At 67.7% G+C, this 55,831-nt stretch carries 56 protein-coding genes (2 of these 56 only partly in view); 42 read left to right on the top strand and 14 right to left on the bottom strand.

Annotated features, from left to right (window positions below; all coding sequences use genetic code 11):
• The 3 genes in view from aceF to lpdA (AC1RL8_RS04785) are tightly spaced (each overlapping or abutting the next) and all read left to right on the top strand, a layout consistent with a single transcriptional unit that may run on beyond the window.
• On the top strand, positions 1–490 hold the final stretch of the coding sequence (gene aceF / locus AC1RL8_RS04795; protein WP_492684047.1) for a dihydrolipoyllysine-residue acetyltransferase. Its footprint begins 1,166 nt before the window's first position; only the last 490 of its 1,656 coding nucleotides appear in the window; its start codon lies beyond the left edge, outside the window; its stop codon occupies positions 488–490.
• Positions 487–1,080 (top strand): Ntn hydrolase family protein, encoded by a 594-nt coding sequence (locus AC1RL8_RS04790; RefSeq protein ID WP_095745669.1) that lies wholly within the window; start codon positions 487–489, stop codon positions 1,078–1,080. The genes aceF and AC1RL8_RS04790 overlap by 4 nt, the downstream gene beginning before the upstream one ends.
• Positions 1,077–2,903, top strand: a complete 1,827-nt coding sequence (gene lpdA / locus AC1RL8_RS04785) for a dihydrolipoyl dehydrogenase (RefSeq protein ID WP_492684046.1) — start codon at positions 1,077–1,079, stop codon at positions 2,901–2,903. The genes AC1RL8_RS04790 and lpdA (AC1RL8_RS04785) overlap by 4 nt, the downstream gene beginning before the upstream one ends.
• Positions 2,904–2,989: 86 nt before the next feature.
• On the opposite strand, the gene AC1RL8_RS04780 is transcribed toward lpdA (AC1RL8_RS04785), so the two are convergent.
• Entirely contained in the window at positions 2,990–3,565 is a 576-nt protein-coding gene (locus tag AC1RL8_RS04780) for a C40 family peptidase (protein WP_062480809.1), read from the bottom strand.
• A gap of 322 nt (positions 3,566–3,887) precedes the next feature.
• Between AC1RL8_RS04780 and AC1RL8_RS04775 the strand changes: the two genes are divergently transcribed.
• On the top strand, positions 3,888–4,940 hold the full coding sequence (locus AC1RL8_RS04775) for a PQQ-dependent sugar dehydrogenase (protein ID WP_492684855.1): 1,053 nt from the start codon (positions 3,888–3,890) through the stop codon (positions 4,938–4,940).
• An 8-nt stretch (positions 4,941–4,948) separates the two neighbouring features.
• Here AC1RL8_RS04775 and AC1RL8_RS04770 read toward each other — a convergent pair whose 3' ends face one another.
• Entirely contained in the window at positions 4,949–5,749 is an 801-nt protein-coding gene (locus tag AC1RL8_RS04770; protein WP_492684045.1) for an alpha/beta fold hydrolase, read from the bottom strand.
• Positions 5,750–5,759: 10 nt separating this feature from the next.
• Positions 5,760–7,385, bottom strand: a complete 1,626-nt coding sequence (locus AC1RL8_RS04765) for a 4-hydroxyphenylacetate 3-hydroxylase family protein (RefSeq protein WP_492684044.1) — start codon at positions 7,383–7,385, stop codon at positions 5,760–5,762.
• A 128-nt stretch (positions 7,386–7,513) separates the two neighbouring features.
• Between AC1RL8_RS04765 and AC1RL8_RS04760 the strand changes: the two genes are divergently transcribed.
• From AC1RL8_RS04760 to AC1RL8_RS04725, 8 genes are all read left to right on the top strand, one after another.
• On the top strand, positions 7,514–8,200 hold the full coding sequence (locus AC1RL8_RS04760; protein WP_492684043.1) for a TetR/AcrR family transcriptional regulator: 687 nt from the start codon (positions 7,514–7,516) through the stop codon (positions 8,198–8,200).
• Between the two features lie 12 nt (positions 8,201–8,212).
• On the top strand, positions 8,213–8,818 hold the full coding sequence (locus AC1RL8_RS04755) for an isochorismatase family protein (protein WP_159271530.1): 606 nt from the start codon (positions 8,213–8,215) through the stop codon (positions 8,816–8,818).
• A gap of 47 nt (positions 8,819–8,865) precedes the next feature.
• Positions 8,866–10,881: a propionate--CoA ligase gene (locus tag AC1RL8_RS04750; protein WP_492684042.1), complete on the top strand. Its 2,016-nt coding sequence runs from the start codon at positions 8,866–8,868 to the stop codon at positions 10,879–10,881.
• A 195-nt stretch (positions 10,882–11,076) separates the two neighbouring features.
• On the top strand, positions 11,077–13,953 hold the full coding sequence (locus tag AC1RL8_RS04745) for a 2-oxoglutarate dehydrogenase E1 component (RefSeq protein ID WP_062480820.1): 2,877 nt from the start codon (positions 11,077–11,079) through the stop codon (positions 13,951–13,953).
• Between the two features lie 54 nt (positions 13,954–14,007).
• Positions 14,008–15,264, top strand: a complete 1,257-nt coding sequence (gene odhB / locus AC1RL8_RS04740) for a 2-oxoglutarate dehydrogenase complex dihydrolipoyllysine-residue succinyltransferase (protein WP_070061019.1) — start codon at positions 14,008–14,010, stop codon at positions 15,262–15,264.
• A gap of 19 nt (positions 15,265–15,283) precedes the next feature.
• Positions 15,284–16,714 (top strand): dihydrolipoyl dehydrogenase, encoded by a 1,431-nt coding sequence (gene lpdA, locus AC1RL8_RS04735; protein ID WP_492684041.1) that lies wholly within the window; start codon positions 15,284–15,286, stop codon positions 16,712–16,714.
• Between the two features lie 82 nt (positions 16,715–16,796).
• Positions 16,797–17,894, top strand: coding sequence for a cell division protein ZapE (gene zapE, locus AC1RL8_RS04730; RefSeq protein WP_492684040.1), 1,098 nt, complete (start codon positions 16,797–16,799; stop codon positions 17,892–17,894).
• Positions 17,891–18,550 carry a hypothetical protein gene (locus AC1RL8_RS04725; protein ID WP_492684039.1) on the top strand — a complete coding sequence of 220 codons (660 nt, stop codon included), beginning with the start codon at positions 17,891–17,893 and terminating at the stop codon, positions 18,548–18,550. The genes zapE and AC1RL8_RS04725 overlap by 4 nt, the downstream gene beginning before the upstream one ends.
• A gap of 21 nt (positions 18,551–18,571) precedes the next feature.
• Here AC1RL8_RS04725 and AC1RL8_RS04720 read toward each other — a convergent pair whose 3' ends face one another.
• The gene (locus AC1RL8_RS04720; protein ID WP_492684038.1) at positions 18,572–19,342 is read right to left on the bottom strand and encodes a PP2C family protein-serine/threonine phosphatase; all 771 of its coding nucleotides are present in this window, start codon (positions 19,340–19,342) and stop codon (positions 18,572–18,574) included.
• A gap of 107 nt (positions 19,343–19,449) precedes the next feature.
• On the opposite strand from AC1RL8_RS04720, the gene AC1RL8_RS04715 reads away from it, so the two are divergent.
• Entirely contained in the window at positions 19,450–19,656 is a 207-nt protein-coding gene (locus tag AC1RL8_RS04715) for an HP1242/YdcH family protein (protein WP_062481953.1), read from the top strand.
• Entirely contained in the window at positions 19,653–21,734 is a 2,082-nt protein-coding gene (gene yoaA, locus AC1RL8_RS04710) for a DNA repair helicase YoaA (protein ID WP_492684037.1), read from the top strand. The genes AC1RL8_RS04715 and yoaA overlap by 4 nt, the downstream gene beginning before the upstream one ends.
• A gap of 21 nt (positions 21,735–21,755) precedes the next feature.
• Here yoaA and AC1RL8_RS04705 read toward each other — a convergent pair whose 3' ends face one another.
• Positions 21,756–22,565 carry an outer membrane protein assembly factor BamD gene (locus AC1RL8_RS04705; RefSeq protein ID WP_070061014.1) on the bottom strand — a complete coding sequence of 270 codons (810 nt, stop codon included), beginning with the start codon at positions 22,563–22,565 and terminating at the stop codon, positions 21,756–21,758.
• 23 nt (positions 22,566–22,588) lie between these two features.
• On the opposite strand from AC1RL8_RS04705, the gene AC1RL8_RS04700 reads away from it, so the two are divergent.
• The 20 genes from AC1RL8_RS04700 to AC1RL8_RS04605 all read left to right on the top strand — a co-directional run bounded on the left by AC1RL8_RS04700 (position 22,589) and on the right by AC1RL8_RS04605 (position 43,229).
• Positions 22,589–23,605 (top strand): RluA family pseudouridine synthase, encoded by a 1,017-nt coding sequence (locus AC1RL8_RS04700; RefSeq protein ID WP_492684854.1) that lies wholly within the window; start codon positions 22,589–22,591, stop codon positions 23,603–23,605.
• Positions 23,606–23,733: 128 nt separating this feature from the next.
• Entirely contained in the window at positions 23,734–24,669 is a 936-nt protein-coding gene (scpB, locus tag AC1RL8_RS04695) for an SMC-Scp complex subunit ScpB (protein ID WP_492684036.1), read from the top strand.
• The gene (locus tag AC1RL8_RS04690; RefSeq protein WP_492684035.1) at positions 24,666–26,504 is read left to right on the top strand and encodes a pseudouridine synthase; all 1,839 of its coding nucleotides are present in this window, start codon (positions 24,666–24,668) and stop codon (positions 26,502–26,504) included. Before scpB ends, AC1RL8_RS04690 begins: the two co-directional genes overlap by 4 nt.
• A 152-nt stretch (positions 26,505–26,656) precedes the next feature.
• A complete protein-coding gene (gene ndk / locus AC1RL8_RS04685) occupies positions 26,657–27,082 on the top strand; it encodes a nucleoside-diphosphate kinase (RefSeq protein WP_013542117.1) in 426 nt (141 codons plus the stop codon).
• 21 nt (positions 27,083–27,103) lie between these two features.
• The gene (gene rlmN / locus AC1RL8_RS04680; protein WP_492684034.1) at positions 27,104–28,273 is read left to right on the top strand and encodes a dual-specificity RNA methyltransferase RlmN; all 1,170 of its coding nucleotides are present in this window, start codon (positions 27,104–27,106) and stop codon (positions 28,271–28,273) included.
• A 4-nt stretch (positions 28,274–28,277) separates the two neighbouring features.
• Positions 28,278–29,129, top strand: coding sequence for a type IV pilus biogenesis/stability protein PilW (gene pilW, locus AC1RL8_RS04675; RefSeq protein WP_095745652.1), 852 nt, complete (start codon positions 28,278–28,280; stop codon positions 29,127–29,129).
• Positions 29,122–30,045 (top strand): helix-turn-helix domain-containing protein, encoded by a 924-nt coding sequence (locus AC1RL8_RS04670; RefSeq protein WP_492684033.1) that lies wholly within the window; start codon positions 29,122–29,124, stop codon positions 30,043–30,045. The genes pilW and AC1RL8_RS04670 overlap by 8 nt, the downstream gene beginning before the upstream one ends.
• Complete coding sequence (gene ispG, locus AC1RL8_RS04665) at positions 30,042–31,322, top strand: flavodoxin-dependent (E)-4-hydroxy-3-methylbut-2-enyl-diphosphate synthase (RefSeq protein WP_070061008.1); 1,281 nt, start codon at positions 30,042–30,044, stop codon at positions 31,320–31,322. The genes AC1RL8_RS04670 and ispG overlap by 4 nt, the downstream gene beginning before the upstream one ends.
• A 15-nt stretch (positions 31,323–31,337) precedes the next feature.
• The gene (hisS, locus tag AC1RL8_RS04660; RefSeq protein ID WP_492684032.1) at positions 31,338–32,648 is read left to right on the top strand and encodes a histidine--tRNA ligase; all 1,311 of its coding nucleotides are present in this window, start codon (positions 31,338–31,340) and stop codon (positions 32,646–32,648) included.
• A 6-nt stretch (positions 32,649–32,654) separates the two neighbouring features.
• Entirely contained in the window at positions 32,655–33,347 is a 693-nt protein-coding gene (locus tag AC1RL8_RS04655) for a YfgM family protein (protein WP_099790062.1), read from the top strand.
• 12 nt (positions 33,348–33,359) lie between these two features.
• Complete coding sequence (bamB, locus tag AC1RL8_RS04650; RefSeq protein ID WP_062480765.1) at positions 33,360–34,502, top strand: outer membrane protein assembly factor BamB; 1,143 nt, start codon at positions 33,360–33,362, stop codon at positions 34,500–34,502.
• 66 nt (positions 34,503–34,568) lie between these two features.
• Positions 34,569–35,912, top strand: a complete 1,344-nt coding sequence (gene der, locus AC1RL8_RS04645; protein WP_062480763.1) for a ribosome biogenesis GTPase Der — start codon at positions 34,569–34,571, stop codon at positions 35,910–35,912.
• 164 nt (positions 35,913–36,076) lie between these two features.
• On the top strand, positions 36,077–36,322 hold the full coding sequence (gene hfq, locus AC1RL8_RS04640) for an RNA chaperone Hfq (RefSeq protein ID WP_056582504.1): 246 nt from the start codon (positions 36,077–36,079) through the stop codon (positions 36,320–36,322).
• 53 nt (positions 36,323–36,375) lie between these two features.
• A complete protein-coding gene (gene hflX / locus AC1RL8_RS04635; RefSeq protein ID WP_095947220.1) occupies positions 36,376–37,545 on the top strand; it encodes a GTPase HflX in 1,170 nt (389 codons plus the stop codon).
• A gap of 74 nt (positions 37,546–37,619) precedes the next feature.
• Positions 37,620–38,996 carry an FtsH protease activity modulator HflK gene (gene hflK, locus AC1RL8_RS04630; RefSeq protein WP_070061003.1) on the top strand — a complete coding sequence of 459 codons (1,377 nt, stop codon included), beginning with the start codon at positions 37,620–37,622 and terminating at the stop codon, positions 38,994–38,996.
• 17 nt (positions 38,997–39,013) lie between these two features.
• The gene (hflC, locus tag AC1RL8_RS04625; protein ID WP_062480758.1) at positions 39,014–39,901 is read left to right on the top strand and encodes a protease modulator HflC; all 888 of its coding nucleotides are present in this window, start codon (positions 39,014–39,016) and stop codon (positions 39,899–39,901) included.
• Between the two features lie 37 nt (positions 39,902–39,938).
• On the top strand, positions 39,939–40,127 hold the full coding sequence (locus AC1RL8_RS04620; protein WP_492684031.1) for a DUF2065 domain-containing protein: 189 nt from the start codon (positions 39,939–39,941) through the stop codon (positions 40,125–40,127).
• Positions 40,128–40,171: 44 nt separating this feature from the next.
• The gene (locus tag AC1RL8_RS04615) at positions 40,172–41,332 is read left to right on the top strand and encodes an ATP phosphoribosyltransferase regulatory subunit (protein WP_070061002.1); all 1,161 of its coding nucleotides are present in this window, start codon (positions 40,172–40,174) and stop codon (positions 41,330–41,332) included.
• Between the two features lie 22 nt (positions 41,333–41,354).
• The gene (locus tag AC1RL8_RS04610; protein WP_062480752.1) at positions 41,355–42,686 is read left to right on the top strand and encodes an adenylosuccinate synthase; all 1,332 of its coding nucleotides are present in this window, start codon (positions 41,355–41,357) and stop codon (positions 42,684–42,686) included.
• A gap of 18 nt (positions 42,687–42,704) precedes the next feature.
• Positions 42,705–43,229, top strand: coding sequence for a phosphoribosyltransferase (locus AC1RL8_RS04605; protein ID WP_062480750.1), 525 nt, complete (start codon positions 42,705–42,707; stop codon positions 43,227–43,229).
• Positions 43,230–43,260: 31 nt separating this feature from the next.
• On the opposite strand, the gene AC1RL8_RS04600 is transcribed toward AC1RL8_RS04605, so the two are convergent.
• The 3 genes from AC1RL8_RS04600 to AC1RL8_RS04590 form a co-directional block, all read right to left on the bottom strand.
• Positions 43,261–43,731, bottom strand: coding sequence for a VOC family protein (locus AC1RL8_RS04600; RefSeq protein WP_159271542.1), 471 nt, complete (start codon positions 43,729–43,731; stop codon positions 43,261–43,263).
• 75 nt (positions 43,732–43,806) lie between these two features.
• The gene (locus AC1RL8_RS04595) at positions 43,807–44,688 is read right to left on the bottom strand and encodes a helix-turn-helix domain-containing protein (RefSeq protein WP_492684030.1); all 882 of its coding nucleotides are present in this window, start codon (positions 44,686–44,688) and stop codon (positions 43,807–43,809) included.
• A 79-nt stretch (positions 44,689–44,767) separates the two neighbouring features.
• Complete coding sequence (locus AC1RL8_RS04590; protein ID WP_062480745.1) at positions 44,768–45,523, bottom strand: M48 family metallopeptidase; 756 nt, start codon at positions 45,521–45,523, stop codon at positions 44,768–44,770.
• Positions 45,524–45,657: 134 nt separating this feature from the next.
• Between AC1RL8_RS04590 and AC1RL8_RS04585 the strand changes: the two genes are divergently transcribed.
• The 3 genes from AC1RL8_RS04585 (at position 45,658) to AC1RL8_RS04575 (ending at position 48,097) form a co-directional block, all read left to right on the top strand.
• Positions 45,658–46,851, top strand: coding sequence for a PLP-dependent transferase (locus AC1RL8_RS04585; protein ID WP_070060997.1), 1,194 nt, complete (start codon positions 45,658–45,660; stop codon positions 46,849–46,851).
• 6 nt (positions 46,852–46,857) lie between these two features.
• Positions 46,858–47,823 (top strand): hypothetical protein, encoded by a 966-nt coding sequence (locus tag AC1RL8_RS04580; protein ID WP_492684029.1) that lies wholly within the window; start codon positions 46,858–46,860, stop codon positions 47,821–47,823.
• Positions 47,824–47,893: 70 nt separating this feature from the next.
• The gene (locus AC1RL8_RS04575; protein ID WP_062480739.1) at positions 47,894–48,097 is read left to right on the top strand and encodes a hypothetical protein; all 204 of its coding nucleotides are present in this window, start codon (positions 47,894–47,896) and stop codon (positions 48,095–48,097) included.
• Positions 48,098–48,190: 93 nt separating this feature from the next.
• On the opposite strand, the gene AC1RL8_RS04570 is transcribed toward AC1RL8_RS04575, so the two are convergent.
• Complete coding sequence (locus AC1RL8_RS04570; protein ID WP_255221200.1) at positions 48,191–48,826, bottom strand: arylesterase; 636 nt, start codon at positions 48,824–48,826, stop codon at positions 48,191–48,193.
• A 36-nt stretch (positions 48,827–48,862) separates the two neighbouring features.
• On the opposite strand from AC1RL8_RS04570, the gene AC1RL8_RS04565 reads away from it, so the two are divergent.
• The 4 genes from AC1RL8_RS04565 to rlmB are packed head-to-tail and all read left to right on the top strand — an operon-like array spanning position 48,863 to position 51,940.
• The gene (locus AC1RL8_RS04565) at positions 48,863–49,585 is read left to right on the top strand and encodes an ABC transporter ATP-binding protein (protein ID WP_062480734.1); all 723 of its coding nucleotides are present in this window, start codon (positions 48,863–48,865) and stop codon (positions 49,583–49,585) included.
• A 59-nt stretch (positions 49,586–49,644) separates the two neighbouring features.
• The gene (locus AC1RL8_RS04560) at positions 49,645–50,166 is read left to right on the top strand and encodes a ribosomal protein L7/L12 (RefSeq protein WP_492684028.1); all 522 of its coding nucleotides are present in this window, start codon (positions 49,645–49,647) and stop codon (positions 50,164–50,166) included.
• Positions 50,167–50,170: 4 nt separating this feature from the next.
• Positions 50,171–51,160 (top strand): hypothetical protein, encoded by a 990-nt coding sequence (locus AC1RL8_RS04555; RefSeq protein ID WP_492684027.1) that lies wholly within the window; start codon positions 50,171–50,173, stop codon positions 51,158–51,160.
• 33 nt (positions 51,161–51,193) lie between these two features.
• Positions 51,194–51,940, top strand: coding sequence for a 23S rRNA (guanosine(2251)-2'-O)-methyltransferase RlmB (gene rlmB / locus AC1RL8_RS04550; protein WP_492684026.1), 747 nt, complete (start codon positions 51,194–51,196; stop codon positions 51,938–51,940).
• A gap of 12 nt (positions 51,941–51,952) precedes the next feature.
• Here the strand turns inward: rlmB and AC1RL8_RS04545 are convergent, their stop codons facing one another.
• The 3 genes from AC1RL8_RS04545 to AC1RL8_RS04535 all read right to left on the bottom strand — a co-directional run bounded on the left by AC1RL8_RS04545 (position 51,953) and on the right by AC1RL8_RS04535 (position 54,168).
• The gene (locus AC1RL8_RS04545; RefSeq protein ID WP_492684025.1) at positions 51,953–53,158 is read right to left on the bottom strand and encodes an NAD(P)/FAD-dependent oxidoreductase; all 1,206 of its coding nucleotides are present in this window, start codon (positions 53,156–53,158) and stop codon (positions 51,953–51,955) included.
• A gap of 115 nt (positions 53,159–53,273) precedes the next feature.
• The gene (locus tag AC1RL8_RS04540; protein ID WP_167395039.1) at positions 53,274–53,444 is read right to left on the bottom strand and encodes a hypothetical protein; all 171 of its coding nucleotides are present in this window, start codon (positions 53,442–53,444) and stop codon (positions 53,274–53,276) included.
• Between the two features lie 124 nt (positions 53,445–53,568).
• Positions 53,569–54,168: a helix-turn-helix domain-containing protein gene (locus AC1RL8_RS04535; RefSeq protein WP_492684024.1), complete on the bottom strand. Its 600-nt coding sequence runs from the start codon at positions 54,166–54,168 to the stop codon at positions 53,569–53,571.
• A 42-nt stretch (positions 54,169–54,210) separates the two neighbouring features.
• On the opposite strand from AC1RL8_RS04535, the gene AC1RL8_RS04530 reads away from it, so the two are divergent.
• A complete protein-coding gene (locus tag AC1RL8_RS04530; RefSeq protein WP_492684023.1) occupies positions 54,211–54,732 on the top strand; it encodes a GNAT family N-acetyltransferase in 522 nt (173 codons plus the stop codon).
• Positions 54,733–54,742: 10 nt separating this feature from the next.
• Here the strand turns inward: AC1RL8_RS04530 and AC1RL8_RS04525 are convergent, their stop codons facing one another.
• Together AC1RL8_RS04525 and AC1RL8_RS04520 are read right to left on the bottom strand one after the other, a co-directional pair.
• A complete protein-coding gene (locus tag AC1RL8_RS04525; RefSeq protein WP_095745635.1) occupies positions 54,743–55,708 on the bottom strand; it encodes an aldo/keto reductase in 966 nt (321 codons plus the stop codon).
• 45 nt (positions 55,709–55,753) lie between these two features.
• Positions 55,754–55,831 carry the 3' end of a chromate transporter gene (locus AC1RL8_RS04520; protein ID WP_492684022.1) on the bottom strand. 522 nt of this gene lie beyond the right edge of the window, so only the last 78 of its 600 coding nucleotides appear in the window; its start codon lies beyond the right edge, outside the window; it ends in the stop codon at positions 55,754–55,756.

The raw sequence follows: 55,831 nt of genomic DNA, 5'->3' as shown, positions 1-55,831 counted from the left end.
GGTGGTCGCGGCGCTGAAGAAATTCCCCGACTTCAACGCCAGCCTGGACGGCGACCAGCTCGTCTACAAGCAGTACTACAACATCGGCTTCGCGGCCGACACGCCCAACGGGCTCGTGGTGCCGGTGCTGAAAGATGCCGACAAGAAGGGCATCCTGCAGATCAGTGCCGAGATGGGCGAACTCGCCAAGAAGGCGCGCGACGGCAAGCTCGGCTCGGCCGACATGCAGGGCGGCTGCTTCTCGATCAGCTCGCTCGGCGGCATTGGCGGTACGCACTTCACGCCCATCATCAACGCCCCCGAAGTGGCCATCCTCGGCCTCTCCAAGGGTCAGATGAAGCCGGTGTGGGACGGCAAGCAGTTCGTGCCGCGTCTCACGCTGCCGCTGTCGCTGTCGTACGACCACCGCGTGATCGATGGCGCCCTGGCTGCGCGTTTCAACGCCTACCTGGGGCAAGTGCTCGCAGACTACCGCCGCATCCTGCTATGACCACCGTAGTGGCCGTCCGCAAAGGCGGCCAGGTCACGATGGCGGCAGACTCGCTGGTGACCTTCGGCGACACGCGCATGTCGCACAACGCCGAAGCGAACCAGAAGATCTTCACCGTCGAGGATGCCGCGGGCCAGAGCCTGTTCGCGGTGGCGGGCGCCGCTGCGCACCAGCTGGTGCTCCAGCATGCGCTGGCGGCCCAGCCGCGCGAGGCGCTGCAGTTCGGCAGCAAGCACGAGGTGTTCCACACCTTCACGCAGCTGCATCCGGTGCTGAAGGACTCGTTCTTCATGCAGACCAAGGAAGACGAGCACGAGCCCTACGAGTCGAGCCAGTTCACCATGCTGCTGGCCAACCCGAGCGGCATCTACGGCATCTACAGCTACCGCGAGGTGTTCGAGTTCAAGCAGTACTGGGCCATCGGCTCGGGACGCAGCTTCGCGCTCGGCGCCATGCACGCGGCCTATGACAACAAGTCGCGCAACGCGCGCGACGTGGCGGAGGCGGGCATCGCCGCCGCCTGCGAATTCGATCGCAATTCGGCCCTGCCGGCCGACGTTCTCACACTCAAACTGAAAGTGTCCAAATGAGCGAACAACACATCAAGGTGCCGGACATCGGCGACTTCGACGAAGTCGCGGTGATCGAGGTGCTGGTCAACGTCGGCGACACGGTCAAGGCCGAGCAGTCGCTCATCACGGTCGAATCGGACAAGGCCTCGATGGAGATTCCCTCGTCGGCCGCCGGCGTGGTGAAGTCGCTGGCCGTGAAGGTGGGCGACAAGGTCAAGGAAGGCTCGGTCGTGCTCACGCTCGAAGTCGACGGGGCCGCTGCGCCCGCGCCGGCTGCTGCGGCACCCGCGCCGGCAGCTGCTGCGCCTGCGCCCAAGGCGGCCGCACCGGCCCCTGCCGCGGCAGCGTCCGTGGTGGTGTCCAGCTACGGCGGCAAGGTCGATGTCGAGTGCGACGTGGTCGTACTCGGTGCCGGCCCCGGCGGCTACTCAGCCGCCTTCCGCGCGGCCGACCTCGGCCTGAAGGTCGTGCTGATCGAACGCTACGCCACCCTCGGCGGCGTGTGCCTGAACGTCGGCTGCATTCCCTCGAAGGCGCTGCTGCACGTCGCTTCCGTCATGGACGAGGTGAAGCACTTCGCCGACCTAGGCGTGAGCTTCGCCGCGCCCACGGTCGACCGCGCCAAGCTGCTCGGCCACAAGAACAAGGTGGTGGGCAAGCTCACCGGTGGCCTCACGGCGATGGCCAAGATGCGCAAGGTGACGGTGCTGCGCGGCGTGGGCAACTTCATCGACCCGTACCACCTGGAAGTCGAAGAGACCTCCGGCACGAGCTGGGACACCACGGGCAAGAAGCAGACCGTCAAGTTCCGCAACGCGATCATCGCGGCCGGTTCGCAGTCGGTGAGCCTGCCCTTCATGCCGAAGGACCCGCGCGTGGTCGACTCGACCGGCGCGCTCGAAATGGGCACCGACCCCAAGCGCATGCTGGTGCTGGGCGGCGGCATCATCGGCCTCGAGATGGGCACCGTGTATTCGACGCTGGGCGCGCGCCTCGATGTGGTCGAGATGCTCGACGGCCTCATGCAGGGCGCTGACCGCGACCTCGTGAAGGTCTGGCAGAAGATGAACGCGCCGCGCTTCGACAACATCATGCTCAAGACCAAGACGGTCGGCGCCGAAGCCACGAAGGAAGGCATCAAGGTCACTTTCGAGGGTGAGAACGCGCCGAAGGAACCGCAGGTGTACGACCTCGTGCTGCAGGCCGTGGGCCGCAGCCCGAACGGCAAGAAGATCGGCGCCGAGAAGGCCGGCATCACGGTGAGCGACCGCGGCTTCATTCCGGTCGACATCCAGATGCGCACCAACGTGCCGCACATCTTCGCCATCGGCGACATCGTGGGCCAGCCCATGCTGGCGCACAAGGCGGTGCACGAGGCGCACGTGGCGGCTGAAGTGATCGCCGGCGAGCAGAAGGGCGACAAGGAGCTCTCCAGCGCCGCCTTCAATGCCCGGGTGATCCCCAGCGTGGCCTACACCGACCCCGAGGTGGCGTGGGTGGGTCTTACCGAAGACCAGGCCAAGGCCGAAGGCATCAAGGTCAAGAAGGGCCATTTCCCGTGGACCGCATCGGGCCGGGCCATTGCCAACGGCCGCGACGAAGGCTTCACCAAGCTGCTGTTCGACGCCGAGACGCACCGCATCCTGGGTGGCGGCATCGTCGGCACGCATGCCGGCGACATGATCGGCGAGATCGCGCTGGCCATCGAGATGGGCGCGGACGAGATCGACATCGGCAAGACGATCCACCCGCACCCGACGCTGGGCGAAAGCATCGGCATGGCGGCCGAAGTGGCGCACGGCACCTGCACGGACCTGCCGCCGGCGAAGAAGGCGGCCTGATCGATAGGCGCTACGGCGCCTATCGCGCGCCCACAAAAAATCCCGCCGCGGCGGGATTTTTTTCGTCCTGGATTCGGGAAACCGAATCAGTCGCTGGCAGTGCCCATGGCCGCCGCCTTGACCTCGTCGCCCTGGCCGCTGAGCACGCGGCGGGCGCCGTCGAAGCGGCGCTGCCAGTAGCTGCCGTTCATGTCTTCGACACGGACCTGGGCGCCGGAGCGGGGGGAATGGATGAACTTGCCTTCGCCGACGTAGATGCCGACGTGGCTGAAGGTGCGGCGCATGGTGTTGAAGAACACGAGGTCGCCGGGCTTGAGCTGGCTGCGGTCGATCTTCTCGGTGGCGGCGGCCTGTTCTTCGGCGCGGCGCGGGAGCACGTGGCCCACCGTCTGGTTGTACATGGCGCGGACGAAGCCGCTGCAATCGAAGCCGGATTCGGCGGTGTTGCCGCCGCGGCGGTAAGGAACGCCGAGGAAACCGATGGCGGTCACGACGAGGTCGGACGTGCGCTCTGCGACGGTCTGGCGAACCTGATGGAACTGGCCGACCAGGCCGCGTTCGGCAAGGATTCGGTCCATCTCATCCGATCGATCCTGTTGAGGGGGGGCGGCGTGGACGGCCACGGCGAACAGGAGGGATACGGGTAGGACGAAAAAACGCATGGCGCGTAGGATATTGATGACGCGCAGTTATGTCAATTTAATCTGAATTGTTGAATGCGTGCGTAAACCATTGATTTAAATGGACTTTTTCGATCCGGCGAAAGAAAAAATGTAACGGTGAACGTTTATGCGGCATAAGGATTCGAATGTAAACACCTCGACTGATATGACTTCGAAGTCTTAAAAGTCGGCATGTGCATTCCATTTGTTGCCAAGACGTCCTCAAATTCAGGAAATCTTCATGAACTTGCGAAATCGCTCCTTTCTTCGCTCCCTGGGAAGCCTCTTGGTGCTCGCGGGATGTGGCCTGGCTGGCGCGGCCATGGCGCAGGTGCGTACCGAAACCGTCGCTTCCGGTCTTGAAAACCCCTGGGGCGTCGCCTTCCTGCCGGAAGGCCGTTTCGTGGTCACCGAGAAGCCCGGCCGCCTGCGGCTGGTGGCGGCCGACGGCAAGCTGGGCGCGCCGATCCAGGGCCTGCCGCCCATCGCTGCGGGCGGGCAGGGCGGGCTGCTCGACGTGCTGGCCGATAGCGGCTTCGCGCAGAACCGCACCCTGTACTTCTGTTATTCGGAACCCGAGGCGGCCGGCGGATCGGCCAACAGCACCGCGCTTGCACGCGCCCGTCTGTCGGCCGACGGCACGAAGCTGGAAGCATTGCAGGTCATCTTCAGCCAGAAGCCCAAGGTCGCGAGCCGCGCGCACTTCGGCTGCCGCATCGTCGAGTCTCGCGACAGGACTCTCTTTCTCACGCTCGGCGACCGCTTCAGCCGCAAGGACGACGCGCAGACGCTCGACAACCACCACGGCAAGGTGGTGCGCATCGCCAAGGACGGCAGCGTGCCGAAAGACAACCCCTTCGTCGGCAAGCCGGGTGCGCTGCCCGAGATCTGGAGCTACGGCCATCGCAACAGCCAGGGCGCGACGCTCGCGCCCGACGGCCGCTTCTGGATGACGGAGCACGGCCCGCAGGGCGGCGACGAGATCAACATCCCGCGCGCCGGCGTCAACCACGGCTGGCCGGTGATCACCTACGGCGAGAACTACGGCGGCGGCAAGATCGGCGAGGGAATCGCCCGCAAGGACGGCATGGAGCAGCCGCTGCACTACTGGGTGCCGTCGATCGCGCCCTCGGGCATGGCCTTCCTCACCAGTGACCGCTATGGCGCCGGCTGGAAGGGCAACCTGTTCGTGGGCTCGCTGAAGTTCGGTTATCTCGACCGCGTCGAGCTGAAGGACGACAAGGTGGTTGCCGAGCACAAGCTGCTGGCCGATGGCCGGGCCCGCATCCGCGACGTGAAGCAGGGGCCGGATGGCCTGCTCTACGTGCTCACCGACGAGTCCGACGGCAAGCTGCTGCGCCTGCGGCCGAACTGAAGGGCGCCTCAGCCGGGGCAGCCCGGCAGCGGCAGCGTCGGCAGCAGGCGGCGCCAGAGCCGCCGCCACTCGGGCCAGTCGTGCCCGCCTTCGGTCGTGACCACGCGCTCCGCCGGCAACGCACCGGCCAGCAGCCGGTGGCTGAAGGCGAAGCGGTCGTCGAGCGCGTAGCCCAGGTACAGCGGCGGCCGGTCGCCGAACGTGCGGGTGTGGCCGACGTAGCCGCGCAGCCACTGCCAGAGCTGCGTTTCACTCGGCGTGCGCGGGTCGCTGCCCGGCGGTGCTTCGAGCGGGCCGCGCCAGCGCGACAGGCCGCCGGCGTTGGCGATGTCCTGGCTCAGCACGCGGTCGCCCAGGTAGGGCGCCAGCACGACCAGGCCGGCGAGGTCGCCGGGGTGCGTCTGGGCATACAGCAGCCCGCCGAAACCGCCGACCGAGATGCCTGCGATCCAGATCGCCTTGTAGCCTTGGCGGCGCGCCGGTGCGATCACGTCCCGATCCAGCCGGTCGAGGATGGTCTTGTTGCGGTAGTAGCCCACGTGGGCGTCGACGCGCAGGGTGTCGACCGCGAGCCGGTTCTCGTTCAGTGCGTCGATGAAGCCTTCGCGCACGAACTCCTCGGGTGCCGAGTAGGCGCCGGGCAGCAGCACGATCAGCGTGTCGGCGCTGCGGGTGCAACTGCTCTTTTCCAGCGTGGTGGCCAGCGGCGCCTCGGCGGCACGCAACCCGCTGCAGCCGGCGAGCAGCAGCAACGAGGCGGCGCCGAAGAGCAGGACGAGGCGGCGGCGGAGGAGCGACAGGGTCTGCATCCGCCGGAGTCTAGGTGCGCGACACCGGAATTGGCAGGTCGACCATCACGGGCTGTCCCGGCACGGTGCAGCCGGTGTCGCAGCACTTGCCGGGCTGGCGGTTCTTCGTGACGGCGCGGCGCGGGTCGTGCGGCGCGGCGGCCGGCGTGCCGTCGGCCGCGATGCCGCGCTCGAGCAGGCGCTCGACCAGCTCGACCTTCGAGCCGACCGGGTAGTTGCGCCAGATCTCCTGCTTCATCGCTGCCGGCGAGCCGCCGCCGTGCAGGCTGATCACGCTGTACCAGCCGCCCTGGTAGCCGGCCGTAAGGTCTTCGATGAAGCGGGCCGTCTCGATGCGCTGCTCGTAGGGAATGGCGGGGTTGGCGCGCAGCACGTCGGACAGGCGTGCCGCGGTCTCGGGGTTGTGGTCTTCGTCCGGGCCGGGCAGGGTGACGATGAGGCCGCCGCTCACGTAGTGCGCGATGCGGTGCATGTCGTAGATCTTCGTGGCCAGCAGCAGCTTGCCGATGTTGCTGAACACCGGGTCGGGCATGAAGACCTCGCAGTGGTCGTCGGCCTTGCCGTAGACGCTGGCCGCCACGCCGCAGGCGAAGAAGCTCTCGGTGATGGTGATGAGCTCGACCATCTGCTCGCGCAGGTGGCTCTCCTTGCCAGGGTCGAAGCCGTTGGCCTCGCACATCAGCGCGCCGGCGCCGATCAGCAGGTCGCCGAAACCGGCCCGGGCCGCGATGCAGCTGTGGCGGTGGTGCGTGGCGTAGCTGTAGGTCAGGTGGCCCGAGTGCTCCCATTCGCCGGCATAGAACACGCGCTCCCACGGCACGAACACCCGGTCGAACATGCACACGCCGGTGCTCTGGCCGTACTTGCGGCTGAACAGGGCATCGCCGTGCTCGAGCTTCTCGCCGGGCCGCCCGGCCGGCCGCGCGACGATGGTGAGGCCGGGCGCATCGAGCGGCACGGCGCAGCAGACGGCGAAGTCGGCGTCTTCCTTGCCCATGTTCCGGCAGGGCATGACCAGCAACTCGTGCACATACGGCGCGCCGGTCACGATGGCCTTGGTGCCCGAAATGACGATGCCGCGCGCGTTGCGCTCGACCACGTGCAGGTAGCTGTCGACGTTCGCCTGCTCGTGCGGCCGGCGGCTGCGGTCGCCCTTGGCGTCGGTCATGGCGACGCCCAGGGTCAGGTCCTGGTCCTGGATGCGGTGCAGGTAATTGAGAAAGCGCGCGGTGTGCTCGGTGCTGCCGCGCGCGTCGTCGATGCGCGCCGACACCTGCGCGATGGCGTTGAGCGCGTCGTGCGTCAGGTAGCGCTGGGCGCAGCCGGTTTCCTGGCACACCAGCCGCACGGCCTCGAGCTTGTTGAGCAGGTCGCCCGAACTCGTGTTGATGTGCGAGAGCCGATTCACGCGCTTGCCGCTGGTGTGCTGCGCGGCGGTCATGAGTGGGGCGTACTCGGACTTCAGCGCGTGGTCGTAGGTGAGGGCGATGGCGTTGATGCCGGGCTGGAACGCGGGCTCGTCGGCCACGCTGGCGACGCGGCGGCCGTCGACGAACACGTTGGGGGTGTACCGGCGCAGCGATTCACGGTAGTCGGCGCCGGACATGAGGAGGGCGTCGGAAGGCGGGGCGTTCATGCGTGTTGTCTCCAGGGGCTCGTGGGGATTTTTTTGACCGTTGGCTCGAAGATTTAAACACTGTTCAATTTTTAGATCAACGTTCGAAAAAATGATCGACGACCAGATCGAGGGCTATAGTCCCGCCCATGCACGCCAAGCTCCAACGCCGCCAGACCCTCACCGGCGCCCGCCGCGCCCTGGTGCTCGACGCCGCCCGCACGGTGTTCGCGGAGGCCGGCATCGAGGGCGCGAGCATCCGTGAAATCGCGAAGAAAGCCGGCTACACGCCGGGCGCCATCTATTCGTACTTCGAGAGCAAGGAGGCGATCTACGCGGCCTTGCTCGACGAGTCGCTGCTGCGCCTGCAGGCCGCGGTGGCCGAGGTGGCGGTGTCCGAGCGTCGGCCCGACCAGACCCTGGCCGCCAAGGCCCAGGCCTGGTTCGACTTCTATGCGGCGAACCCGCGCGACCTCGACCTCGGCTTCTATCTGGTGCACGGCATGCGGCCCCGGGGACTGACGCACGCGCTCGACCACGAACTGAACGACCGCCTCTACGACGCCCTGCGCCCCTGCGAGGAAGCGCTGCTGGCGTTGGGCCTCGATGCCGACCTCGCGCAGCAGGAGAACACGGCGCTGTTCGCGCACGGCGTCGGCCTGCTGCTGATGCAGCACACGGGGCGCATCCGCATGTTCAGGCAGTCGGCCGATGCGCTGTTCAAGACCTACCTCGCGCAGCTGGTGCAGCGATCTTCCCCTGTGGCAACGGCGGACGATCCCGCGAAACCCGCGCTTTTCGGTGGTACGGTTCAGCCCAGTTCAACCGATACCTGAAAGAAGAAGTCCATGCTGCTCGACGCCACGCAATCCCAACTCGTCCTGGTCGATTACCAGGCGCGGCTGATGCCGGCGATCTTCGAAGGCGAGGCGGCGGCGCGCAACGCGGCGCGCCTGGGCCAGATGGCGCAGTGGGTCGACGTGCCGGTCTGGGGCACCGAGCAGAACCCGTCCAAGCTGGGCGAGAACCTGCCCGAGATCCGCGCCTTCTGCCGCAAGACGCTGGCCAAGATGCATTTCAGCGGCGTGGAAGAGGGGCTCGGCGAATGGCTGCGTCCGCCCGCCAAGGCGGCACCGCAGGGCAACGCCCGCAGCCTGCCCAAGCACCTGCAGAAGCCCCCGGCCGCGGCCGAAGAGCGCAACACCGTCGTCATCGCCGGCTGCGAAGCCCATGTCTGCCTGCTGCAGACCGCGCTCGACCTGCTCGAGGACGAGTTCGACGTGTGGGTCGTCACCGACGCCTGCAGTTCGCGTACCGAGCGCAACCGCGACGCCGCCTTCGACCGGCTGGCTGGCGCGGGCGCGGAGCTCGTGACCACCGAGATGGTCGGCTTCGAGTGGCTGCGCACCGCCGAACACCCGGCGTTCCGCGACCTGCAGGCGCTGATCCGCTGATTCACTGAACTGCTGTTGAAGGGCGGCCCGGCAAGGGGCCGCCCGAATTGCCGCGGCTGTCAGCTTCCCGCAAGATCGACTCCCATAATTATGAATTCAGTTTCGGCGCGAGTCCGGAACGGCATCCATACAACAGGAGACAGATCCCGATGAGCCGCTATGAAGAGTTCTACCGCCAGTCCGTCGACGCGCCCGAGGCCTTCTGGGCCGAGCAGGCGAAGCTGATCGACTGGCACACGCCCGCGCAGCAGATCCTCGACGCCAGCCAGCCGCCGTTCGCGCGCTGGTTCGTCGGCGGCACCACCAACCTGTGCCACAACGCCGTCGACCGACACCTGGCCGATCGGGGCGACCAGCCGGCGCTGATCTTCGTGTCGACAGAAACCGGCACCGAAAAAAGCTACAGCTTCGCCGAGCTGCATGCGGAAGTGCAGCGCACCGCCGCCAGCCTCGTCGAACTGGGCGTGGGCAAGGGCGACCGCGTGCTCATCTACATGCCGATGATTCCCGAGGCTGCCTTCGCGATGCTGGCCTGCGCGCGCATCGGCGCCATCCACTGCGTGGTGTTCGGTGGCTTCGCCAGCGGCTCGCTGGCCACGCGCATCGAGGACGCCGAGCCCAAGGTGGTCGTGAGCGCCGATGCCGGTTCGCGCGGCGGCAAGGTCATCGCGTACAAGCCGCTGCTCGACGAGGCCATCCGCCTGTCGAAGCACAAGCCCGAGGCCGTGCTGCTGACCGACCGCGGCCTGGCGCCGATGACGCTGGTGGCCGGCCGCGACCACCTGGCGGGCGAACTGAGACAAAAGCACCTGGACGCGCTGGTGCCCTGCACTTGGCTGGCCTCGACCGACATCAGCTACACCATCTACACGAGCGGCACCACCGGCAAGCCCAAGGGCGTGCAGCGCGACGTGGGCGGCTATGCCGTGGCGCTGGCCGCCAGCATGAAGCACATCTTCGACGGCCGGCCCGGCGAAACCTACTTCTCGACCAGCGACATCGGCTGGGTCGTGGGCCACAGCTACATCGTCTACGGCCCGCTGATCGCGGGCATGGCGACGATCATGTACGAGGGCCTGCCCACGCAGGGCATCGACCAGCAGCCCGACGGCGGCATCTGGTGGCGCCTGGTCGAGAAGTACAAGGTGACGGTGATGTTCAGCGCGCCCACCGCCGTGCGCGTGCTCAAGAAACAAGACCCGGCGCTGCTCAAGAAGTACGACCTGTCGACCCTGCGCGCGCTCTTCCTGGCCGGCGAGCCGCTGGACGAGCCGACCGCGCGCTGGATCAGCGACGGCCTGGGCGTGCCGATCATCGACAACTACTGGCAGACCGAATCGGGCTGGCCGATGATCACCATCGCCAACGGCGTGGACGCCAAGCCCAGCAAGTTCGGCAGCCCGGGCGTGCCGATGTACGGCTACCGCATCAAGATCCTGCACGAGTCGACCGGCGAGGAGCTCACCGGCGCGAACGAGAAGGGCGTGGTCGTGGTCGAGGGGCCGACGCCGCCGGGCTTCATGCAGACCGTGTGGAAGGACGACGCGCGCTTCGTCAACACCTACTGGAAGAGCGTGCCGGGCAAGATGGTCTATTCGACCTTCGACTGGGGCATCCGCGATGCCGACGGGTATTTCTACATCCTGGGCCGCACCGACGACGTGATCAACGTGGCTGGCCACCGGCTGGGCACGCGCGAGATCGAGGAGAGCATCTCGGGCCATGCCAACGTGGCCGAGGTGGCCGTGGTCGGCGTGGCCGACACGCTCAAGGGGCAGGTGGCGATGGCCTTCGTCGTGCCGAAGGACGGCCTGGCCGTGACCGACGCCGATGCGGCACTCAAGCTCGAGGGCGAGATCATGAAGGTCGTGGCCGACCAGCTCGGCGCCCTGGCGCGGCCCGCGCGCGTGCGCTTCGTGAGCGGCCTGCCCAAGACCCGCAGCGGCAAGTTGTTGCGCCGCGCCATCCAGGCCGTGTGCGAGCAGCGCGACCCGGGCGACCTGACCACCATCGACGATCCGGCCACGTTGCAGCAGATCAAACAGTTACTGTCCGCCACCTGACCGCAGCCGCGAATCGGGGTAGGGTTGCGGGCCTTGCGCAGCCGCGTTCTGTCGTCATATGGTTGACGTGGCACAATGCCAAGGTACTCAGGCCCTTCCCCAGCCACAGTCGCATCCGCCAATCGGTCCAGCCGTGTCGCGGAAGGTTTCTTAACCAACTCGTGCTTCCTCCAGGGAAGCGAAGGTCAGCGGATCATGAGCGATTCCTCTACGCCCACGGCGTACACCGCCTATCAAGGCAACACCTACCTCTTCGGCGGCAATGCGCCCTATGTCGAGGAGATGTACGAAAACTACCTCGCCAACCCCGGCAGCGTTCCCGACAACTGGCGCACGTATTTCGACGCCCTGCAGAACGTTCCCGCCGCCGACGGCACCAGCGCCCGCGACGTCCCCCACCTGCCGGTCATCAACGCCTTTGCCGAACTGGCCAAGCAGGGCACGACCCGTGTCGTGCAGGCCAGCGGCGCCGACTCCGAACTCGGCCGCAAGCGCACGGCAGTCCAGCAGCTGATTGCCGCCTACCGCAACGTCGGCGCCCGCTGGGCCGACCTCGACCCGCTCAAGCGCGCCGAGCGCCCCGCCATTCCGGAACTCGAGCCCTCGTTCTACGGTTTTGCCGACGCCGACCTCGAGACGGTGTTCAACACCAGCAACACTTTCTTCGGCAAAGAGACCATGTCGCTGCGCGACCTGCTCAATGCCTTGCGTGAAACGTACTGCGGCACGATGGGTGCCGAGTACATGTACACCACCGACCAGAACCACAAGCGCTGGTGGCAGCAGAAGCTCGAAAGCGCCCGCACGAACCCGAAGCTCAGCGCCGAGCAGAAGAAGCACGTGCTCAACCGCCTGACGGCCGCCGAAGGCCTCGAGCGCTTCCTGCACACCAAGTACGTCGGCCAGAAGCGCTTCTCGCTCGAAGGCGGCGAAAGCTTCATCGTCGCGATGGACGAGCTGATCAACCAGGCCGGCGTCAAGGGCGTGCAGGAAATCGTGATCGGCATGGCCCACCGCGGCCGCCTGAACGTGCTCGTGAATTCGCTGGGCAAGATGCCCGCCGACCTGTTCGCCGAGTTCGACCACACCGCCCCCGAAGACCTGCCCTCCGGTGACGTCAAGTACCACCAGGGCTTCAGCTCGGACGTGACCACCCCCGGCGGTCCGGTCCACCTGAGCCTGGCGTTCAACCCCTCGCACCTGGAAATCGTGAACCCCGTGGTCGAAGGCTCGGTGCGCGCCCGCATGGACCGCCGCGGCGACCCGCTGGGCAAGCAGGTGCTGCCCGTGATCGTGCACGGCGACGCCGCCTTCGCAGGCCAGGGCGTCGTGATGGAAACGCTGGCACTGGCCGAAACCCGTGGTTACTCCACCGGCGGCACGGTGCACATCGTCATCAACAACCAGATCGGCTTCACCACCAGCGACCCGCGCGACAGCCGCTCGACGCTGTACTGCTCGGACATCGTCAAGATGATCGAAGCACCGGTGCTGCACGTGAACGGCGACGATCCCGAAGCCGTGGTGCTCGCCACCCAGTTCGCTCTCGACTTCCGCATGGAATTCCAGAAGGACGTGGTCGTCGACATCATCTGCTTCCGCAAGTTGGGCCACAACGAGCAGGACACGCCGTCGCTCACCCAGCCGCTGATGTACAAGAAGATCGCGGCCCACCCCGGCACGCGCAAGCTGTACGCCGACAAGCTGGCTGCGCAAGGCCTGGGCGACACGCTCGGCGACGACATGGTCAAGGCGCAGCGCGCCGCCTTCGACGAAGGCAAGAACACCGTCGACCCCGTGCTCACCAACTTCAAGAGCAAGTACGCCGTCGACTGGAGCCCGTACCTCAACAAGAAGTGGACCGACGCCGGCGACACCGCCATTCCCTCCGCCGAGTGGAAGCGCCTGGCCGAACGCATCACCAAGGCACCCGAGAACTTCACCGTGCACCCGCTCGTGAAGAAGGTGCTGGACGACCGCGCAGCCATGGGCCGTGGCGACGTCAACGTCGACTGGGGCATGGGCGAGCACATGGCTTTTGCCTCGCTGGTGGCCAGCGGCTACCCGGTGCGCCTGTCGGGTGAAGACTCGGGCCGCGGCACGTTCACGCACCGCCACGCCGTGCTGCACGACCAGAACCGCGAGAAGTTCGACACCGGCACCTACACGCCGCTGCAGAACGTGGCCGAGAACCAGGCCCCGTTCGTCGTCATCGACTCGATCCTGTCCGAAGAAGCCGTGCTGGCCTTCGAATACGGCTACGCCTCGAACGACCCCAACACGCTCGTCATCTGGGAAGCCCAGTTCGGCGACTTCGTGAACGGCGCGCAAGTGGTGATCGACCAGTTCATCGCCTCGGGCGAAGTGAAGTGGGGCCGCGTCAACGGCATCACGATGATGCTGCCGCACGGCTACGAAGGCCAGGGCCCCGAGCACAGCTCGGCACGCCTGGAGCGCTTCATGCAGCTGAGCGCCGACACCAACATGCAGGTGGTGCAGCCCACCACGGCCAGCCAGATCTTCCACATCCTGCGCCGTCAGATGGTGCGCAACCTGCGCAAGCCGCTGATCATCCTCACGCCCAAGTCGCTGCTGCGCAACAAGGACGCGACCTCGCCGCTGTCCGAGTTCACCAAGGGCAGCTTCCAGACCGTCATTCCCGACAGCAAGGGCCTGAAGGCCGAGAAGGTCAAGCGCCTGATCGCCTGCTCGGGCAAGGTCTACTACGACCTGGCCAAGAAGCGCGAAGAGCAGGGCAGCGACGACGTGGCGATCATCCGCGTCGAGCAGCTCTACCCGTTCCCGCACAAGGCCTTCGCCGCCGAGGTCAAGAAGTACCCCAACCTCGTGGACATCGTGTGGTGCCAGGACGAGCCGCAGAACCAGGGCGCCTGGTTCTTCGTGCAGCACTACATCCACGAAAACATGCAGGAAGGCCAGAAGCTCGGCTACTCCGGCCGTGCCGCCTCGGCATCGCCTGCCGTCGGCTACTCGCACCTGCACCAGGAACAGCAGAAGGCGCTGGTCGATGGCGCATTTGGCAAGCTCAAGGGCTTCGTGCTGACCAAGTAAGAACCGTCCCTTTTCACACGAACACCCTCAAGAACAAAACGGAGCTCACTCCAAATGTCTATCGTAGAAGTCAAAGTCCCCCAGCTTTCCGAATCCGTGGCCGAGGCCACCATGCTCACGTGGAAGAAGAAAGCCGGCGAAGCTGTCGCCGTCGATGAAATCCTGATCGAGATCGAAACCGACAAGGTCGTGCTCGAAGTGCCCGCACCCTCGGCTGGCGTGCTGGTCGAGATCGTTCAGCCCGACGGCGCCACCGTGGTGGCCGAGCAGCTGATCGCCAAGATCGACACCGACGGCAAGGCCGCCGCCGCAGCGCCTGCTGCAGCAGCTGCACCCGCCGCCGCACCGGCCGCTGCTGCCCCCGCAGCGGCAGCCGCTGCCACCGGTGGTTCGAAGGCCGACGTCGCCATGCCCGCCGCCGCCAAGCTGCTGGCCGACAACAACCTGAAGACCAGCGACGTGGCCGGCACGGGCAAGGACGGCCGCGTGACCAAGGGCGACGTGCTCGGCGCCGTGGCTGCCGGCGCCAAGCCTGCCGCCACCATCGCCGCACCGGCTGCCAAGCCCGCGCTGCAACAGGTCGCCGCGCCTGCCGCACCCGACCTGGGCGAGCGTCCGGAACAGCGCGTGCCGATGAGCCGCCTGCGCGCGCGCATCGCCGAGCGCCTGATCCAGTCGCAATCGACCAACGCCATCCTGACCACCTTCAACGAAGTGAACATGGCCCCGGTCATGGACCTGCGCAAGAAGTTCCAGGACGCGTTCACCAAGGAACACGGCGTGAAGCTCGGCTTCATGAGCTTCTTCGTGAAGGCCGCGGTGCACGCGCTGAAGAAGTACCCGGTGCTCAACGCCTCGGTCGACGGCAACGACATCCTGTACCACGGCTACTTCGACATCGGCATCGCCGTCGGTTCGCCGCGCGGCCTGGTGGTGCCCATCCTGCGCAATGCAGACCAGATGAGCTTCGCCGACATCGAGAAGAAGATCGCCGAGTACGGCAAGAAGGCGCAGGACGGCAAGCTGGGCATTGAAGAAATGACCGGCGGCACGTTCTCCATCTCCAACGGCGGCACCTTCGGCTCGATGCTCTCGACCCCGATCATCAACCCGCCCCAGTCGGCCATCTTGGGCGTGCACGCCACCAAGGACCGCGCCGTGGTCGAAAACGGCCAGATCGTCGTTCGCCCGATGAACTACCTCGCCATGAGCTACGACCACCGCATCATCGACGGCCGCGAAGCCGTGCTGGGCCTGGTCGCCATGAAGGAAGCGCTGGAAGATCCGTCGCGCCTGCTGTTCGACATCTGATCCGGGGAGCAAGACACAGATGGCAAACAAGCAATTCGACGTCGTCGTCATCGGCGGCGGTCCTGGCGGCTACATCGCGGCGATCCGCGCTGCGCAGCTCGGCTTCAACGTGGCCTGCATCGACGAGTGGAAGAACGGCAAGGGCGGCCCCGCACCGGGCGGCACCTGCACCAACGTCGGCTGCATTCCCTCGAAGGCGCTGCTGCAATCGTCGGAGCACTTCGAGCAGGCCGGCCACCACTTTGCGGACCACGGCATCAAGGTCGAAGGCCTCGGCCTGGACATCGACAAGATGCTGGCCCGCAAGGACCAGGTCGTGAAGCAGAACAACGACGGCATCCTGTACCTGTTCAAGAAGAACAAGATCAGCTTCTTCCATGGCCGCGGTTCGTTCGTGAAGACCGACGAAACCGGCTACGAGATCAAGGTGGCAGGCGCTGCTGAAGAATCGATCAGCGGCAAGCACATCATCGTCGCCACGGGCTCCAACGCCCGCGCGCTGCCGGGCACGCCGTTCGACGAGGAAAACATCCTCTCGAACGACGGCGCGCTGCGCATCGGCGCGGTGCCCAAGAAGCTGGGCCTGATCGGCTCGGGCGTCATCGGCCTCGAAATGGGCTCGGTGTGGCGCCGCCTCGGTGCCGAGGTCACGGTGCTCGAAGCACTGCCGACCTTCCTGGGCGCCGTGGACGAGCAGATCGCCAAGGAAGCCAAGAAGGCCTTCGACAAGCAGAAGCTCAAGATCGAACTCGGCGTCAAGGTCGGCGAGATCAAGTCGTCGAAGAAGGGCGTGAGCGTCGCCTGGACCAACGCCAAGGGCGAAGCCCAGACGCTGGAAGTCGACAAGCTGATCGTCTCGATCGGCCGCGTGCCCAACACCATCGGCCTGAACGCCGAAGCCGTGGGCCTGAAGCTCGACGAACGCGGCGCCATCGCCGTGGACGACGACTGCAAGACCAGCCTGCCCAACGTGTGGGCCATCGGCGACGTGGTGCGCGGCCCGATGCTGGCGCACAAGGCGGAGGAAGAAGGCGTGGCCGTGGCGGAGCGGATCGCGGGCCAGCATGGCCACGTGAACTTCAACACCGTGCCGTGGGTGATCTACACCAGCCCCGAGATCGCGTGGGTCGGCCAGACCGAGCAGCAGCTCAAGGCCGCGGGCCGCGCCTACAAGGCCGGCACCTTCCCGTTCCTGGCGAACGGCCGCGCACGCGCGCTGGGCGACACGACCGGCATGGTCAAGTTCCTGGCCGACGCCGCCACGGACGAGATCCTGGGCGTGCACATCGTGGGCCCGCAGGCCAGCGAGCTGATCTCCGAAGCCGTCGTGGCGATGGAGTTCAAGGCCAGTGCCGAAGACATCGCGCGCATCTGCCATGCGCACCCGTCGCTGTCGGAAGCCACCAAGGAAGCGGCCCTGGCCGTGGACAAGCGCACGCTCAACTTCTGATCTCCGGTTCTTGAGCGAACCCGGCCCCGATCGACCCTCGCGGGGCGGTCGGGGCTCTCCATTTTTGAAGCGATCCGATCCCTTGAGCGTCAAACAGGCTTACGAAGCGGAACTCGCGGCACGCGGGTTCAAGAGCGATCCCGCACAACTCGCGGCCGTCGAGGCGCTCGACCGCTGCGCCACCGAGTGGGGCGAGTACAAGGCCCGGCGCTCCAATGCGCTGAAGAAGCTCATCAACCGGCCGGAGCTGCCGCGCGGCGTCTACATGTACGGCGGCGTGGGGCGCGGCAAGAGCTTCCTGATGGACCTGTTCTTCAACGCCGTCCCGTTGCGGCGCAAGACGCGCCTGCACTTCCACGAGTTCATGCGCGAAGTGCACCGCGAGCTGCGCGATCTGCAGGGCACCGTGAACCCGCTCGACGAGCTGGGGCTGCGCATTTCCAAGCGCTACAAGCTGATCTGCTTCGACGAGTTCCACGTCGCGGACATCACCGATGCGATGATCCTGCACCGGCTGCTCGTGTCGCTGTTCGACAACGGCGTGGGCTTTGTCACCACCTCGAACTTCAAGCCCGACGATCTGTACCCGGGCGGCCTGCACCGCGATCGCATCCTGCCCGCCATTGCGCTGCTCAACCAGAAGCTCGAAGTGCTGAGCGTGGACAACGGCACCGACTACCGGCGCCGCACGCTGGAGCAACTGCGCATGTACCTCACGCCGAACGACGCGGCGGCTGAGAAGGAAATGCGCCACGCCTTCGACAAGCTGGCCGAGACGGCCGACGAGAACCCGATCCTGCACATCGAGCAGCGCGAGATCCGCGCGCTGCGCAAGGCCGGCGGCGTGGTGTGGTTCGACTTCAAGACGCTGTGCGGCGGCCCGCGCTCGCAGAACGACTACCTCGAGATCGCGAGCCAGTTCCACACCGTGCTGCTGTCCGACGTGCCGCACATGCCGGTGCGCATGGCCTCGGAAGCACGCCGTTTCACCTGGCTGGTCGACGTCTTGTACGACCGGCGCTGCAAGCTCATCATGTCGGCCGAGGTTCCGCCCGAGGCGTTGTACACCGAGGGGCCGCTGGCGCACGAGTTTCCGCGCACGGTGTCCCGGCTCACCGAAATGCAGTCGAGCGAATTCCTCGCCCTCGAACGCCGCATCGTCGACACCCGACTCACATGAAAAAAACCGCTCTTGCCCTGTTCCTGGCCTTGGCCAGCCTGCCGCTCTGGGCCCAGTCCAATGCGGCGGCGGGCAGCGCCGATCTCGAAGCCGAACGCAGCCGTCTGGCCACCGAGCGCGAGGCCATCGAGTCGCGCTACACCAAGGAGCGGGCGGCCTGCTACAAGAAGTTCGCAGTCGAAGACTGCCTGCGCGAAAGCCGCAGCCGCCGTCGCAAGGAAACCGACCACATCAAGCGGCAGGAAACCGCGATCAACGACATCCAGCGCCAGCGCAGCGGCGCGGCCGAGCTGCAGAAGCTCGACCAGAAGGCCGCCACCCAGCGCCCGCAGGATTCGCGCGAACAGCGCGAGAAGTCGCAGGAAGACCAGAAGGCGCGCGAGCAGCGCGCCGCCGACCACGCCGCGAGCCGGGCCGCGACCGCGGCCGACGCGGCCGAGCGCCAGCGCCAGTTCGAGAACAAGCAGAAGGCCCACGCCGACGAGCAGGCCAAGGCGGCCCAGCGCCGCGCCGAAGCGCCGGCCGCGACCACGCGCTTCGAGGACAAGCAGAAACGGGCCGCCGAACACCGTGCCAACCGCGAGCGCCAGAACGCCGAGCGCACCAAGCCGCGCGGTGCGCCGTTGCCGCCAGCACCGGCGGCTTCCTCGCCCTGATCCTTGAAAGAGGGCGGGCGCTCAGGCCGCCGCGGGCAGCCGGTCGAGCTTGAGCACCGCGATCGAGATGTTGTCGCCCGTGCCGCGCGCACGGCGCCGTGCTTCTCCCACCAGGATTTCCACCGCGTCGCGCGGCGGCTGCGCGTACAGCACGCTGGCCAGTTCCTCGGGAGAGAAGTAGTGCCACAGCCCGTCGCTGCAGGCCATCAGCAGGTCGCCCGGCTGCAGCTTGGCGATGTAGTGCGGATCGACGGGCGGCGGCGTGGTCGTCATGCCCAGGCAACCCAGCAGGATGTTGCCCTGCGGATGGATGTTGGCCTCGGCCTCGCTGATCTGGCCGCGATCGACCAGCGCCTGCACGTACGAATGGTCGCGCGTGCGCTTGACCAGCGCGCCGTCGTTGAAGTGATAGATGCGCGAGTCGCCTGCGTGGATCCAGGCGCAGTCGCCCTTGGGATTCATCAGGAAGGCGGCCAGCGTGCTGTGCGGTTCCTGCTCGCTCGAGAGTGCGGTGAGCTTGATCACCGTGTGGGCGTCTTCGAGCAACTGGCGCAGCACGACGGCGGGGTCGTCGCGTTCGGGGCTGTAGCGGGTGAAGAGCTGGCGTGCGGTCATCAGCACCTGGTCGGACGCCTTGCGTCCGCCGCTGCGCCCGCCCATGCCGTCGGCGATGACGCCGAGCACGCAGCCCGGCGTGCGAGGGTGGCTCATCAACAGCACCTGGTCCTGCTGGTAGGGGCGATCCCCCTTGTGGAGGCCGGTGGCGGCGGCGAGTCGAAAGCCTTGGGTCATGAGCGCTGGGGCGCCAGAGGCGCGCTTTCTGTCTTCTCTGGGGTTCGTGTCAGGACGTATTATCGAATGAACACGCGCGGCCCCATGCGGCACGCGCACCCCCACCGTTGGACTCCAATCTTCATTCCCTTTCCCGTCAGCTGATCGAACTGCGCATTGCGCATGCCGACCTCGACGCCACCATCGACCGGCTCTCGGAAGACGGCACGCCGCAGGACGAACTGCTGATGCGCCGCCTGAAAAAGCGCCGCCTCGCCCTGCGCGACCAGATCGCCCAGCTCGAGAACGCGCTCGACCCGAAAGAACCGGCGTGACGTCGCCGCTCGAAAACCAGGTGCGCGATGCGTTCGCGCAGGACGGGGTGCTGTCGCAGGCCGCCGAGCAGTTCCGCGAACGCGGCGGCCAGACTGAGATGGCGATGGCCGTGGCCCGGACCATCTCCGACGGCGGCATGCTCGTGGTCGAGGCCGGCACTGGCGTGGGCAAGACTTTTTCGTACCTCGTGCCAGCGCTGCTGAGCGGCGAGCGCGTGCTGCTCTCGACCGCCACCAAGACCCTGCAGGACCAGCTGTTCGGCCGCGACCTGCCGCGGCTCGTCGAGGCCTTCGCACTGCCGATACGCACGGCGCTGCTGAAAGGGCGGGGCAGCTACCTGTGCCTGCACCGCCTCGACATGGCGCGCCACGACGCCTCGCTGCCCGAGCGCGGCAGCCTGCGCACGCTGGCGAAGATCGAGCAGTGGTCGAAAGCCACGCGCACCGGCGACCTCGCCGAACTGCCGGGGCTCGACGAGCGCTCGCCGCTGATCCCGCTGATCACTTCCACGCGCGAGAACTGCCTGGGCGCGCAATGCCCGCAGTTCAAGGCCTGCCACGTCAACCTGGCGCGACGCGAGGCGCTGGCGGCCGACATCGTGGTCATCAACCACCACCTGTTCTTTGCCGACCTCGCGGTGCGTGAGACCGGCATGGCCGAGTTGCTGCCGACCGTGAGCGTCGTCGTGTTCGACGAGGCGCACCAGCTCAACGAGACCGGCGTGCAGTTCCTGGGCGCACAGCTCGGCAGCGGGCAGGCGCTCGACTTCGCACGTGACATGCTCGGCGCGGGCCTGCAGCATGCGCGCGGGCTGGTCGACTGGCAGCAGCTGGTGGCAGGGGTCGAACGCGCGGCGCGCGAGCTGCGGCTGGTGGTCGGCAAGCAATGGCCGGGCGCCAAGCTGCGCTGGATCGGCCCGGCCCCCGAGGGCGTGAATGCCGAAGCCTGGCAAGGCGCACTCGACGACCTGCAGGACGCCTTCGTTCTGGCCGCCGACGGGCTGGACACGGTGAGCGAGATTTCGCCCGACTTCGTGCGCCTGCACGAGCGCGCGCGCCAGCTCGCCAAGCGCACGGCACGCTTCGCGCAGCCGTGCGAACTCGACTCGGTGCGCTGGGTCGACGTGGGCACGCAGCTGCGCCTGATCGAGTCGCCGCTCGACATCGCCGATGCGATGCGCAAGCGGGTGCTCAAGCTGGCCGACGAGCCCGTGGAGTCCGACCTGCCCTATGGCGAAGACGAGGAAGACCCGGAGCACGGCGCCGTCCCGCCGCCTCCGCAGGAAGACAGCCGCCGCGCCTGGGTCTTCACCTCCGCCACGCTGGGCGACGACCCGACGCTGCGCTGGTTCACTGAGCCCTGCGGCCTGCGCGACGCCGAAGTGCTGCGCGTGCAAAGCCCCTTCGACTACGCCTCGCAGGCAGCAATCTATGTGCCGCGGGCCTTTCCGAAGCCCAACGATCCCACGCACAGCCAGCAGGTGGCCAAGCTGGCTGCGCACGGCGCCGCCGAACTCGGCGGGCGCACGCTGGTGCTGACCACCACGCTGCGCGCGCTGCGCACCATCGGCGATGCGATGCGCCAGCAATTCGAACTGCTCGAGGCGCAGGCACGACCCGAGGTGCTGGTGCAGGGCGAGCTGCCCAAGCGCGTGCTCATGGACCGCTTCCGCGAAGGCGCGAGCAACGGGCGCGCGGGCTGCGTGCTGGTGGCGTCGGCCTCGTTCTGGGAAGGTTTCGATGCGCCGGGCGACGCGCTGCAATTCGTGGTGATCGACAAGCTGCCGTTCCCGCCGCCCAACGATCCGCTGGTGGAGGCCCGCTCGCAGCGGCTCGAAGCGCAGGGGCGCAGCTCGTTCAGCGATTACTCGCTGCCCGAAGCGGCCGTGGCATTGAAACAGGGGGCGGGGCGCCTCATTCGCCGTGAAACCGACAGCGGCGTGCTCGCAATCTGCGACACGCGCCTCGTGGCGATGGGCTATGGCCGGCGGCTGCTGGCGGCGTTGCCGCCGATGCGCCGGCTGGAAACCGAAGCGGATTTCGAGAGCGCGATCGACGCGCTCAGGAAACCTTACTGATATCTATCGGGAGGCGCTGGATTACCAGAGCTTCCACCAGGGGTCGGTGCTGCCCTTGAAGCCGTTCGCCAGGTAGGTGCTCTGCGGGTAGTTAGTGGTCAGCACGCGTTGTGCATCGTCGCGCAGGTCCTTCATGCCGAGCGCGTCGTACGACTTGACCATGATGTACAGGGCTTCCTCGAGTGCCGGCACTTCGCGGTAGTCGGACAGCGCGATCTGCGCCCGGTTGATGGCCGCCAGGTAGGCGCCACGCGAGTAGTAGTAGCGCGCCACGTGAACTTCGTACTGCGCGAGCGAGTTCACGATGTAGTTCATGCGCTGGCGCGCGTCGGGCGCGTAGCGCGACTCGGGGAAGCGCGTCACGAGGTCGCGGAAGGATTCGAACGATTCCTTGGCGGCCTTCTGGTCGCGCTCGGACAGGTCCTGGCGCGTCAGGAACGCGAACATGCCCAGGTCGTCGTTGAAGTTGATCACGCCCTTCAGGTAAAGCGCGTAGTCGAACGCCGGGCTGGCCGGGTGCAGCTTCATGAAGCGGTCGAGCGTGGCGATGGCGTTGGCCTTTTCGCCGGCCTTGTGCTGGGCGTAGGCCTTTTCGAGCTGGGCCTGCTGGGCCAGCGGCGTGCCGGCGGCACGGCCTTCGAGCTTCTCGTACAGCGGCACCGCCTTGTCGTAGGCGCCGGAGCCGACTTCGTCCTTGGCTTCCGAGTAGATGCGGTTGGGGCTCCAGTTCGCGGTCTTGTCTTCCTTGGTGGTGGAACCGCAACCGGCGACGAGAAGGGCCGCCGCGCTGAGCGCGATCCAGGCAGGGACCGATAATTTGGCGCGAAACATCACATACGGCTTTCGTGAAACAGTTGCCCTCAATTATATCGACCGACCCCCTGACCGATCCCCCGGAAGGGCCTGAACCTGAAGAGGGCGCCGATCTCGCGGAGCCCAGCGAGCTGCGGCCCTTCGCCATCGACCAGGCGCAGCACGGGCAGCGGCTCGACCGCGCCCTGGCGGCGCTGGTGCCCGAGTTTTCGCGCAGTTACCTTCAGCAACTCATTGAGGCGGGCGCCGTCGAGCTGCAAGGGCGCACGCTCACCAAGGTCTCTGCCACGGTGCGTGCGGGCCAGTCGGGGCGCATCGAATTGCGGCCCACGCCCCAGAGCCAGGCCTTCCGGCCCGAGGCGATGGACCTGGTCACGGTCCATGAAGACGAGCACCTGCGGATCATCGACAAGCCGGCCGGCCTGGTGGTGCACCCGGCGCCGGGCCACTGGAGCGGCACGCTGCTGAACGGGTTGCTGGCGCTCGATCCGAAGGCCGTGCTGCTGCCGCGCGCGGGCATCGTGCACCGCCTCGACCGCGACACCAGCGGCCTGATGGTGGTGGCGCGCACGCGGGCCGCGATGGACGCCATGGTGGCGCTGATCGCCGCGCGCGACGTGAAGCGCCAGTACCTGGCGATGGGGCACAAGGCCTGGGAAGGCGCGTCGGCGCGGCAGGTCGATGCGCCGATCGGTCGCGATCCGCGCAACCGGCTGCGCATGGCCGTGGTCGACCTGGAGCGCCACGCGGGCAAGACCGCGCGCACGCTGATCGAGCGGCTCGACAGCCACACCGACGGCTGCGCGGTGCGCTGCACGCTCGAAACCGGCCGCACCCACCAGATCCGCGTGCACATGGCGTCGATCGGCCATCCGCTGGTCGGCGACGCTCTGTATGGCGGCGCGCCCGCAGCGGGTCTGTCGCGGCAGGCGCTGCATGCGTTCCGGCTGGCGTTCGTGCATCCCGTCACGCAGCAGGCGATGGAGTTCCGTTCGCCGCCGCCGCCCGATCTGGCGCAGGCTTTGCAGACCTGGGGGCTGGATTACAATCGCGCCTGACGGCCCGAGGGCCGCGCCGGCCACCCGATGCCGGCCTTGCGTTGCACTCGCCGCGTGCCGGCAACGCCTACCCCTTCCATCCATCTGAACAAGCGTCGCCAGGCGCCTTTTTCCGGATAACGCGAACCATGAATACGGCGGATGCCAAGCGCATTCTCGAAACCGCCTTGATCTGTTCGAGCCAGCCGCTGCCGGTGCGCGACATGCGCGTGCTGTTCGACGACGAGCTGGGCGTGGACACGATCAAGGTGCTGTTGCTCGAACTGCAGGAAGACTGGGCGCAACGCGGCCTGGAGCTGGTGAGCGTCGGCAGCGGCTGGCGTTTCCAGAGCCGGCCCGAGATGCGCGATGCCCTCGATCGCCTGCATCCCGAGAAGCCGCCGCGCTACACGCGCGCCGCGCTCGAGACGCTGGCCATCATTGCCTACCGGCAGCCGGCCACGCGCGGCGACATGGAAGACATCCGCGGCGTCACGATCAACTCCCTGATCCTGAAGCAGCTCGAAGACCGAGGCTGGGTCGAGGTGATCGGCCACCGCGAAACGGTCGGCCGGCCCGCGCTCTACGCGACCACCCGCCAGTTCCTCGACGACCTAGGTCTGGCCTCGCTGGACCAGCTGCCGCTGGTGGAAACGCCTGCGCAGCAGGCGGCGCTGGTTGACGCACTGCAGCAGGCCGCGGGCGACCAGCCGGGGCTGCCGATCGACGGCGATGCGGCGGAAGAGGCCGTTGCGGAATCTGCAGAGCCCGCAACGTCGGCGGATGAAGAAGAAGGCGTGCAGACCGAACTCGCCATGGTCGATGCGCCGCCCGAGTCGGCAGAGCTGGCGGAAGTCGTCTCGACCGATGCGGCGGAGTTTGCCGAAGAGGTGGTGGCGATCGCCGAGGCCGCCGAGCCCGTCGATGAGGCGTTGCCTGTGTCCGAGCCAGAAACCGGCGAGCCGCCCGCCGAACCCGAAGTGGCCGCCGCGCCCGAAGAACCCGAATCTGAGGTCCCGTCCCCCGCAGCGGACGAGACCGACCCCCACGACCCCCACGCTGTTTCTCCCGGAAAAACCCCATGAGCTCATCCGACACCGACGACGCAGCGATGCTGCCGGTCGAACCCGAAGTCAAGAAGCGGAAGCGGGCCGCCACGCCCAAGAAGGTGACGGAAGTTGCTGTCGAATCCGTCGCTGCGCCCGCAGAGCCGGCAGGGGCCGAGGCCGGGGAAGCGCCGAAGAAGCCGCGTGCACCCCGCAAGAAGAAGGTGGTCGAGGCGCCGGCTGCGGACGAGCAATTGGTGAGCGCGGCGGAAGTCGCTCCTGTGGCCGAGGCTCCCGCGACGGTCCAGCCCGATGTGGCGCCCGTGGTTGTCGAAGCGGCGGCAGCCGAGGCAAACGAGCCGGCGCCGGTCGAAGCACAGCGTCCCCAGATGTCCGACGAGGACGAGGACGACGACCGCGGGGATGACGAAGACGACGAGGAAGACGAGCCCGACGAAGAGGAAGACGACCTCGACCGCGCCCGTCGCGCCGCCGAGCGCGAGCAGCGCAATGCGCCGCCGACCGAGCCGATCCGTTTTGCCGACGTCATTTCCGGCCAGTTCGACGCCGACGAGGAAAGCCCCGAGGTGCCGCCGCTCAAGCGCGTGCTGCTGCCCGAGGCCGATTCGCCCAAGCTGCACAAGGTGCTGGCGCAGGCCGGCCTCGGTTCGCGCCTCGAGATGGAGCAACTCATCTTGCAGGGCCGCATCTCGGTCAACAACGAGCCGGCCCACATCGGTCAGCGCATCCAGTACGGCGACCAGGTCAAGATCAACGGCAAGCCGATCCGCTACCGCATCGCACCGCCGCCGCCGCGCGTGATCGCGTACCACAAGCCCGTGGGCGAGGTGGTCACGCACGACGATCCGCAGAACCGCCCGACGGTGTTCCGCAAGCTGCCGCGTCTGCAGCAGGGCAAGTGGCAGTCGGTCGGCCGGCTCGACCTGAACACCGAAGGCCTGTTGCTGTTCAGCAGCTCCGGCGATCTGGCCAACCAACTCATGCACCCGCGCTTCGGCCTGGAGCGCGAGTACGCGGTGCGCGTGCTGGGCGCGCTCACCAGCGAAGAAAAGAAGAGGCTGCTCGAGGGTGTGCGCCTGGACGACGGCATGGCGCAGTTCGGCACCATCGAAGACGGTGGCGGAGAAGGCTCCAACTGCTGGTACCGCGTGACCATTTCCGAAGGCCGCAACCGCGAGGTGCGCCGCCTGTTCGAGTCGGTGGGCCATGCGGTCAGCCGACTCATCCGCATCCGCTACGGCGCGATGGTGCTGCCGCGCGGTCTCAAGCGCGGTGCCTGGATGGAGCTCGACGAGCGCGACATCCAGGCGCTGTTCCAGGCTTCGGGCGGTGCGCAGGCGCGACCGGCGGGTCCGTCGCAACGCGGTCCCGGCGGGCCGGAGGGTGGCGGTCGCAACGGCCGGAACAAGAAGCGCCGCGGCAACAACAACAACCGCAACGGCGGCATGGGTGGCGGTCAGCCGCGTGAAGCGCGCGGTGAAGCGCCGATCCCGAGCCCGCTGGGCGACGGTCGTCCGCCGCGCGGCGGGCGCGGTGGTCCCAATCGGGGCGGCGGCAACGGTGGCCCGCCACAGCAGGGGCGCCGCGGCAACGCCGGTCCGGGCAACCGCCAGGGCCAAGGGCAGGGCGGTGGCAACCGTTCGGCGGGCGGTGGTGGTGGCGGTGCTGCCAATCAGCCCGATCCGATGAAGACCTCGCTCGGCTACATCGGCGCCGACAGCTTCTCGCGTCAGCGCAAGGAACAGCGCGGCGGTCCGGGACGTCGCGGCGGTGGTGGCGGCTCGCAAGGCGGCGGTGGTGGCTTTGGCGGTGGCGGCGGCGGCGGCGGCGGCGGACGCCGTCGCGGACGCTGAAAGCCAGCCGTCGGAGCGCGGCCTTTCGCGGGGTTTTCACCAATCCCGCAGGTCGCGCCGGTTAAAATCAGAGGCTTTGTCGACGTGCCACGAAACAAACTCGTTGCAGTTGTGACAAAACACTTCAAAATCAAAGCTCAGGAAGCATTTCAATGGCTATCGAACGTACCCTTTCCATCATCAAGCCCGACGCCGTCGCCAAGAACGTCATCGGCAAGATCGTTTCCCGCTTCGAGGCTGCCGGCCTCAAGATCGTCGCCGCCAAGCTGGTTCACCTGTCGCGCAACGAAGCCGAGCAGTTCTACTCGGTGCACAAGGAGCGTCCCTTCTTCAAGGACCTCGTCGAGTTCATGATCTCGGGCCCCGTGTTCGTGCAAGTGCTCGAAGGCGAGAACGCCATCGCCAAGAACCGTGACCTGATGGGCGCCACGGACCCCAAGAAGGCAGCCGCCGGCACCATCCGCGCCGACTTCGCCGACAGCATCGACGCCAACGCCGTTCACGGCTCGGACGCGCCCGAAACGGCTGCCAACGAAGTGTCGTTCTTCTTCGCCGGCCTCAACGTCTACGCACGCTGAAGCCGTTGCTCGCCTGAATTCATGACCACAGCCAATCTGCTCGAATTCGATCTCGACGGGCTGGCTGCGTTCTGCGAAAAACTCGGCGAGAAAAAATTCCGCGCCACGCAGCTGTTCCGCTGGATCCACCAGCGTGGCGCCAGCGACTTCACCCAGATGACCGATCTGGCGAAGTCGCTGCGCGAGAAACTCGCGACCACCGCGCGCGTGGAGGCCCTGTCGGTCCTCACGCAGCATGAATCCAAGGACGGCACGATCAAGTGGCTGTTCGACGTCGGCGGCGGCGATGCGGTCGAGGCCGTGTTCATTCCCGAAGACGATCGCGGCACGCTGTGCGTGTCGTCGCAGGCCGGTTGCGCCGTGGGCTGCCGCTTTTGCTCGACCGGGCATCAGGGCTTCAGCCGCAACCTCACCACGGGCGAAATCGTCGCGCAGCTCTGGTTCGCCGAGCATTTCCTGCGCAAGCACCTGAGTCGCAGCGAGCGCGTCATCTCCAACGTGGTGATGATGGGCATGGGCGAGCCGCTGCAGAACTACTCGGCGCTGGTGCCTGCCTTGCGCACCATGCTCGACGACAACGCCTACGGGCTGTCGCGCCGCCGGGTCACCGTGTCGACCTCCGGCGTGGTGCCGATGATCGACCGCCTGGGCACCGATTGCGCCGTGGCCATGGCCGTCTCGCTGCATGCGCCCAACGATGCGCTGCGCGACGACCTCGTGCCGCTCAATCGCAAGTACCCGATCGCCGAACTGCTCGAGGCCTGCAAGCGCTACCTCGTGCATGCGCCGCGCGACTTCATCACCTTCGAATACTGCATGCTGGACGGCGTGAACGACCAGCCCGAACATGCGCGGCAGCTGATCGAGCTCGTGCGCAAGCACGACGTCTCGTGCAAGTTCAACCTGATTCCGTTCAACCCGTTCCCGGCGTCGGGCCTGCTGCGCTCGCCGCAACCGCGCGTGCTGGCCTTTGCCCGCACGCTGAGCGAAGCGGGCCTCGTGACCACCGTGCGCAAGACGCGCGGTGACGACATCGACGCCGCCTGCGGACAGCTCGCCGGCGACGTGAAAGACCGCACCCGTGCGGCCGAGCGCATGGCCCAGCGCCGTGCGGCGGTGGCCGAGCGTCCCGTCGTTCTGCACCCGACCCGCGCCAAGACCCCCAAGACCACCGTTCCCCAGGAGCATTGACGCAATGAGCATGGCCTTTCCGACGACGACCGCGAGCGTGCAGCGAGTGCTGAGCGCAGGAATCGCGAGCGTCGCCGTGGCGCTTCTTCTCGCGGGCTGCGTCAACACGCGAACCACCACCACCGGGCTTGTCGGCAGCGGGGCCGACAGCGGTACCACTGCCGTGACCGACGTCGACGAAAACAACCGTCGCCGTGCCCGCCTGCGGATGGAACTGGCCGCCGGCTACTTCGAACACGGCCAGCCCTCGGTCGCCCTCGAAGAGCTCAAGCAGGTGCTGGCCATCGATCCGAACTACGCCGACGCCTACAACCTGCGCGGCCTGGTCTACATGCGGCTGGACGACGCCGGCCAGGCCGAAGACAGCTTCCGCCGCGCGGTCGCGATCAATCCGCGCGACGCCAACACGCGCCACAACTATGGCTGGCTGCTGTGCCAGCAGAACCGCTACGGCGACGCCGCGCAGCAGTTCGCCGCGGCACTGGCCGTGCCCAGCTATGCCGACCGTGCCAAGACGCTCATGACCCAGGGGGTGTGCGAGCTCAAGGCCGGCCAGCGGCCGCAGGCCGAGCGCAGCCTCCTGCAGGCCTACGAGCTCGATGCCGGCAATCCGGTGGTCGGCTTCAACCTGGCCTCGGTGCTGGCGCAGCGCGAAGAATGGTCGCGCGCGCAGTTCTACGTCCGCCGTGTCAACAACAGCCCCTCGGCCAATGCCGAGACGCTCTGGCTCGGCATCAAGATCGAACGGAAGCTCAACAACCGCGAGGCTGTCGCGCAGCTGGGCGGTCAATTGCAACGACGTTTCCCTCAATCGCGGGAGGCAATGGCGTACGAGCGCGGGAATTTCAATGACTGAACGGGTTTCGGAGTTCGGGACGTCCGCGGCGCTGCCGCTGGCAGAAGGCGACGTCGCGCACAAGACGGCCGGCGACATGCTGCGCGAGGCGCGCGAAGCGCATGGCCTGCACATCGAGATGGTGGCCGCGGCGCTCAAGGTGCCGCCGCAAAAGCTGATCGCGCTCGAGGCCGACGACATCGCCTCGCTGCCCGATCCGGTGTTCGCCCGGGCCCTGGCCAGCAGCGTGTGCCGCGCACTGCGCATCGATCCGGCGCCCGTGCTTGCCAAGCTGCCGGGCGCACAGCGCGCACCGCTGGCCGAAACCAATCGCACGTTGAATGCCCGCGTCGTGTCCGACACGCCGCGCTGGAACGGTGGGCGCTCCGGCGGCCTGCCGTCGCGCGCGCTGCTGACGGTCGTGGTGCTGCTCTTGATCGGCGCCGGCGTGCTGTTCTGGATGCCGCAGTCGGCGTTCGACCAGATCGGCGCCTCCGTCGCGCGGCTGACCGCAAAGAACGAGGGCGAGACCATGCCGCCGCCCGCCGATCCGGCCGATGTCTCGGAGCCCGTGCCGACGCAGGCCGTGGCGCCGACCGGCCCCGTGGGCGCTGCACCGGTCGCCGCCGCGCCAGCCGCCCCGGCCTCCGCGCCCCTCGCGGCCGTCGCCAACACCAGCGCCAGCACCGCCAGCAGCCAGCAGCTCGTCTTCGTGGCGCGCGAGGAATGCTGGATCACCGTCACCGAGGCCGGTGGCAAGCAACTGCTGCGCCGCAGCCTGCAGGTCGGCGAGACCGTCGGGCTGTCCGGCACGCTGCCCCTGTCCGTGGTGGTGGGGCGTGCATCGGCCGTCGATGTGCAGGTGAACGGAAAGCCCTACGATCTGAAGCCTGTCACCCGCGGCGGTGGCGTGGCGCGTTTCGAGGTGAAATCGTGACAACCGACTGCACTCCCCAGCCCATCGAATCGGCGGCGCCCAAGGCGCGCCGCTCGCGCCAGGCCAGCGTGGTCTGGGGCCCGCGCATCGTCACGGTGGGGGGCGACGCGCCCACGCGCGTGCAGTCGATGACCAACACCGACACGGTCGATGCCATCGGCACCGCGATCCAGGTCAAGGAACTCGCCATCGCGGGCTCCGAGATGGTCCGCATCACCGTCAACACGCCCGAAGCCGCCGCCCAGGTGCCCTACATCCGCGAGCAGCTCGACCGCATGGGCATCGATGTGCCGCTGATCGGCGACTTCCACTACAACGGCCACCGCCTGCTCACCGACTATCCGGCCTGCGCCGAGGCGCTGAGCAAGTACCGCATCAACCCCGGCAACGTGGGCAAGGGCGACAAGAAGGACAAGCAGTTCGGCCAGATGATCGACGCGGCCATGCGCTGGAACAAGCCGGTGCGCATCGGCGTGAACTGGGGCAGCCTCGACCAGGAACTGCTCGCCAGCCTGATGGACACCAACAGCCAGCGCGCCGAGCCCTGGGATGCCAAGCAGGTGATGTACGAGGCGCTGATCACCTCGGCCATCGAATCCGCGAAGCTGGCCGAATCGATGGGCATGGCCGGCAACCAGGTCATCCTGTCGTGCAAGGTGAGCGGCGTGCAGGACCTGATCTCGGTCTACCGCGAACTCGCGAAGCGCTGCGACAACCCGCTGCACCTGGGCCTGACCGAAGCCGGCATGGGCACCAAGGGCACGGTGGCCTCGGCCACGGCGCTGTCGATCCTGCTGCAAGAGGGCATCGGCGACACGATCCGCGTGTCGCTCACGCCGCAGCCGGGCGAGTCGCGCACGCAGGAAGTGCTGATCGCCAACGAAATCCTCCAGGCCCTGGGCCTGCGCGTGTTCGTGCCGAGCGTCACGGCCTGCCCGGGCTGCGGGCGCACCACGAGCACCACGTTCCAGGAACTGGCCAAGCAGATCGACGACTACCTGCGCCTGCAGATGCCGGTCTGGCGCAAGAAGTACCCCGGTGTCGAGACGCTGAAGGTGGCCGTCATGGGCTGCATCGTCAACGGCCCCGGCGAGAGCAAGCACGCCGACATCGGCATCAGCCTGCCCGGCACGGGCGAAGCGCCGGCCGCGCCGGTCTTCATCGACGGCGAAAAGGCCCTCACGCTGCGCGGCGACAATATCGCCAACGAGTTCCACCAGCTCGTCGAAACCTACATCGAAAAGCGCTTCGGCAGCGAGCACGCTGTCCTGGCCTGACACCTCCGCAGACTCATGGCTGAAAAACTGAATGCCGTCAAAGGCATGAACGACATATTGCCGCCCGAATCGGCGCGCTGGGAGTGGCTCGAAGCCACCGTGCGCGACCTGATGGGGCGCTATGCGTACCGCAACGTCCGCACCCCGATCCTGGAGCACACGGCGCTGTTCGTGCGCGGCATCGGCGAGGTGACGGACATCGTCGAGAAGGAGATGTACGCCTTCGAAGACCGTTCGGACAAGCATGGGCAGTCGGAGCATCTGGCGATGCGACCGGAGAACACGGCCGGCCTCGTGCGTGCCGTGATCGAGCACAACATGCTCTACGAGGGGCCCAAGCGCCTCTGGTACACGGGTCCGATGTTCCGCCGCGAAAAGCCGCAGCGTGGGCGCTTCCGCCAGTTCCACCAGATCGGCGCCGAGGCGCTCGGTTTCGCCGGGCCCGATGTCGACGCCGAACTGATCCTGTTGGCCACCGCGCTGTGGAAGGCCATCGGCCTGACCGACGTGCGCCTGGAACTCAACAGCCTGGGCCAGCCGGCCGAGCGTGCGCTGCACCGCGCCCAGCTCATCGCCCACTTCGAGCAGCACGCCGACAAGCTCGACGAGGACGGCAAGCGCCGCCTGCACAGCAACCCGCTGCGCATCCTCGACACGAAGAACCCAGCCATGAAAGAGGTGGTCGAGTCGGCGCCGAAGCTGATCGACTTTCTCGGTGCCGAATCGCTGGCGCACTTCGAGGGGCTGCAAGCCATCCTCAAGGCCAACGACATTGCCTTCACGATCAACCCGCGCCTCGTGCGCGGGCTCGACTACTACAACCTCACGGTGTTCGAGTTCGTGACCGACCGCCTCGGCGCGCAGGGCACGGTGTGCGCCGGCGGCCGCTACGACGACCTGATCGCCCAGATCGGCGGCAAGCCGGCGCCCGCCGTGGGCTGGGCCATCGGCGTCGAGCGCGTGCTCGACCTGCTGAAAGAGCAGGGCGCCGAAGTGCCGGCACCGGTGCCCGATGTCTATGCCATCGTGCCCGACGCCGCTTCGATGCCCGTCGTGCTGCGCGCCTTGCAGCAGCTGCGCGAAACCGGCGTGCGCGTGCAGATGCACGCCAGCACCGCCGAGGGCCTGGCGAGCTTCAAGGCGCAGATGCGCAAGGCGGACGCCAGCGGTGCCACCTACGCGCTGATCTTCGGCGCCGATGAACTTGCACGCGGTGAAGTGACTCTCAAGGCCTTGCGCGACGCCAGCGTTGCGCAGTCCGCCCGTTCACTTGCTGAAGTGACCACCTGGGCCGTCACCCTACAATCGCCGGCTCCCAACCTCTGACAGCGCATGGCCACCCATCTCGACCTCGAAGAACAGGAACAGCTCGACCAGCTCAAGCATTTCTGGAACACCTACGGCACCCTGATCACCTGGGCCGTGCTGCTCGTCGCCGGCGCCTTCGTGGCCTGGAACGGCTGGCAGTACTACCAGCGCACCAAGGCTGCCCAGGCCGCGGCCCTTTATGACGAGGTCGAGCGCAGCACGCAGTCGGGCGACGTCGAGCGCATCCAGCGCGTGATGACCGACATGAAGGAGCGCTTCGCGGGCACCGCCTACGCACAACAGGCCGGCCTGCTGGTCGCCAAGACGCTGTTCGACAAGGGCAATGCCGACGGCTCGCGCGCGGCGCTGGGCTGGGTCGCGCAGAACGCCGTCGACCCGGGCTACCAGGCCATCGCCAAGCTGCGTCTCGCAGCCGAACTGCTCGATGCCAAGTCTTACGACGATGCGCTCAAGCAACTCGACGGCAAGGTGCCGACCGAATTCGAACCGCTGGTGGCCGACCGCAAGGGCGACATCTACATGGCGCAAGGCAAGCGCGACGAGGCGCAGGCCGAGTACCGTAAGGCTTGGACCGGCCTCGGCGCCGGCTCGGACTACCGCCGGCTGGTCGAGATCAAGCTCAATGCGGTCGGTGTCGACCCGAAGACCCTGGCGCCGACCGTCACCGTGACGCCCGCCGTTCCCAAGAACTCCTGATCGCACACCCTCATGAATTTCAAGCGTTTCATGCCTGAATCGACCGCCCTGCGCGCGGGTTCTGCTCTTGTTCTGGTAGCGCTCCTGGCCGCCTGCTCGGGCTCCGGCAAGCCCAAGCCCGCCGAGCTGCCGGCCAACCCGTCCCTGATGGGTGTGCGCCAGGCCTGGAACGTGCGGATTCCGGGCGTCGAATTCCCGCTCACCGCCGATGTCAGCGGCGACATCGTGACCGTGGCCGGCAGCGACGGCACGGTCGTCGCCATCGACGCCCGCGCCGGTCGCGAAACCTGGCGCGCCAGCGCCGGCGCGCCGCTGGCGGCCGGTGTCGGCAGCGACGGCTCGCTGACGGCCGTGGTCACCACCAACAACGAAGTGGTCGCCATCGAGAACGGCAAGGTGCTGTGGAAGCAGCGCCTGTCGGCCCAGGCCTTCACCGCACCGCTGGTGGCCGGTCGCCGCGTCTTCGTGCAGACCGCCGACCGCAGCGTCAGCGCCTGGGACGGCCAGAGCGGCCGTCGCCTGTGGCAGCAACAGCGCCCGGGCGAAAACCTCGTGCTGCGCAAGTCGGGCGTGCTGATCGCGGTCGGCGACACGCTGGTCGCCGGTCTGGGCGGCCGACTCGTCGGCATGAACCCCGGCAACGGCAGCTCGCGCTGGGAAGCGCCCATCGCCGCCCCGCGCGGCACCAACGACGTGGAACGCCTAGTCGACCTGACCGGCAGCGTGAGCCGCTACGGCGACACGGTCTGCGCACGCGCCTACTACGCCAGCGTCGGCTGCGTCGACACGCTGCGCGGTCAGCTGCTCTGGAGCAAGCCGGCCTCGGGCGCCGACGGCGTGAGCGGCGACGAGCGCTTTCTCTATGGCACCGAATCCGACGGCAGCGTCACCGCTTGGCGCCGCGCCGACGGCGAACGCGCATGGCAGATGAGCCGCCTGAAGAACCGCGAACTGACCGCACCGCTGGCCGTGGGCCGCTCGCTGATCATCGGCGAGAGCACCGGCACGCTGCACTTCGTGTCGCGTGAAGACGGTGCGCTGCTGAACCGCGTGACGCCCGATGGCTCGGCCATCACCGTGACGCCGGTCCTGGCCGGCAACACGGTGGTTGTCGTGACCGCCAAGGGTGGCGTGTTCGGTTACCGCCCTGAATAATCATTTTTTGTCTTTCTCTTACTTCCAAGGCCCGACCATGAAAACCGCGCCATCGAAAGGCCGGCCATGAAGCCGGTCGTGGCCCTGGTCGGCCGTCCCAACGTCGGCAAGTCGACGCTCTTCAACCGCCTGACCCAGACGCGCGACGCCATCGTCGCCGACTTCGCCGGCCTCACACGCGACCGCCACTACGGCAACGGCCGCCTGGGCAAGCACGAGTTCATCGTGATCGACACCGGCGGCTTCGAGCCCGATGCCGGCAGCGGCATCTACAAGGAAATGGCCAAGCAGACGCGGCAGGCCGTGGCCGAGGCCGACGTCGTGATCTTCGTGGTCGATGCCCGCGAAGGCCTGTCGGCGCAAGACCACGACATCGCCAACGAGCTGCGCCGGCTGGGCAAGCCCTGCGTGCTGGCGGCCAACAAGGCCGAAGGCATGCACGACGGCACCAAGCTGGTCGACTTCTACGAGCTGGGCTTCGGCGACGTGCACGGCGTGTCCGCGGCGCACGGGCAGGGCATGCGCGACCTGGTCGAGCTGGCGCTCGCGCCACTGAACCTGGCTGACCCGGACGACGAGGAAGACGAAGACGACGTCAACAAGCCGATCAAGCTGGCCGTGGCCGGCCGGCCCAACGTCGGCAAGTCGACGCTGATCAACACCTGGTTGGGCGAAGAGCGCCTGGTGGCCTTCGACATGCCCGGCACGACGCGCGACGCGATCTCGGTGCCCTTCGAGCGCAACGGCCAGCGCTTCGAGCTGATCGACACCGCCGGCCTGCGCCGCAAGGGCAGGGTCTTCGAGGCGATCGAGAAGTTCTCGGTGGTCAAGACGCTGCAGGCCATCGAGTCGGCCAACGTCGTGCTGCTGCTGCTCGACGCCACGCAGGGCGTGACCGACCAGGACGCGCACATCGCCGGCTACATCCTCGAAAGCGGACGTGCCGTGGTGATCGCCATCAACAAATGGGACGCGGTCGACAGCTACCAGCGCGAGCAGATCCAGCGGCAGATCGAAACCCGCCTGCCGTTCCTGAAGTTCGCGTCATTGCATTTCATTTCGGCCATCAAGCGCCAGGGCCTGGGGCCGGTGTGGCAGGCCATTGCACAGGCCCACAAGTCGGCCACGCGCAAGATGTCGACGCCGGTGCTGACGCGCCTGCTGCTGGAGGCGGTGCAATTCCAGGCGCCCCAGCGCGGAGGCATGTTCCGGCCCAAGCTGCGCTATGCGCACCAGGGCGGCATGAATCCGCCCGTGATCATCATTCACGGCAATTCGCTGGAGCATGTGACCGACGCCTACAAGCGTTTCCTGGAAGGGCGTTTCCGCAAGGAATTCGACCTCGTGGGCACGCCCTTGCGGATCCAGTTCAAAAGCTCGCAGAATCCGTTCGTGGACAAGGACAACTGAGGGCGCTTGGCTGCCGATGGCAGCCGTTGAGCCGCAGCAGGAGCGGAAGTTCCGTCTTTTGAGAACCGTTATTTTCTCAAGGCTTTTGACCCCGATTGCTGCGGCGCAGAAACCCTGTGTTAAGGTCATCTCTCCAACAACTACTCTTGAACACGGAGAATATCGTGAGCAATAAAGGGCAACTTCTGCAAGACCCGTTTCTGAACACCTTGCGTCGCGAGCATGTGCCGGTTTCCATTTATTTGGTGAACGGCATCAAGCTGCAAGGCCAGATCGAGTCCTTCGATCAATACGTCGTGTTGCTTCGCAATACAGTGACGCAAATGGTCTACAAGCACGCCATTTCCACCATCGTGCCGGGTCGTGCCGTCAACTTCTCGGCCAACGAGAACGACGACGCCGCCGCCTGATCGCGCGGAGCGCGGCGGCAACCCCGCCGCGCTTTTTCCATATCTGATTCCGCTTGTCTGATTCGATCCCCCGCCAGGAAGGCGCCGCCGTTCTCGTCGGTGTCGATTTCGGGCTGCCCCATTTCGACAGCGAGCTCGAAGAACTCGGCCTGCTCGCGCAAACCGCGGGCCTGACGCCCGTTGCCCGCCTGGCCTGCAAGCGCAAGGCGCCCGATGCGGCGCTGTTTGTCGGCAGCGGCAAGGCCGAAGAGATCAAGGAGCTCGCCGCCATGCACAGGGCGAGCGAGGTCATCTTCGACCAGTCCTTGAGCCCTGCGCAGCAGCGCAACCTCGAGCGCCAGCTCGATGTCGCGGTCTACGACCGCACCTTCCTCATCCTCGAGATCTTCGCCCAGCGCGCCCGTTCGCACGAAGGCAAGCTGCAGGTCGAGCTGGCTCGCCTGCAGTACCTGAGCACGCGGCTGGTCCGTCGTTGGTCCCACCTGGAGCGCCAGACCGGCGGTGCAGGTGTGCGCGGCGGCCCGGGTGAGAAGCAGATCGAGCTCGACCGCCGCATGATCAACGAGTCGATCAAGCGCACGCGCGAGCGCCTGGCCAAGGTGCAGAAGCAGCGCAGCACGCAGCGCCGCCAGCGCGAGCGCCGCGAGACCTTCAACATCTCGCTCGTCGGCTACACCAACGCGGGCAAATCGTCGATCTTCAATGCGATGGTCAAGGCGCGCGCCTATGCGGCCGACCAACTGTTCGCCACGCTCGACACCACCACGCGCAACCTCTACCTGGGCGATGCGCGCCGGCAGGTGTCGATCTCCGACACGGTGGGCTTCATCCGCGACCTGCCGCACGGCCTGGTCGACGCGTTCAAGGCCACCTTGCAGGAAGCGGTCGATGCCGACCTGCTGCTGCACGTGATCGACGCCTCCAACCCGCACTATCCCGAGCAGATGGCCGAGGTCCAGTCGGTGCTGCAGGACATCGGCGCGGGCGACGTGCCGCAACTGCTGGTGTTCAACAAGCTCGACGCCCTTGAAAGCGCGCAACATCCGCTGCATCTGCAGGACGAGATGGAAATCGACGGCGTGCAGGTTCCCCGCATCTTCCTCAGCGCCAGGACCGGCGAAGGCCTGCCGCTGCTGCGGGCCGAGCTGGCCCGGCAGTCGGGTTCCGTCGCCGATACGATGACCCCTGAGGCGGACGCTGAATTGCACGATGCGGCCCCTTGATTGGGCACAATCCCGCCACTGACACGAGAACGAAGCGAATGAATGCAAAGCCAGCGCGGAGAGGGTTTCTGGGCATGTTCAACCTGAACGATGGCCGATGGGGTCGCGGCGACGAGCCGTCCTCCAACGGCGACCGCCCGGCCGGCAACCGGCCGCCCGATGCCGATCCCCCCGGCGCCCCGATCCCGCCGCCTTCGAGCGGCAACCAGAACAACAATGGCAACGGCAATCGCCCGCGCGGCCAGGGCCCGAACCAGGGTCCGCCCGACCTCGACGAACTCTGGCGCGACCTCAATCGCAAGCTCGGTGGTTTCTTCGGCGGCGGCAAGGGCGGTGGCAATCGCCCCAATGGCACCGGCGGCGGTGGTGGCAACGGCTACAAGCCCGACATGAAGAACGCCGGCTTCGGCATCGGCCTCGTGGCCGCCGTGGCGGTCCTGATCTGGCTCGGCACCGGCTTCTTCATCGTGAACGAAGGCCAGCAGGCCGTGGTGACGCAATTCGGTCGCTACAAGTCGACGGTGAATGCCGGCTTCAACTGGCGCCTGCCGTATCCCATTCAACGCCACGAAGTCGTGGTGACCACGCAGATCCGTTCCACCGACGTGGGCCGCGACGCCATCGTGCGTTCCACCGGCCTGCGCGAATCGGCCATGCTGACCGAAGACGAAAACATCGTCGAAATCAAGTTCGCCGTGCAGTACCGCCTGAGCGATGCGCGCGCTTGGCTCTACGAGAGCAAGTCGCCCGCTGAAACCATCGTGCAGGTGGCCGAAAGCTCCGTGCGCGAAGTGGTCGGCAAGATGAAGATGGACGCGGCGCTCGCCGAGGAGCGCGACCAGATCGCTCCCCGCGTGCGCGCACTGATGCAGACCATCCTCGACCGCTACAAGGTCGGTGTCGAAGTCGTCGGCATCAACCTGCAGCAGGGCGGCGTGCGTCCGCCCGAGCAGGTGCAGGCTGCCTTCGACGACGTGCTCAAGGCCGGCCAGGAGCGCGAGCGCGCCAAGAACGACGCCGAGGCCTACGCCAACAACGTCGTGCCGCTGGCCACCGGTACCTCGTCGCGCCTGAAGGAAGAATCCGAGGCCTACAAGGCCCGCATCGTGGCGCAGGCACAGGGTGACGCCGGTCGCTTCAGCTCGGTGCTGACCGAATACCAGAAGGCGCCGCAGGTGACGCGCGACCGCATGTACACCGACGCCATGCAGCAGATCTACGCCAGCACGACCAAGGTGCTGGTCGACAGCAAGCAGGGCTCCAACCTGCTGTACCTGCCGCTCGACAAGCTGATGCAGCAAGGCGGTGGCAACACAGCCACGCCCGTGGACGCCGCCAGCCCCAGCGTGGCAGGCACCGCACCGACCCAGTCGTCGGTGATCCCGGTGGCGCCCGCCACCACCGACGTGCGCGCCCGTGACGGCCGCTCGCGTGACCGCGACGTGCGCTGAGAAAGGCCCGGAACAACATGAACAGAATCGGTTTCATCGCCACCTCGGTCCTCGTCCTGCTCGTGCTGCTGAGCTCGACCCTTTTCGTGGTCGACCAGCGCCAGTTCGGCGTGGTCTATGCCCTCGGCCAGATCAAGCAGGTCATCACCGAGCCCGGCCTCAACTTCAAGCTGCCGCCGCCGTTCCAGAACGTGTCGTACATCGACAAGCGCCTGCTGACGCTCTCGAGCCTGGACACCGAGCCCATGCTCACCGCTGAAAAGCAGCGCGTGGTGATCGACTGGTACGTGCGCTGGCGCATCTCCGACCCGCAGGCCTACATCCGCAACGTCGGCCTCGACGAGAACGCGGGCGCCATGCAGCTGAACCGCGTGGTGCGCAACGCCTTCCAGGAAAACATCAACAAGCGCACCGTGCGCGACCTGATCTCGGTGCGCCGCGAAGCCCTGATGGCAGACGTGCAGCGCGAAGTGCTGGCCGTGGTGAAGGGTGCCAAGCCCTGGGGCGTCGACGTGGTCGACGTGCGCATCACCCGCGTGGACTACGTGGAAGCCATCACCGAATCGGTCTACCGCCGCATGGAAGCCGAACGCAAGCGCGTGGCCAACGAGCTGCGTTCCACCGGCACGGCCGAAGGCGAGAAGATCCGCGCCGACGCCGACCGTCAGCGCGAAGTGATCGTGGCCAACGCCTACCGCGACGCCCAGAAGATCAAGGGCGAGGGCGATGCCCAGGCTGCCGCGACCTACAGCGAGGCCTTCGGCCGCGATCCGCAGTTCGCCCAGTTCTATCGCAGCCTCGAGGCCTACAAGCAGAGCTTCAACAAGAAGAGCGACGTGATGGTGCTCGACCCGTCCTCGGACTTCTTCCGCGCCATGCAGAGCTCCGGCTCGGCGCGCAAGTAACCACGGGCCGTCCGTTTCCGCTGTCCTGCCTGGAGCCGTGAGCGCTGACACCTTTTGGAGCGCGTTGGCGCTGGTCCTTGTGATCGAAGGCATCCTGCCTTTCGTCTCGCCGGGCGGGTGGCGGCGCGGCTTCAGCCAATTGCTGCAGCTGCGCGACGGCCAGCTGCGTTTCTTCGGTCTTTGCAGCATCCTGCTGGGTTTGGTACTGCTCTGGGCTCTGGGGTAGCTCGGGCCCGGTAGAATCCCGGTTTAACCACGCCCCCGATCCCCATGTCCGCCTGGGTCCTCCCGGATCACATTGCCGATGTGCTGCCCTCCGAGGCGCGCCACATCGAAGAACTTCGACGCCAGCTGCTCGATACCGCCCGTGGCTATGGCTACGAGCTGGTGATGCCGCCGCTGCTCGAGCACCTGGAGTCGCTGCTTTCGGGCACCGGCGAGGCGCTCGACCTCCAAACCTTCAAGCTCGTCGACCAGCTCTCCGGTCGCAGCATGGGCCTGCGTGCCGACACCACCCCCCAGGTGGCGCGCATCGATGCCCACCTGCTGAACCGCGACGGCGTGGCCCGCCTGTGCTACTGCGGTCCGGTGGTCCACACCCGGCCCGACCGCCCGCACGCCACCCGCGAGCCGCTGCAGTTCGGCGCCGAGATCTACGGCCACGCCGGCCTGGAAGCCGACACCGAAACCCTGCTGCTGGCGCTCGACTGCCTCGACGCCGCCGGCCTGCGCGACGGCGTGATCGTCGACCTGGCCGACGCCCGCATCGTGCGCGCGCTGTTCGCCGGCGTGCCGGTCGATGCCGCCGCGATCGCCCGCGTGCATGCCGCGCTGGCCGCCAAGGACGCGAGCGAGCTGCAGGCGCTCACCAAGGATTTCCCCGCTGCGTCACGCGACGGCTTGCGCGCCCTCGTGGGCCTGTACGGCGATGTGGCCGTGCTCGACGAGGCCGCCAAGGCCCTGAAGGGCACGCCCACCGTGGCCGCGGCGCTGGCCGACCTGAAGCAACTCGCCGCAGGCCTGAACGGCACGGCAGGGCGCCAGATCAGCTTCGACCTGGCCGACCTGCGCGGCTACGCCTACTACAGCGGCATGCGTTTCGGCATCTACGTGCCGGGCGCGGCCGACTCGCTGGTGCGCGGTGGCCGCTACGACGAGGTGGGCGCCGTGTTCGGCCGCAACCGTCCGGCCGTCGGCTTCAGCCTCGATGTGCGCGAACTCGTCGGCGTGCTGCCGGCGCGTCCGCTGCGCGCCGCCATCCGTGCGCCCTGGAGCGACGCGGCCGGCCTGCGCGAGGCCATCGCCCAACTGCGCAAGGCCGGCGAAACGGTTGTCTGCGTGCTGCCCGGACATGGCAGCGAAATCGATGAATTCCATTGCGACCGCGAGCTCGTCGAGCAGGCCGGCCAATGGAGTGTCCGAGCGATCTGAATTTTTAAGCAATGGAACGAGCATGAGCGTAACCACCGGAAGAAACGTGGTCGTCGTCGGGACCCAGTGGGGCGACGAAGGCAAGGGCAAGCTGGTTGACTGGCTGACGGAAAGCGCCCAGGGCGTGGTCCGTTTCCAGGGCGGCCACAACGCGGGCCACACGCTGGTCATCAACGGCGTGAAGACCGCGCTGCATCTGATCCCGAGCGGCATCATGCGGCCCGGCGTCAAGTGCTACATCGGCAACGGCGTGGTGCTGTCGGCGGCCAAGCTGTTCGAGGAAATCGAAGGCCTGGAGAAAGCCGGCGTCGAAGTGCGTTCGCGCCTGCGCATCAGCGAGGCCTGTCCGCTGATCCTGCCGTTCCACGCCGCGCTGGACATCGCGCGCGAGGCCTACCGCGAAAAGGGTGGCATCGAGAAGATCGGCACCACCGGCCGCGGGATCGGCCCGGCCTACGAAGACAAGATCGCCCGCCGCGCGCTGCGCGTGCAAGATTTGAAGCACCCCGAGCGTTTCGCCGCCAAGCTGCGCGTGCTGCTCGAGCTGCACAACCACGTGCTCACGCAGGTGCTGGGCGCGCCCGCCATCGACTACGACACCGTGTTCGACGAGGCCATGCGCCATGCCGCGCTGCTCAAGCCCATGATGGCCGACGTGTCGCGCGAGCTGAACGACGCCCACAAGGCCGGCGCCAACCTGCTGTTCGAAGGCGCGCAGGGCACGCTGCTCGACGTCGACCACGGCACCTACCCGTACGTCACCTCGAGCAACTGCGTGGCCGGCAATGCCGCCGCCGGTTCGGGCGTGGGCCCGGGCATGCTGCACTACGTGCTGGGCATCACCAAGGCCTACTGCACCCGCGTGGGCGGCGGTCCGTTCCCCACCGAGCTCGACTGGGCCACGCCGGGCACCCCCGGCTACCACATGAGCACCGTGGGCGCCGAGAAGGGCGTGACCACCGGCCGCAGCCGCCGTTGCGGCTGGTTCGACGCCGCGCTGCTCAAGCGCTCGGCGCAGGTCAACGGCCTGTCGGGCCTGTGCATCACCAAGCTGGACGTGCTCGACGGCCTCGAGAAGCTCGAGCTGTGCACCGGCTACGAACTCGACGGCGAAACCACCGACATCCTGCCGATGGGCGCGGACGAGATCGAGCGCTGCACGCCGATCTACGAAACCCTCGAAGGCTGGACCGAAAGCACCGTGGGCGTCACGCAGTACGACAAGCTGCCGGTCAATGCGCGGCTGTACCTGCAGCGCATCGAGCAGGTCACCGGCGTGCCGATCCACATGGTGTCCACGAGCCCTGATCGCGACCACACGATCATGATGCGCCACCCCTACCTCGCAGACTGAACAGGAACGAACCAGACCATGTTGACCGAAGACGGCAAACATCTCTACGTCAGCTACGACGAGTACCACAACCTGATCGAGAAGCTCGCGATCAAGGTGCACCAGTCGGGCTGGGAGTTCGACACCATCCTGTGCCTGGCGCGCGGCGGCATGCGCCCGGGCGATGTGCTCTCGCGCATCTTCGACAAGCCGCTGGCGATCATGTCGACCAGCTCCTACCGCGCCGACGCCGGCACGATCCAGGGCCATCTCGACATCGCCCGCTACATCACCACCCCCAAGGGCGAGATCGCCGGCAAGGTGCTGCTGGTGGACGACCTGGCCGATTCGGGCCACACGCTGCACGCCGTGATGGACATGCTGCGCAACAACTACCAGCCGATCACCGAGCTGCGCAGCGCGGTCATCTGGACCAAGGCACTGTCGACCTTCACGCCCGACTATTCGGTCGAGTTTCTGGCCACCAACCCGTGGATCCACCAGCCCTTCGAGGGCTACGACTCGCTGGGCGCCGAGAAGCTGATCGAGAAGTGGTCGGTCTGACGACCGGCCCTGGCACCACCGGCCGGCGCACTCAGCTGCTGCTGCAGCTGCCGCCGCCGGGGGTGTCGAACATCGCGGTGTAGCGCCGCTGCATTTCCTCCGGCGTCAGCTTCTCGATGCTGTGACCCACGTTCCACCGGTGACCGAAGGGGTCGCGGAAGACGCCGGAACGCTCCCCATAGAACTGATCCTGCGGTGCCATGTCCAGCGTGGCGCCCGCGGCGACCGCGCGCGCGACTAGGGCATCGGCGTCGTCCACGTGCAGGTGCAGTGTCACGGCGCTGCCGCCGAGCGCCTTGGGCGAGCGGATGTTGAACTCGGCGAACTCGTCCGAGATCATCAGGATCGCGCCGTTGTGAAAGTCCAGCTCGACGTGCCCGATGCGGCCGCTGGGCTCTGTCAGCCGAAAGATTTCCTTCACCTCGAACACGTGGCAATAGAAGTCGACGGCGGCGGCGGCGTTGTCGACGCAGAGGTACGGAAACAGCTCGTGGATGGCCATGGCGGGACCTGCCTTTCTTTCTTGAATCGGATGTTGAAACGGGGACCGTGGCGCCGATTCTGCGCAGCCCCGGCGCTAGCGTCTTGAAGGAATTTGACCTGCCGCGCCGACAGCCGGCACATGACGCGGCGACGCTGCCCCCGTCTGCCGCCAGGCCTGTGGCGACAGGCCGGCCAGCACCGAGAACTCGCGGCTCAGGTGCGCCTGGTCGCTGTAGCCCGCGGCGAGCGCGATATCGGCCCAGGCGCGCGCGGGATCGTCGGCAGCCAGCGCCAGCACGCGATCGAAGCGCATCACGCGGGCGTATTCCTTGGGCGCGAGCCCGACCGCCGCGCGGAACAGCGCGATGAAGCGCCGGTGGCTGTAGCCGCTGCGCGCCACCAGCGCGGCGATCGATGCGGGCGTGTCGCGCGTCATCTGTCCCAGCGAGGCGGCCACGGCCGGGTGCAGGCCGCGCGGGCTGGTGCGGGGCAGGGTGGCAGCGGCCAGGCGCCGGGTCAGCAGGGCCTCGAACACGTCCAGTTGCCGGGCCGAGTCGTCGGACGATGCATGCAGCTGTTCGAGCGCGTCGGCGGTCTGGCCTTCGCCCCACAGCGCGTCGAGCGGCGTGTGGCGCCCGCCCAGGGCGTCTTCAGGTGCGCCGAGCAGCAGCCGGGCCGCACCGGGGTGCAATTGCGCGCCGACCGAGCGTGTCGCCACCGACACATCGCGCAGGTAGAAAGCGGCGCGCGCGCCGCCGACGATGGCATGGCCGACCGTGTGGCCGCGCAGGTCGCGTGTGTCGTCGAAGAGTCGCAGCGGCGGCCCCGACAGCCGGAACACCAGGTGCATGCCGCCCGTGGGCAGCACGTGCTCGCGGGCGCCGGTGCGTGTGTCGGGTGTGCCCTCGGGCGCCGAGGCCCACAGCAGCCGCAGGAAGGGCCGCAGATGAGGGGACGGGGGCCGCGTCAGCTGCATGGCGCGACGGGCCCCGGCAAGGGCGGGCGGGTGAGCATCGGCGCATTGTGCGCCGAGCAGCCGCCCGGGCCCAGGCTGCTTACTTGCTCGTTGCGAGGCGCTTCTGGATGTTGGCGGCGCGGTCGCCGGAAGCGGGGTGCGAGCTGAGCATCGAGCTCTTGCCGCCGTCGAGCTTGGCCAGCTTCTGGAACGCCGTGACGAGGCCTTCGCGCTTGAGCTTCTGCGTGGTCAGCAGGTCGAAGGCGTAGTTGTCGGAGTCGGTTTCCTGTGATTGCGAGAACTGCGCGTTGACCAGTTTCTCGGCGAAGTCGCCGATCTGCGAGGACGACAGCTGCGTGATCGCCGCATTGCCGGTGGCGCCGGCCAGGCCGCGCGCGGCCGACACGGCGTAGGCGGTCTGCATGGCCTTCTTGCTGTGACCCAGGGCGACGTGGCCGATCTCGTGGCCGATGATGCCGCGCAGCTCGTCGTCGTTCATGAGGTCCATGAGGCCGCTGTAGACGCGGATGCAGCCGTTGCCCATGGCCCAGGCGTTCACGTCCTTCGTGAGGTAGACCTTGTAGCTGGCGGGCTGGCCACCGATGGTGGTAGGCAGGCCCTGGCGCACGCGCTCCAGGCGCTTGCTGTAGGCATCGGCGGGGCCCGCGACCTTGGAGCTCTTGTCGAGCTCGGCGCAGGACTGGTTGGCCAGGGCCTGCACGTCGCCGTCGGTGAGCGACATGGCCTTGAAGGCGCTGCCGCCGGCGCCCGCGAGCGCGTTCGAATCCAGGTTCTTCATGCCGCCGCAGGCGGACAGGGCCGCAGCGGCCGTGATGGTGATGAGCAGATGACGCATCGAGAAAATCCTCCCTTTATTTTCGGAGGGGCAACTCTATCCGCAATGCGCGTGCGATCCGGCCAAGGCCGTCGACACCGCACGGAGAATGTCACGGCCGTCGAGGGTTCCTCGCGGGGCGCTAGCATCGGCACATGAGCAAGCCTTCCACGACCCTGATCCACCATCCCTACACGCCGCCGGCCACCTTCGCTGCGCCGCAGCCCGGCGTGTTCAAGGCCTCGACCGTGTTCTTCGCCGACGTCGCCGCCATGCGCGCGCGCGACTGGAAGACCAAGGCCGGCTACACCTACGGCCTGCACGGCACGCCCACCACCTTCACGCTCGAGGAACGCCTGGCCACGCTCGAAGGCGGCACCGAATGCCTGCTCGTGCCCAGCGGGCTGGCCGCGATCTCGCTGGTCTCCTTCGCGTTCCTCAAGACCGGCGACGAAGTGCTGATTCCCGACAACGCCTACGGCCCCACCAAGGCGCTGGCCACCGGCGAGCTCGCCAATTTCGGCATCACGCACCGCCTGTACGACGCGATGAATCCGTCCGACCTGGAAGCCAAGCTCTCGCACCGCACGCGGCTGGTGTGGCTCGAGGCGGCCGGCTCGGTGACGATGGAATTCCCCAACCTGCCGGCGCTGGCCGAGGTCTGCCGCGAACGCGGCGTGATGACCGCGCTGGACAACACCTGGGGCGCGGGCCTGGCCTTCGCGCCCTTCGATTTCAACGGCACGGGGCAGGGCGTCGACGTGTCGGTGCACGCGCTCACCAAGTACCCGAGCGGCGGTGGCGACGTGCTCATGGGCAGCGTCGTCACGCGCGACGAGCGCCTGCACCGCGCGCTCAAGCTCACCCACATGCGCACGGGCTTCGGTATCGGCGTGGGCGACGTCGAAACCCTGCTGCGCTCGCTGCCGAGCATGGCGCTGCGCTACGCCGCGCACGACCGCGCGGCGCGCGAGCTGGCCGGCTGGCTCAACGGCTGCGAAGAGATTGCGCAGGTGCTGCACCCCGCGCTCGAGGATTCGCCGGGCCACGCCAACTGGCGCGCGCTGTGCGGTGCCACCGACCTGGCCGCGGGCCTGTTCTCGGTGGTGTTCGACGAACGCTTCAGCACCGAGCAGGTCGATCGCTTCTGCGACAGCCTGAAGCTCTTCCGCCTCGGCTATTCGTGGGGCGGCCCGATCAGCCTCGTCGTGCCCTACGACATCGGCCTGATGCGCGACGCCAGCGTGGCCCGCTGGCCCTACAAGGGCACGCTGGTGCGTTTCTCGGTCGGCCTGGAGGACGTGGACGACCTGCGTGCCGACCTGCAGCAGGCGCTGCTGCAGATGTAGGCGCTGTTGCGCGCAGTGGGCAGGAAACACCGCAAGGGCCAGCGCGTCGCGCCGCCGGCTGCGCGCGATGCGGCGGCGCCCGCGTCACGGGCCGTCGCGTCGCGGGTGCTGGACGTGCCCGTGCAGGTGCTGGAGGCGCTCGCGCAGTCCGGCCCGCTGGAAGGCGTGCCCGACCTGCGCGGCACGCGACTCTTCATCGGTGGCTTCGTGGCGCTTTTCGCGTTGATCGCGGCAGGGCTCGTCGCCGCCGTGATGCTCGAGGAGGACTGGTCCAACGCGCGCGGCAACGAAGCGATCCTCCTGCTGCTCGGACTGTTGCTCTTCGGGGTGCTGGGCGGCGGCATCTGGTATCTGCTGCGCCAGTTTCCGCGCGTGGGCGAGGGGATGCTGCGGGTCGACGCGGACGGCATGCACTGGGGCGACCCGGCATCGCCGCAGGTGGTGCGTTGGCGCGAGGTGTGCCGTGCGCGCGCGGGTTTCCATGACGTGAAGACCGAGTTCGTATCGAGCGAAGCCATCGTCAAGCGGCTGGTGTTCCAGCAGGTGGCACGGGGTGGCGAACCCAGGGAAATCCGGCTGCCCCTGGCGCTCACCGTCGACACCGGCCGTGTCCTTCGCTTTCGCAACCGGGCCGTGCTGCTGCGTGCGCTGTTGCTGCACCTGGCCACCCAGCCGAGGCCACGCCTGCGCTTCGACGCCGAGGTGTTCATCGATGCCGGCATCGACCCGCAGACCTGGGCGCCCATGCCCGCCCCGAGGCGCTGGATGTGGCTGTCATCGCTTGCCGGGCTGTTGCCGGTGCTGGCCGTGATCGTCCTCTGGCCGATGGGCGAACACATCGGATGGATGGTGGCCGCGGCGGTCCTGGCCCTGGTGGCCGGCGCAGGGGCCATGGGCTGGTTCATGCACCAGCGTTATCCGGGTTTGCAAGGTGTGTTCGAGTTCGAAACGGCCGCTGGCGCCGCGTCTTGAGACTGCACCGTTATCGCTTACAGTAGGCTGAAGCGCAGTCACCCTGACTGCCTCGCCTGAAGGAGAAGCAGTGGCAACACCCAATTACGGCTACGAGAAGCGCCAGAAAGAGCTGGCCAAGAAGAAAAAGAAGGAAGAAAAGCTCCGGGAGAAGGCGAACCGCAAGCTCAATCCGAGCAGCGACGGGCTGGCCCCCGGAGACCCGGAGACCGACGTGGCATCGCTCGAACGCGATCCCCCCACGGCGCCCGAGTTGCCGACCAAGAACGGATGACCCCTCGTTCCTGGCACCCCTGAAAACAGAAAAGCCGCTGCAGGCGCAGGCCTGCGGCGGCTTTTTCTTTGGGGCGCGCGCAAGGAGGCGAGGCTACTTGGGCAGCAGCTTGCGCAGCTCCGGCCAGACGTTGTCCAGGATCTGCGGCTGTGCCGCGGCGGTCGGGTGGATGCGGTCGGACTGGAACAGCGTCATGGCGTCGGGCGCATCGGCGACGCCCTTGAGCAGGAACGGCACCAGCGCCGACTTCGTCGCGCCCGCCACCTTCGCGAACACGGCCTCGAAGCGCCGCGTGTAGTCGCCGCCGTAGTTCGGCGGCACCTGGATGCCGACGATCAGCACCCGCGCGCCCGCGGCCTGCGCGGCCTTGGTGATCTGCAGCAGGTTGTCTTCGGTGTTCGACAGCGGCAGGCCGCGCAGGGCGTCGTTGGCGCCCAGCTCCAGCACCACGTGGCTGGGCTTGTGCTGTGCCAGCAGGGCCGGGAAGCGGGCGCGACCGCCGGAGCTGGTGTCGCCGCTGATGCTGGCGTTGACCACCGAGGCTGCGATCTTCTGCTGCGCAAGCCTTTTTTCCAGCAAGGGTACCCAGCCTTCGCCGCGCTTGAGGCCGTACTCTGCGCTCAGCGAATCACCGAGCACGAGGATCACCGGCTTGCCGGCCGATGCCGTCTGTGCCTGGGCCGCAGCACCCGTCCATGCCCCCGCGCTGCCGAGCGCGGCGGTGGTCAAGATAAAGTCACGTCGATTCAAAACGAAAAGCCTTTCATGTCCCAACCCCCGTCTGATGCCATTGTCGCCGTCGAGCATGTCTTCAAGTCCGTCACCGACTCGGCCGGCACGCTGGACATTCTGCAGGACATCCATTTCACCCTGGGCGCGCGGGAAACCGCCGCCATCGTCGGCGCCTCGGGCTCCGGCAAGAGCACCTTGCTGTCGATCATTGCCGGGCTGGACACGCCCACGCGCGGCACCGTGAAGCTGGCGGGCGACGACATCTTCGCCATCGACGAGGACGAGCGCGCCGCGCTGCGCGCCCAGCGCGTGGGCTTCGTGTTCCAGAGCTTCCAGCTGCTGGGCAACCTGAGCGCGCTCGAGAACGTCATGCTGCCGCTGGAGCTGGCCAACCGCAAGGACGCGCGCAAGGCCGCCACCGAGATGCTGGGCCGCGTCGGGCTGGGCCAGCGCCTGGGCCACTACCCGAAGGTGCTGTCGGGCGGCGAGCAGCAGCGCGTGGCGCTGGCGCGGGCCTTCGTGGTCCAGCCGGCCCTGCTGCTGGCCGACGAGCCCACCGGCAGCCTCGACTTCGCGACCGGTGAGCAGGTCATGAAACTCATGTTCGACCTGAACCGCGAGCTGGGAACCACGCTGGTGCTGGTCACGCACGACCGCAGCATCGCCTCGCAGTGCGAACGGCGCATCACCATCGAAGCCGGGCGCGTGGCGCTCAACGAAAAAACACCCGAATCGACCGTCGCTCAGGCCGCCTGAGCCAGCAAAAAAGACAGCGCCCGGCTCCCGCGGCGCTCCCCGAACACAGAGGAGAGTTCATGACCCAGCTTCCCCCCGAGGCCATCGCCGCCCTCGAGCGCGGCAACCTGATCGAAGCCATCAAGATCGTGCGCGAGCGCACCGGCATGGACCTCAAGTCGTCCAAGGAGGCCGTCGAGCGCTATGCCAACAGCGGCGCGGTCGCCGCAGGCGCGCCGGCCGACTGGCAGGAAGGCGACTGGGGCCGGGGCGAGGCTGTGGCCGAGACGGGCAGCGGCATGCAGGGCAACGGCCCCGCCGCCGTGCCGGCCGCCGCGCTCGCGGCCCTGGCGCGAGGCCAGAAGGTCGAGGCCGTGCGCCTCACGCGCGAGGCCACCGGCCTGGGCCTGGCCGAGGCCAAGCAGCTGGTCGAGGCGCACCAGAACCCGGCCGCCGGCGACTTCGGGCACCTGCCGTCGAGCGCTGCGGTGAACCCGATGGCCGAGCCGGGCCGCGTGACGGGCGGCGGCTTCAAGTGGCTGCCGGTGATCGTCGTGCTGCTGATCGCGGCGGCGGCGTGGTCGTATTTCAAGGGCGCCTGAGGCCGTGATCGTTCCCCAGTTCTGGGCCGAAGGCCGCATCCAGGAGCGGGTGGCCGGCCGGCAGGTCACGGTGCGCCGCTTCGGCTGGTCCGACGACAGCCCGCTGGCCGCGCAGGCCCATGCCGACCAGCGCACGCGCGAGGCCTACGACCGCATCGTGGTCGACGGCGAAAAGCTGGAGCGCCGCGAACGCAAGCTGGCCTACAACGGCGCCAACGGCGTGCCGATCCGCGAGGAGATCGTCGAACGCCAGGGCGACAGCATCGTCACCCGCAACGGCTACGGCGCGCGCTGCCTCAACACGCCCGACGTGCTGTTCGTCGACGTCGACTTCGAGGTCCAGGATTTGCGCGACAGCACGCGCGGATTGACGGTGATCGGCATGGCGTTCATTGGGGCGCTGGTTGCGGGTTACGGCACGCGTTCGGCGATGGCGGGCGTGGCTGCCTTCATGCTGGTGGCGGCCTTCGGCTTCTGGCGCGCCCGCTACGAGGGGCTGCGCCTCACCGAGGACAAGAGCGATCCGCTGGCGGGCGCGCGGGCGCGTGTCGAGCGCTTCATTCACCAGCATCCCGACTGGCACCTGCGCCTGTACCGCACGCCGGCCGGGCTGCGCGTGCTGGCCATGCACGATGTCTTCGCGCCGTCCGACGCCGCCGTGACCGACGTGTTCCAGACGCTGGGCGCCGACAAGGTCTACGCGCGGATGTGCCGCAACCAGAACTGCTTTCGCGCCCGCCTGAGCGCCAAGCCCTGGCGCGTGGGCATCGCCGAACACCTGCGGCCGCGCCCGGGCGTCTGGCCCGTGTCGCCCGACCGGCTGCCCGCGCGCGACGCCTGGGTGGCGCGCTACGAAAAGGCGGCCGAGGGGTATGCCGCCTGCCAGTACCTGGGCAGCGTGGGCAACACGCTGAAGGTGCACATGAACGCCCTGGTGGTGCAGGAACTGCACGACGAACGCACCCGCGCGAACAGCGGTTTGCCGCTGGCCTGAGGGCGAGGGCGCCGCGCCCTCGATAATCGGGGAATGTCTTCCCCCAAAGTGATCTTCGGCTTCCATGCCGTGGGCGTGCGCATCAAGACCGCGCCGAAATCGGTGCTCGAAGTGATGTTCGACGCCAGCCGGCGCGATGCGCGCATGAAACAGTTCATTGCGCGTGCGCAAGAAGCTGGCGTCCGGCTGGTCGAGGCCGACGGCCTGCGCCTGTCCAAGCTCAGCGGCAGCCACGGCCACCAGGGCGTGGTCGCGCGGGTCGAGCCCGTGGCCCAGGTCCGCTCGCTCGACGAGCTGCTCGAAGGCCTCGAGGAGGCCGGCACCGTGCCACTGCTGCTGGTGCTCGACGGCGTGACCGACCCGCACAACCTCGGCGCCTGCCTGCGCGTGGCCGACGGCGCCGGCGCCCATGCGGTGATCGCGCCCAAGGACCATGCGGCCGGCATCAACGCCACCGTCGCCAAGGTGGCGAGCGGCGCGGCCGAGACCGTGCCGTACTTCATGGTGACCAACCTCGCGCGCACGCTCAACGAGCTCAAGGAACGCAGCATCTGGTGCGTGGGCACCAGCGACGACGCGCCGGGCACGATCTACCAGAGCGACTTCAAGCGCCCGCTGGCGCTGGTGCTGGGCGCCGAGGGCGAGGGCATGCGCCAGCTCACGCGCAAGACCTGCGACGAGCTGGTGAGCATTCCCATGGCCGGCGCGGTCGAGAGCCTGAACGTCTCGGTGGCCAGCGGCGTGTGCCTCTACGAGGCGATGCGCCAGCGCGGCAGTTGATCCTGACCCGGGCTAGCGGGCCACCGGCCCGCTGCCCTTGCGGTGGAAGTACACCAGCTCCGCCGCACGCCGCATCGGCGCCGTGCCGAGCAGGCGGTTGAATATCCAGTCGCTCTGGAAGTGGTCGAAGGCCCAGCGCAGCGTGCGCTTCATCAGAAAGCGCGGGTAGCCGCGCACGAACCACGTCGCGGGGTCGTCCGCCTCGCCGCGCACGAAGCGCGCCACGGCCTCGCCGGCACGCTCGCCGTGCTGCAGCGCCGTGTGGATGCCGCCGGCCGTCACGGGCGACACCATGCCCGCCGCATCGCCCACCAGCAGCGCCCGTTCGCGGGCCACCACCGGCAGCACGCCACCGCAGGGGATCATCCCGGCGCGCACGGCGACCGGCGGCGCGTCGCCGGGCGACACCACGGCGGCGATCTTGCGCAAGAGCGGATCGAGCCGCAGCGCGCCCGTGTCGTGGCGGCCCATGCGGCGCGCCAGGCCGATCTGGCTCACGCCGACGCCGTCGAGCGCCCAGCCGATGTAGCCCGGCGCGAGCCGGCGATCGATGAAGCAATGCAGCAGGTCGGGCGCCATGCGCGCGCCCTGGTACTCGTGCTCCACGCCGTAGAGAAAGCGCGTGTTGCGCGACAGGCCCAGCGCCTTGGCCACGCGCGAATGCGGACCGTCGGCGCCCACGAGGTAGGTCGCGCGGATGCACGGGCCCTGCGCCACCGGCACCTCCCAGCGGCCGTTCGCCCACAGCGCCTGCTCGAACAGCGTGCCCAGGCGCACCTCGACGCCGCAGGCGCGGGTGGACTCCACCATCCAGTCGAGCAGCGCGGGCGCGTCGGTGGCCCAGAACCAGTAGCCGGGCGCGTGCAGGTCGACGTGGTGCATGTCGGGCGCGTACAGCCGCACGCCCTCGATGCGGCGCACCAGCGCGGGCGGCACTTCGGCCAGCCACGGCACGCTGTCGACCGCGTCCTTGACGATGATCCCGGTGGTGTGCAGCTTGGCGCCGGCGGCAGCCTTCTTCTCGAGCACCATCACGCGCAGGCCGGCCTTGGCGGCGGCTCGGGCGCAAGCCAGCCCGGCAAAGCTCGCGCCGATGACGAGCAGGTCGACCTGGGTGCAGGCCGTTCCGGGGTCGCTCACGAAGGCCGGCGCGGGGCAGGGCGCGGCCGACGAGGAAGGCGCGTGGGGAGAAAAGAGACAGGAAGAAGAGGCGTGCATGGGAAGCTGACTTGCAAAGCGCACCACGGGGTGTGGTGCGCCTGCGAAGTTAGCGACGCCATGTGCGCCGGGCGTGAAGCCTGTGTGAACTGATCTGTGAAGCGATCAGGCCCGTTCAGGACGGGTCTTTGCTGCGCGTGCGGGCCACGGCGCTGAAGACGCCGATGCCCAGCAGGATCAGCGCGCCGATGCCGATGTAGAGCGTGGGCACGCCGGCCACCGAGGCGCCCCAGGCGACCCCGGCCAGGAAGATCAGAAAGCCGATCATGTAAAGCGCAAAGGACATCGTGCGGCTCCGGTAGCTGAGATGCCTTGCAGTATCCCGACACACCCCGTGGCCCGGACCGGCCTGAGTCGTCTCTGCGTGTGGGAGCTTGCCTACCGCATCGGTCAGGCAATCGTTCAATCAATCAATCGGGAACGGCGACCAGCAGGTAGCGGCAGGCGGTGGCCCCCAGCGCCTTGAAGACCAGCGGCCGGTCGACGCCGAAGTCGAGGCAGTCGCCCGGGGCGAGCTCGAAGCGCTCGTCGCCGTAGTCGACCTGCAGCGCGCCTTCGAGCATCCACAGGCTCTGCCGGTACGGCGTGCCGCTCCATCGCGGATAGCCGACCTGCGCGGCGCGCGGCAGCTCGACCTCGACCAGCTCCACGCCGCTGCCCGCGCCGCGCTCGGCGACCTGGCGGCGCAGGTAGCCTGCCTCGGGGTCGCGCCAGACCTCCTGCGCAGCCCGTTTCCGCAGGCGTTGCGGCTGCGCCTTGTCCTCGGTGAGAAGCTGCGCCAGCGAGACCCCGAGGCCGGCGGCCAGCTTGCCCAGCAGCACGGCGGTCGGGCTGCTCTGCGCGCGCTCGACCTTGGAGATCATCGCCTTGCTCACGCCCGACAACCCGGCCAGGTCGGCGAGGCTGAGCCCCTGGGCCTGGCGCAGCGCCAGCAGCCGGGTGGCGATGAGCGCGTCGATGTGGCCATCGGCCGGCACCGGCGAGGGGGTGGAAGGTGAAGTGTTTCCCATATGAGATTATTATTCTCTTATATTGAACGACAGAGAAACACCATGCGTCTCATCGCCTGCACCGAAGAAGCCCATTCAGGCGCCATCCTGGCGATCCTGAACGAGGCCATCGTCAACTCCACCGCGCTGTACGACTACAAGCCGCGCACCCCCGAGAACATGGTGACGTGGTTCGCTGCCAAGCGCTCCGGCGGCTTTCCCGTGATCGGTGCGGTGGATGACAACGGCAAGCTGCTGGGCTTCGCAAGCTACGGCACCTTCCGTGCCTTTCCGGCCTACAAGTACACGGTCGAGCACTCGGTGTACGTCGATGCCGCGCACCGCGGCGAGGGCCTGGGCCGCACGCTGATGGAGGCGATCGTGGCCGAGGCGATCGCGCGCGAGGTGCATGTGATGGTCGGCGCCATCGACGCCTCGAACGCCGGCAGCATCGCGCTGCACGAGCGCCTGGGCTTCACGCACTCAGGCACCGTGCGACAGGCCGGCTTCAAGTTCGGGCGCTGGCTCGACGTGGCGTTCTACCAGCGCATCCTGGCGACGCCGCTGAACCCGGTCGACGGCTAGCCGGGGCTCGTCAGGCCGGCGTCTCGGCGCTGGCCCGGTCGAGCATGTCGATGGTGCCCGCGTCCAGCTTGAGCTGCGTGGCCACCACCAGCTCTTCGAGTTGCGCCAGCGAGGTGGCGCTGGCGATGGGCGCCGTCACGCCGGGCCGTGCGATCTGCCAGGCGATGGCGACCTGGCCGGGCTTGGCGTTGTACTGCTGGGCCACCTTGTCCAGCGCATCGAGGATGCGCAGGCCGCGCGGGTTCAGGTACTTCTTGGTGGTGTTGGCACCGCGTGCGCTCTTGGCCGCATCGGCCTCGGTGCGGTACTTGCCGGTGAGAAAGCCCGCTGCCAGCGCGTAGAAGTTGATCACGCCCACTTCGCGCTTGAGGCACAGCGGCTCCAGGGCGTCCTCGAACACCGCGCGGTCGTACAGGTTGTACAGCGGCTGCAGGCTCTCGTAGCGCGCGATGCCCAGGCGCTCCGACACGTCGAGCGCCTCGGCCAGCCGCGGCGCCGTGTAGTTCGAGGCGCCGATGGCGCGCACCTTGCCCTCCTTGATGAGCGCGTCGAAGGTGCCCAGCGTGTCTTCGAGCGGCGTGTTGGCATCGTCGTCGTGCGACTGGTACAGGTCGATGTAGTCGGTCTGCAGGCGCTTGAGCGACGCCTCGACGGCCTCGCGGATGTACTTGGGCGACAGGCCCACCTTGCCTTCGCCCATCGGCTTGCCGACCTTGGTGGCCAGCACCACGCGGTTGCGCTTGCCGCTGTGCTTGAGCCACTTGCCGATGATCGTTTCCGACTCGCCGCCCACATGGCCCGGCACCCAGGCCGAGTAGACGTCGGCCGTGTCGACGAAGTTGAAGCCGGCGTCGAGCCAGGCGTCGAGCAGCTTGAACGAGGCCGCCTCGTCGACGGTCCAGCCGAACACGTTGCCACCGAAGGCGAGGGGAGACACCCGAAGGCTGGAACGGCCGAGCGGACGAAGTTGCGACATGGCAGAGGGCTCCTGAAAGAAAAAGTATGCAGAAAGGAAAAGGGCTCAAACGAAGCCTACCGCGCCCAGCGCCGCGCCGCAGCCCAGCAGCCACAGCAGGTGGATGCGCGTGCGCCAGACCAC

Source organism: Variovorax sp. GW822-FHT04E09 (assembly GCF_058800845.1).
The sequence above is the reverse complement of the archived record's forward strand: the minus strand, read 5'-3'. Positions and strand labels throughout refer to the sequence as shown.

Bases quoted from the DNA above. Each gene is read 5' to 3' on its own strand.
- AC1RL8_RS04690 (WP_492684035.1), top strand. From the start codon at position 24,666: ATGAGCTCATCCGACACCGACGACGCAGCGATGCTGCCGGTCGAACCC.
- AC1RL8_RS04530 (WP_492684023.1), top strand. From the start codon at position 54,211: ATGCGTCTCATCGCCTGCACCGAAGAAGCCCATTCAGGCGCCATCCTG.
- AC1RL8_RS04725 (WP_492684039.1), top strand. From the start codon at position 17,891: ATGAAAAAAACCGCTCTTGCCCTGTTCCTGGCCTTGGCCAGCCTGCCG.
- bamB (WP_062480765.1), top strand. From the start codon at position 33,360: ATGAATTTCAAGCGTTTCATGCCTGAATCGACCGCCCTGCGCGCGGGT.
- hflK (WP_070061003.1), top strand. From the start codon at position 37,620: ATGTTCAACCTGAACGATGGCCGATGGGGTCGCGGCGACGAGCCGTCC.
- AC1RL8_RS04720 (WP_492684038.1), bottom strand. From the start codon at position 19,342: ATGACCCAAGGCTTTCGACTCGCCGCCGCCACCGGCCTCCACAAGGGG.
- AC1RL8_RS04615 (WP_070061002.1), top strand. From the start codon at position 40,172: ATGTCCGCCTGGGTCCTCCCGGATCACATTGCCGATGTGCTGCCCTCC.
- AC1RL8_RS04590 (WP_062480745.1), bottom strand. From the start codon at position 45,523: ATGCGTCATCTGCTCATCACCATCACGGCCGCTGCGGCCCTGTCCGCC.
- lpdA (WP_492684046.1), top strand. From the start codon at position 1,077: ATGAGCGAACAACACATCAAGGTGCCGGACATCGGCGACTTCGACGAA.
- hflC (WP_062480758.1), top strand. From the start codon at position 39,014: ATGAACAGAATCGGTTTCATCGCCACCTCGGTCCTCGTCCTGCTCGTG.
- pilW (WP_095745652.1), top strand. From the start codon at position 28,278: ATGAGCATGGCCTTTCCGACGACGACCGCGAGCGTGCAGCGAGTGCTG.
- AC1RL8_RS04605 (WP_062480750.1), top strand. From the start codon at position 42,705: ATGTTGACCGAAGACGGCAAACATCTCTACGTCAGCTACGACGAGTAC.
- AC1RL8_RS04600 (WP_159271542.1), bottom strand. From the start codon at position 43,731: ATGGCCATCCACGAGCTGTTTCCGTACCTCTGCGTCGACAACGCCGCC.
- scpB (WP_492684036.1), top strand. From the start codon at position 23,734: ATGAATACGGCGGATGCCAAGCGCATTCTCGAAACCGCCTTGATCTGT.
- AC1RL8_RS04525 (WP_095745635.1), bottom strand. From the start codon at position 55,708: ATGTCGCAACTTCGTCCGCTCGGCCGTTCCAGCCTTCGGGTGTCTCCC.
- AC1RL8_RS04760 (WP_492684043.1), top strand. From the start codon at position 7,514: ATGCACGCCAAGCTCCAACGCCGCCAGACCCTCACCGGCGCCCGCCGC.
- AC1RL8_RS04610 (WP_062480752.1), top strand. From the start codon at position 41,355: ATGAGCGTAACCACCGGAAGAAACGTGGTCGTCGTCGGGACCCAGTGG.
- AC1RL8_RS04780 (WP_062480809.1), bottom strand. From the start codon at position 3,565: ATGCGTTTTTTCGTCCTACCCGTATCCCTCCTGTTCGCCGTGGCCGTC.
- der (WP_062480763.1), top strand. From the start codon at position 34,569: ATGAAGCCGGTCGTGGCCCTGGTCGGCCGTCCCAACGTCGGCAAGTCG.
- AC1RL8_RS04670 (WP_492684033.1), top strand. From the start codon at position 29,122: ATGACTGAACGGGTTTCGGAGTTCGGGACGTCCGCGGCGCTGCCGCTG.
- odhB (WP_070061019.1), top strand. From the start codon at position 14,008: ATGTCTATCGTAGAAGTCAAAGTCCCCCAGCTTTCCGAATCCGTGGCC.
- hisS (WP_492684032.1), top strand. From the start codon at position 31,338: ATGGCTGAAAAACTGAATGCCGTCAAAGGCATGAACGACATATTGCCG.
- AC1RL8_RS04535 (WP_492684024.1), bottom strand. From the start codon at position 54,168: ATGGGAAACACTTCACCTTCCACCCCCTCGCCGGTGCCGGCCGATGGC.
- AC1RL8_RS04705 (WP_070061014.1), bottom strand. From the start codon at position 22,565: ATGTTTCGCGCCAAATTATCGGTCCCTGCCTGGATCGCGCTCAGCGCG.
- rlmN (WP_492684034.1), top strand. From the start codon at position 27,104: ATGACCACAGCCAATCTGCTCGAATTCGATCTCGACGGGCTGGCTGCG.
- AC1RL8_RS04595 (WP_492684030.1), bottom strand. From the start codon at position 44,688: ATGCAGCTGACGCGGCCCCCGTCCCCTCATCTGCGGCCCTTCCTGCGG.
- ndk (WP_013542117.1), top strand. From the start codon at position 26,657: ATGGCTATCGAACGTACCCTTTCCATCATCAAGCCCGACGCCGTCGCC.
- AC1RL8_RS04585 (WP_070060997.1), top strand. From the start codon at position 45,658: ATGAGCAAGCCTTCCACGACCCTGATCCACCATCCCTACACGCCGCCG.
- AC1RL8_RS04790 (WP_095745669.1), top strand. From the start codon at position 487: ATGACCACCGTAGTGGCCGTCCGCAAAGGCGGCCAGGTCACGATGGCG.
- AC1RL8_RS04770 (WP_492684045.1), bottom strand. From the start codon at position 5,749: ATGCAGACCCTGTCGCTCCTCCGCCGCCGCCTCGTCCTGCTCTTCGGC.
- AC1RL8_RS04655 (WP_099790062.1), top strand. From the start codon at position 32,655: ATGGCCACCCATCTCGACCTCGAAGAACAGGAACAGCTCGACCAGCTC.
- AC1RL8_RS04540 (WP_167395039.1), bottom strand. From the start codon at position 53,444: ATGTCCTTTGCGCTTTACATGATCGGCTTTCTGATCTTCCTGGCCGGG.
- AC1RL8_RS04755 (WP_159271530.1), top strand. From the start codon at position 8,213: ATGCTGCTCGACGCCACGCAATCCCAACTCGTCCTGGTCGATTACCAG.
- AC1RL8_RS04560 (WP_492684028.1), top strand. From the start codon at position 49,645: ATGACCCAGCTTCCCCCCGAGGCCATCGCCGCCCTCGAGCGCGGCAAC.
- rlmB (WP_492684026.1), top strand. From the start codon at position 51,194: ATGTCTTCCCCCAAAGTGATCTTCGGCTTCCATGCCGTGGGCGTGCGC.
- lpdA (WP_492684041.1), top strand. From the start codon at position 15,284: ATGGCAAACAAGCAATTCGACGTCGTCGTCATCGGCGGCGGTCCTGGC.
- AC1RL8_RS04765 (WP_492684044.1), bottom strand. From the start codon at position 7,385: ATGAACGCCCCGCCTTCCGACGCCCTCCTCATGTCCGGCGCCGACTAC.
- AC1RL8_RS04775 (WP_492684855.1), top strand. From the start codon at position 3,888: ATGGCGCAGGTGCGTACCGAAACCGTCGCTTCCGGTCTTGAAAACCCC.
- AC1RL8_RS04545 (WP_492684025.1), bottom strand. From the start codon at position 53,158: ATGCACGCCTCTTCTTCCTGTCTCTTTTCTCCCCACGCGCCTTCCTCG.
- AC1RL8_RS04565 (WP_062480734.1), top strand. From the start codon at position 48,863: ATGTCCCAACCCCCGTCTGATGCCATTGTCGCCGTCGAGCATGTCTTC.
- AC1RL8_RS04745 (WP_062480820.1), top strand. From the start codon at position 11,077: ATGAGCGATTCCTCTACGCCCACGGCGTACACCGCCTATCAAGGCAAC.